The organism is Burkholderia sp. 4NA327C6 (genome assembly GCF_005502655.1).
Lineage (GTDB): Bacteria > Pseudomonadota > Gammaproteobacteria > Burkholderiales > Burkholderiaceae > Burkholderia > Burkholderia contaminans.
Genome location: NZ_SCNZ01000008.1, coordinates 1 through 56130, shown reverse-complemented (window position 1 = coordinate 56130; position 56130 = coordinate 1). Strand labels below are relative to the sequence as shown.

The following is a 56130-nucleotide window of genomic DNA, read 5'->3' as shown; positions in this document are numbered from 1 at the left end:
GACCATCGGCAGGTGCGCCGCCAGCGCGGCGCCCGTGCGCGACGTCAGCAGCGTGAGCCGGCGACCCTCGCCGCTTTCGTTCAGCGCGCGCAACGCGGGCGTCGTCATCAGCACGTCGCCCACACTGTCGAGCCGCACGCAGAGGATGCGCCGCGCGCGACGCCACGCGGCGTTCATCGCCTCACCCACGTGCCGTGCCGCCGCACGGCTTCGCGCACGACGATGTCGGCTGCGAGGTCGACGCGATCGACGACATGGTGCGGCGTACGCGCGGCGTCGGTGCGCCATTCGGTCTCATGCCCGCAGTCGACGAGGATCGTGCGGCAATGCGCGGCGCGCCCGGCCGCGACGTCGTCGAGGATGTCGCCGATCATCCAGCTCCATTCGGGCACGGCGCCCAGCATGGCCAGCGCACGATGCAACATGCCGGGGCGCGGCTTGCGGCAGACGCAGTCGACCGTATAAGCCGGCACGCTGCCGCGCGGATGATGCGGGCAGTAAAAAAAATCCGCCAGCGTCGCGCCGTTCGCATCGAACAGTTCGGCGAGACGCCGGCGGACCGCGCCAAGCTCGTTTTCGGTAAAGCGGCCGAGCGCGACGCCCGGCTGGTTCGAGACGACCACGATCGGCATGCCGGTCGCACCGAGCGTACGCAGTGCGCGCGCCGCGCCCGGCGCAAGCCGCATCCGCGCCGGATCGACGTTGTAGGGCACGTCGTCGAGCAACGTGCCGTCCTTGTCGATCAGCACGGCGCCCGGCAGCCGCCGTTCGCGCTTCACGGCCATGACGTCTCCTTCATCGGCAGCACCATCACTTCCGGCACCACGGTGCCGGGGGGCTGCGTCAGCACGAAGCGCACGGCGGCCGCGACGTTCTCGGCCGGCTGCAGCGTGTCCGCGTCGATGTCCGGGAAGCGGTCGAGCAGGAACGGCGTGCGCATCCCGCCCGCGACGATCGCCGACACGCTCACGCCGGCCGGCCGCAGTTCGGCATGCAGCGCATGCGACAGGCCGAGCAGCCCCCACTTCGTCGCGTGATAGGCGGACGCATTCGGCCATGCGCGCTTCGACGCGGTCGACGCGATGTTGACGATATGCCCGGTGCCGCGCGCCTTCATCATCGGCACGGCGGCGTGGCACATCAGGTAGGGGCCGAGCAGGTTCGTCATCAGCACCTGCCGCCACGCGTCGACGCTCACGTCGTCGATCGGCGCGGTCACGTCGATCGCCGCGTTGTTGACGATCACGTCGAGATCGCCGAGCGCTTCCCGCGCGTCGTGCACGACCTGCAGCACGGACGCCTCGTCGCGCACGTCGAGCGGCCGGCCGACCGCCTGCCCGCCGTGCCGTTCGAGCCGCTGCGCGACGGCGGCCGCGCGGTCGCCGTCGAGATCGGCGACGATCACGTGCGCACCGTGCCGCGCCAGGTCTTCGCAAATGGCCTCGCCGAGCCCACGGCCGCCGCCGGTCACCAGCGCGACGCGGCCGGCGAGCGGCGCTCCGGCGGATTCGTGTTTGACGTCGTTCACCTGCACCTCCTTGCGATCGTCCGGACGCATCCGGACTGGCTGTGACGCTTGTCGCGACAAGCGTCGATGCAGGAGATACAGCGAGAACCGTGCCGGCTTGCCTGTGTCCGTGCCGCCTCGCGCGCCGGCACGCGCGCGCCGGCTTTTTTATAAGCTGCTGTAAAAACCGCCCAGGCCGGCCGCGCTCAGATCGCCAGCGCGTCCGGCGTCGCCTGCGCGCGGCGCTTCGCGAGCGCACGCAGGCAATGCGCGATGCAGCCCGCGAATGCCTCGTCGAACCATGGTTGCGCGCCCGACACGCCGACCACGATCCCGCCGAGCGCGACGCCGCCCCACAGGTTCGTGTCGCCCGCGCGCAGCCGGTACGGCTCCAGCGCCTGCACGACGTGGCCATCGCGGCCCGTTTCCCACGACAGCCGCGCCTTCGCGCGCGCATACGCCCGGTAGTCGGCGTCCCAGTCCTTCGGATCGGGCAACGAGAACTCGTACAGGATCGCGTCGTCGAACGCCACGTCGTGAGGCCCGAGCGCGGGATCCATGATCACGATGTGCAGGCAGCCGCTGTCGCCGACGAAGTCGCTCTGCAGCGCGGCCGACAGGCTCGGCAGGAGCAGTTCGACCGCGGCGACGGCGACGGCGCGGTCCACAAACGCGCTACCGCCGCGGCGACCGGTCAGCGCTTCGGGTGTCGGGTTCGGCATGGGATTCTCCAGAGGAAAGCGCGCGTGCGCGCAACGCCTCGATCAGGTCGGCCATTGCGGCGGGCTGGGTCAGGTCAGCAGGGAAACCGGCCGCGACGGCGCGCGCGGTCGACACGGCCTCCCGTGTAGCGCCCGTGTCGTCACGCGCCGCCGGCCGCGCATCCGCCGGCGCGTGAACACGGGGCCGTGCATCCCGCGTCGACAGCGAACGTGACGAAGCCGCCGCCGCACTGGCCGACGACGATGACGAGCACCGCCCGGGCGGCGTCTCGTCGGTCCCCATCGTCATGCGCGCGGGAGGCGATTCAGCGCGCACCGTTTCGTGCACGAGCGCTCAGTGGTGCGGCTTGCGCTCGCGGTCTTGGCCGACGGTGCCCGGCTCGGGATCGAGCACGGCCGGCTGCGTCGGCGTCACGGTCCGCTGGTTGGGATGCAGCACCATGCCCGAATCGTGCTCGCCCTCACGACGAACCCGCACGCGGTTCTCGACGTCGCGCACGCACATGCAGCCGTCGGCCAGATCCTCGATGCCATGCTTCATCCATCGCGCCGGCACCGTGCCGTCCAGTTCGACGCGGCCGTCCTGCACCTGCACCGTGACGTCGCTCACGTCGATGTCGACGGCATGCGCGAGCCGCTCGCAAACATCTTCGCGGATCCGCTCGTCCGACCGCGTATAGCCTTTCGGCCCGCGACGATTGCGCAGCGCGTCGCGTTCGGCTTCGCTGCCGAACCGCGACCGGTCACGGGCTTCGCCGCCGTAGCGCGGATAGTCGCGCGGATCACCCTGGGCGCGTTCGCTGTCGTACCCGCCCATCCGGTGCTGCCCGCGAAATTCCGGCGGAACGCCGCGGTACTGGCTTTCCCTGTACGGGCTCTCCCGCCAGTCGCGGCCCTGCGCGCGACGGTCGCGCTCGCCGTAGCCGGGTTCGGGCTCGCGCGCCGGCTCGCGCTGGAAGTCGCCCTGCCAGCCCGCATCGGCCCCGCCGTGCCGCTGGCCGACCGGCCGCGCCGAGCGTTCGGTCCATTCGCTGCCCCAGTCTTCCGGACCGACGTCCTCGCTGGCGAAGCGGCCGTACGCCGACTCGTCGCCCGCTTCGGGCCATCGCGCGGGATCGCCCGGGATTCCGCGCTCGCCGGCGCCTCGGTACGCGCGTTCGTTGCGCTCCTGCCAGTCGGGCGGGCCACCGCGTTCGCCGTGCCGTCCGGGATATCGTCGTTGCATCGTGTCCCTCCTTGATCGCGCCTGCGCCGCGCCCGGCCCCATGCCGCGTCACGGCGCACGTCGGTCAGGTCGAATGCAAGTCGCGTGCCGATGTCGTGGCCGACGGAAGACGGACGCGCATCGCGACGCCGCGCTGCTGCCGGACGCGCGAATCTGCAATGCGATTGCAGTTTTTGCGTGCCGGGCGTCACGGCGTGCCGTCATCGCCCGCTTCGTCCCCGTCATCCGGTTCCGTCGTGCGACCGGGCTCGCTCAGCCGCTCGGTGCGGTCCGGCTTGATGTCCATCCCTTCGTCGAGCGTCGAATCGCCGTCCGCCGACGCGCGCTCGCCAGTGCCCGCACGGTCCGTATCGCTGTCGAGCGATGCATCGCCGCGTTCGAGCGCGTGATCGTCGAGCGGCGAATCGACGTCGAACGGATGACGCCGCGCGCCCGCCGTGTCGCTGCCGCTGTCGGACGAGTCGCTCGGCCCCAGTGCGCGGCCGTCGCGGCCGCGGCTGGCATTGTCGCCGTCCGGGCCGGACGGTTCGTTGTCGGGGTTCAGCGTGCTGTTCATGTCGTTCTCCTTGCGAGGCTCGCGGCCGCGGCGCGGCTTGCGGAACGGATGCGCGTGCAATCGGCATGCCGCACCGCGCAACGGCACCGCCGGAACCGATTGCGCGCGGCGCGCACGACGATCGGCACGACCGATGCGCACCCATTGATCAGCCGAATTGAGTTCCCTTATGCTTTCGGGGTGCCAATCCGATTCGTACTGCCGCCGCCGGCCCGCCCGACGGCGGCCGGTCGGCGCTTGCCCACCCATCTTCGCCAAGCTGCTCCGATGATGAAAGACGACATCGATCCTCTCTCGCCTCCCCCGCCGCTCGGGCAATCCGACGCGCGCGACCTGTTGCACCGCTTCGCCGAGTTCCGGTTCCAGACGGTGGTCGAGTCGATCACCGACTACGCGGTGTTCATGCTCGATCCGCACGGCAACGTCGCGACCTGGAACGCGGGGGCCGCGCGCATCAAGGGCTATCGCGCCGCCGAGATCGTGGGCCACCACTTCTCGCGCTTCTATCCGCCCGACGCGATCGCGGCCGGCCGGCCGTCGCTCGGGCTCGCCGAAGCGGCCGCCAACGGCCACTTCGCGGATGAAGGGTGGCGCGTGCGCAAGGACGGCTCGCAATTCTGGGCGAGCGTGACGATCACGCCCGTGCACGATCACTCGAGCCAGCTTTGCGGCTTCATCAAGATCACGCGCGACATGACCGAGCGCAAGCGGCTCGAGGAGCTCGAAGCGTCGACGCACCGGCTCAGCGTGTTCATCGCGATGCTCGCGCACGAGCTGCGCAACCATCTCTCGCCCTTGCGCCATTCGGTCGGCGTACTGCAGAGCCTGGCCAACCCGGCACCCGCGCTCGCGCAGTGCCGCGATGCCGTGCATCGTCAGGTCACGCAACTGACGCGGCTCGTCGACGATCTGCTCGACGTCGGGCGTATCACCGCCGGCAAGCTCGAGCTGGACGACCGCCCCATTAACGTGCGCGACATCGTGTGCCGCGGCGTCGAAAGCATCCAGCCGAAGCTGGCCGCGCGCGGGCAGCAGATCCACGTCGATCTGCCGTCCGATGCCGTGCCGCTGCACGGCGACGATGCGCGGCTCGTCCAGGTGCTGCACAACCTGCTCGACAATGCGTCGAAGTTCTCGCCGCTCGGCGGACGCATCGACGTCGGCGCCCGGATCGAGGGGCCGGTCGTCGCGATCCGCGTGACCGATCGGGGCGTCGGCATCGCGCGCGACGCGCTCGAAACCATCTTCGACCTGTTCGAGCAGGAAAGCGGAGCGGGCCGGCGGCCGACCGACGGCTTCGGGCTGGGTCTCGCGATCTGCCGGACGTTCGTCGAACTGCACGGCGGGCGCATCTCGGCCGAAAGCGACGGCCCCGGCCACGGTGCGACGTTTACGGTGCGGTTGCCGATCGACCGCGTGGCGCGCGCGACACGCGGCGAAGTGCCCGGGTCGGTCAAGCCCGAGCGGACGGGCACGACGCCGCTCCGTATCCTCATCGTCGACGACAATCGCGATTCGGCCGACACGCTCGCCGTGCTGCTGCAGGTGAAAGGACACGCGCCGCGCGTCGCCTACAACGCGCACGACGCTCTGGCGCTCGCCCGCGACTACGCGCCGCAGCTGATGATCCTCGACCTCACGATGCCCGACGTCGACGGCTTCACGCTGCTGCACGAACTGCGCGCGATCGACGCGCTGCGCGACGCGACCTGCGTTGCGCTGTCGGGACATGCCAGCGCGGCGGACCTCGAGCGCACCGAACGCGCCGGCTTCGACGAGCACCTCGTGAAGCCCGTCGAAATAACCGTGCTCGACGCGCTGCTGCAGCGCGTCGCGCGCGGCGTTCGCGACAACCCGTGACCGCCGTGCTCAAGCCACCACGCGACACATCGCCGCGCATGCTTCACACGCGAGCGCGCAGCGGCGGCAATGATCGTGCGCATGCCGCAGGCATTCGGCCGCACACAAGTCGCATGCTCGAGCGCACAGCGCGCAGACGCCGGGCGTGAGCACGCTGCGGCGCGCCATCGCACCCGACGCGAAGCGGCACAGCTGCGCGCATTCGATGTCGAGCGCGATGCAGGCGGCCAGCGCATGCGCATCGCGTTCGGCGAGGCACGCGGCCGCACACGTATCGCATGCGTGTGCGCACGCGTCGCAAGCGGCCATGCAATTGTCGTACTGATCGTTCATCGCAGTCCTCACGGTTTCGGTCGGCATCGTCATGGCGTCAGCTTCACCTTCATCCAGCCCGGCTCGCGCGTGTCGAACGCGCGATACGCATCGATCGCATTCGTCAGCGGCTCGCAACGCGTGAGCACCGACAGCGGGTCGAATGCGCCGCTGCGCACGAGTTCGACGAGCGGCGGCGTCACAGTGCGGTGATTGCAGTTGCCCATCTTGATCGTCAGGTTGCGGTTCATCGCATCGCCGATCGGAAACACGCGCGACGCCGGCGGATACACGCCGATCACCGCGACCGTGCCGGCTTTCGCGACCGCGCGCACCGACCATTGCAGCACCTGCGACGGTCCGTCCCCCGGCACCCAGTTGCGGCCGTCCGGCTTGCGGTGCGGCGCGATCGCATCGACTTCCGCATCGAATGCCTGCGCCGCGTCGCGATCGGCCGCGGCCGGCCCGTGCGTCGCGCGCATCGCGTCGACGCCCACCGCGTCGATCACGCGATCGACGCCGATTCCGCCCGTCAGCCGCAGCACCGTTTCGACCGGATCGTCCTCCGCGAAATCGACGATTTCCGCGCCTTGCGCGCACGCCATCTCGAGACGCGACGCAACGCGGTCGACCGCGATCACGCGCCCGGCACCCATCAGCTTCGCGCTCGCGATCGCGAATTGGCCGACCGGCCCCGCGCCGAACACGGCGACCGTATCGCCCGGGCGCACTTCCGCGAGCTGCGCGCCGAAATAGCCGGTCGGAAAAATGTCCGACATCAGGATCGCGCGATCGTCGTCGATCGCATCCGGCAGCCGGATCAGGCTCGCGTGCGCAAGCGGCGTGCGCGCGTATTCGGCCTGCAACCCGTTGAACGCGCCGCTGTCGGCCGGGCCGCCGAAGAATGCGGTACCCGCACGCGGGCCGCCCGGGTTCGCGACATCGCATTGCGCGGTGTAGCCCGCGCGGCAGTACGCGCAACTGCCGCATGCGATCGTCGATGGGATCAGCACACGGTCGCCGCGCCGCAGGTTGCGCACGTCGCGCCCGACCGTCTCGACGATGCCGACACCCTCGTGGCCGAGGATCGTGCCGGGCTTCATCCCGCCGAGGGTGCCGCGCACCATGTGCAGGTCGGTGCCGCAGATCGCGCTGGCCGTCAGGCGCACGATCGCGTCGGTCGCCTCGGTGATTTCGGGATCGGGCACCGTGTCGATGCGAATGTCGCCGATACCGTGAAATACGACTGCTTTCATGTCAGGCTCTCCTTGTTCGAACGTTCTCGGAACTACCGAGAACGCAATCGAGCAAGGAACGAGCCCTGATGCGCATCATCTGAATGCGCTCCGCGGTGCGGCCGCGCCGGACCACCCGGACGAACTCGTCCGGCACCGCTGTATCGGCTCGCGCCTGTCGCCGGAGCTGGCGCCCTACCGCTGGGAATTCGCGGAAAACGGCCGCCCTTCAGCTGTTGGCAGACGCTCCCGTCGCAGCGGCATCTCGCTTTACTGCCACGCACTTGATCTCGACCAGCAAGCCGGGATGCGCGAGTTCGGTCACGCCTATCGACGTCCACGCGCATGTGCCGCGTGGAAAGACCCGATTCTTCACCTCGCGAAATACGGGCATATGCGTGCCCATCTGCACGTGGTACGTCGTCATATCGACAACATCTTCAAAAGTGCACCCAGCCGCTTCCAGAACCACGCGCAAATTTTCCCAGCACGCCAGGAATTGCGCTTCGGGATCGGCGATGACTTCGAGGTCAACCGTCCGCCCGACCTGTCCGGCGCAAAAAACAATGGACCCCACCTTCACGGCCGGTACGTAACCGGCGCGCTCCACGATACGTTGCATCGTCGGCGGGATGATCAATTCACGGACGGTCATGTGTGTTACCCCTTAAGGATTGAAGCGGTCACTCACCGCGGCCCGGATGATGACCGTATCTGGCCGGGAGCACCCACGAAATTCAACTCAGCGAGCGGCAATCGGTGATTCGGTCAGCATCGTATCGGCGATATCGAGCATCGCGCGCAAGCGATCCATATGCCGAAGGTCATGGTGGTAACCCACCCAGATGTCTCTGGATGGAGGCGGCTCCGGCGTTTCGATGCGCTGCACTGCCGGTATCGCGTCGCCCAGCGGTCGCGGCAGCACCGCCACGCCCATGCCTGCCGCGCACATCCGGCCCTGAACGGCTCGGCTCGTGCTGGTGAACACGCGCCGCGACCGCGGGAACCTGTCGAGCAGCCAGGCGACGTCGGGGAAATGAGACTGCGCCGTATTCATCACGATCAATCCCACCGAAGCAGGATCGCGCCGCAACGCACGTGCGGTTTCCGCCGTGCCGTAAAGACCGTACGGAACGCTCATCATGCGGCGCTGGACAATGTCCGGTTCGGTGAAAGGAACGATCCGGAAGGCCAGGTCGGCCTCGCGACGCGACAGGCTCAGCAATCGGTAGCTCGCGATCACTTCCGGCACCACGGCCGGATGACGGCGCACCAGTTCCGCCAGAACGGGCGCGAGAACGTAGCCGGCGAACCACTCTGCGCACGATATCCGCAAGATGCCTTCGAGGCGATCGTGATTACCGGCCAGACGCCGCTCCATGGCCAGCGCGGCGTTTTCCATCGCTTCGGCGAGGCTCAGCACGGTATCGCCTGCGTCGGTGAGCACCAGCCCATCCGCGGTCCTGCGGAACAGCGCCTGCCCGGATTCATCCTCCAGCGCCTTGATCCGGCGGCCGATCGTCGGATGGCTCACGCCCAGGCTTCGGGCTGCCGCACCGAAAGATCCGCCCCGCTTGACCGCCAGAAAGACCCGGACATCACTCCATTCCATGCGACGAAGCCTCGTTCAAAAATGTACATTCAATATACAAGAACGACCATTCACAAACAATTGTGTGGGCCTCACGATGGTGACCTTCATCTACCGAACCGCCCCGCTCGGGGCCAACTCTACGGAGTGTGAAGACATGGGCAAGTTGAAGGGCAAGGTCGCGATCGTGACGGGGGCATCGAAAGGCATCGGCGCAGGCATCGCGCGCCAGCTTGCGGCCGACGGCGCACAGGTCGTCGTCAACTACGCATCCAGCGCGACCGGTGCCGAAAAGGTCGTCGGGGACATTCAGGCCGCCGGCGGGAAGGCATTGGCGGTGCGCGCCGACGTGACGAACAAGGCGGAGGTCGAGGCACTCGTCAACGCGGCCATCGACCATTTCGGGCGGTTGGACATCGTGGTGAACAACTCCGGCGTCTACCAGTTCGCCAGGATCGAGGAGACCACCGAGGCGCGCTACCGCGAGCAATTCGACGTCAACGTGCTCGGCCGGCTGCTGGTCGCCGGCGCCGCTGCGCCGCACCTGGGCAACGGCAGCAGCATCGTCAACATCGGTTCCAACGTCACGCGCGTCCTTCCGGCCGAGAGTGCCATCTATAGCGGCACGAAAGGCGCAATCGACGCCATCACCGGCGTGCTCGCGCGGGAACTCGGCCCGCGCGGCATCCGGGTCAATGCAGTGAACCCCGGCTTGGTGGAAACCGAAGGCACCCATGCCGCCGGAGTCATCGGCTCGGACTTCGAGACGTGGAACGCGGACCAGACACCGCTCGGCCGCATCGGCCAGGTGCGGGACATCGCGCCGATCGTTTCGTTTCTCGCGTCGGACGACTCGGGATGGATGACGGGCGAAATCATTCTCGCGTCGGGCGGCATGCGCTGACGCGCCATGCTCGCGGGAACGCGCGCCGATCCCGCACCGGCGCGCATATTGACCTGCCCCGTCGAGCGTATCGAAACGCGGAATCGAGCGAAAGGAGAAATGCATGAACAAGACCTGGTTGATCACCGGCTGCTCCGGCGGCTTCGGCCTGCATCTCGCACGCGCGGCGGCCGCGCGCGGCGACCACGTGGTGGCAACGGCGCGTGCGCCGGAAACGCTGCGCGATCTGGCACGGCGTTATCCGGACACGCTGCGTGTTGCAGCGCTGGACGTGACGAAGCCGGAGACGATACACGCGGCCATTGCGTTGACGACCGAAACGTTCGGCAGGTTGGACGTGCTGGTCAACAACGCCGGGCATGGATTCATGGGCGCAATCGAAGAAGGCACGCCGGACGAATACCGACCGCTATTCGACGTGAACGTCTTCGGGCTCATCGAGACGACGCGTGCGGCGTTGCCGCTGATGCGGCGCACCGGAGGCGGCAGGATCGTGAACCTGTCGTCCGGTGCCGGTATCGCCGGCTCGGGGGGCCGCGGCTATTACAACGCGACGAAGTTTGCCGTTGAAGGCCTGTCGGAGGCCCTCGCGCAGGAAGTCGAACCGATGGGCATTCGCGTGGTCATCGTGGAGCCCGGTCCGTTTCGAACCGAATTCCTGGGGCGCTCGATCGCGGTCGCCAAGCAGCAAATCGGCGACTATTCGGCAACCGCCGGCTCCGCGCGCAACTACCGCGACAGCAATGACGGACATCAGGCAGGCGATCCCGCCAAAGCCGCCGCGGTGATCATCCAGGCGATCGACTCGGACGATCCACCGTTGCACCTGCCGATCGGACCGAGTGCCCATGCCATTGCGGAGCGCAAGCTGAAGGCGTTCCGCCAGGACATCGACGCATGGCGCGCGCGCTCCATCGCGACCGACTTCGATTGACGGTGTCGGGCCGACGCAACGGTCGGCCCGAGCGAAAACGAATCGCGGACACGCCGCCGGTCGTTGAACATCGGCTTGTCGACCGCCGTCCGGTGGCACGCCGGCGAACGATAAGTCGCCCGCCGGCGGCCGGCTTACATCGGAGGCGCTACCCCGTCCTTCTCGACCACGATCTGGCGTCCGTCGTATCCCCCGTTCTTACCCGGCGTAGCCACGACGAAAATCTTCTTGCCCGCCGACAAATCGGCGCGCGTCGCCTGGATGAGCGTCACGACCGGCGCGTCGGGCGGCACGTTGATCGTGTTGCTGCCGCCCTTGTACGAAAGCTTGAGATCGCGCCCGCTCGTGCCTTGAACGACGGTATCCACGTTCGCGTTCGTCATCGAGCTGTTCGCGGCGAGATCCCACGCATAGTGGCCTTCACCCATGCCGCGCGCGGCTTCGGGGAATACGAGCACTTCCTTCGCGATCAACTTGCCGTTCTCGCCCGGCGTGGCCGCTGCGCCGACATAGGAACCCGGTTTGATATCGGAAAGCTGAATCGCTTTCACCGCGTTCACGTTGGTCGACGCCGCGACATTGATGAGCACGGTATCGCCGCTGCGACGATGGACCTTCAGGCTGTCTCCGGAAAACGCGACGATGTCGCCACGAATGCGCTCGGGCTTGCTCGCGGCGGATTGCGCGAACGCGGTGCCGGCCAGCGTAGCCGCGACGGCGGAGGCGGCGAGTTTGAGTCGAATGGACATGAATGCTCCTTTGATGAGGTTGCGATCGAGAACGTGACCGGCGAGGTGTCCAGGGCCAAGGGCTCAGGAGCCGCCAAACCAGTTGTATCCCTGGTTTTCCCAATAACCGCCCGGGAATGCGTTGGTCACCGTGATGGCGACGATGTGTTTGGGATTCTTGTATCCGAGCTTGGTCGGCATGCGCAGCTTCATCGGGAAGCCGTATTTCGCGGGCAAGACGCGGCCGTCATAGGTGAGCGTCAGCAGCGTTTGCGGATGGAGCGCGGTCGGCATGTCGATGCTCGTCCAGTAGTTGTCGGCGCAATGCAGCGCGACGTACTTCGCGGTGGTGTCGGCGCCGGCGCGCAACAGGAAATCGGAAAATCGCACGCCGCCCCACTTCCCGATCGCGCTCCACCCTTCGATGCAGATATGCCGCGTCACCTGGCTTTCCTGCGGCAGCGCATGGAGCTCGTCGAGCGTCCACGTACGCTTGCCCTTGACCAGCCCGCCGAGCTGGAGCCGATATTTCTCCGCATCCACGTCCGGCACCTGGTCGATGTCGTAGTACGCGTTGAATGGAAAGGGCCGCGCGATCATCGACTCCGGATACGTCGGCGCAAGCTTGCGCGGATCGAAGAGCGACGCCTGCACGTCGTCGTTGAACGACGACACGCGGCGCAGCATCGTGTTGACCGATTGGTCGTCGGTCAGGTCGCAGCCGGAAAGCAGCATCAGGCCGCCGAGCGTGAGGATCCGCTTGCCGAACAGGCGGCGTTGCGTCGACTGGAGTGCGTTGCGCGCATCCTTGACGATCGCATGCGAATCGAGCTGCGAGACGCGGTCGGCCCGCGACGAACGTTTGGGTTCATTCATGATCAGCGCCCTCGAATCATCGTGAGCAATGCGCGCGGAACGAGCGCGACCATCACGACGTGAACCGCAAAGAAACCGACGAGCACACTCATCGCGACGAAATGAACGATGCGCGCGTTGTCGAATCCGCCCATCAATGTCCTCAGGACCGCAAACTGCACCGGTTTCCAGATGGCGAGCCCCGACAGGACGAGCAGCACGATATCGGCGAGCGCGCCGAGATACGCGAACTTCTGCACGGCGTTGTACTGCGCGGGATCATCGTGGACCAGCTTGCCGCGCAGCGCGGCGGCGAGATCGGAAAGGAGCGCGCGCATGCCGGGCGGCAACAGCTTCCTGCGCAGCCGCCCTGTTGCAATGCCGAGCACGAGATAGGCGAACAGGTTGCCGACCAGGATCCACATCGCCGCGAAGTGCCAGAGGAGCGCACCGCCCAGCCAGCCTCCGAGCGTGATGGAAGGCGGAAACGTGACCGCCCTGAAAATCGGCGACGCGTTGTAGACCTGCCAGCCGCTCAGGCACAGGGCGATGACTGCGGCGGCATTGATCCAGTGGAGAAGACGGACCCACAGCGGATGAATCGTCGAACGTTTCAAAGCGAACTTCCTCGTAACCTTGCGGATGGTGCACGCGTCATGCCGTGGCGACATGGGCGTGACGAGAAGGATCGCAATTGCCGCGACGCAGCGGTATCGGTCGAACGACCGACCCCGCTCGGACTCCTGTCGAGCCGATGGTCAGGCGGCTCGCCGGAACAATGGCGGTAGTCCGCCACGCGACGCGTCAGCGCGGGCCGCCCAGTCGAAGGTTCGCTTCGACGTCGACCACGTCCCGCCGCTCGCGCGCGTTGAAGGTGGCGGATTCATCCCGCCAAATGCCGTCACTGCGCCGGAAAACTTCCGGCGCCGACGAAGACCATGGCGACCGCTGACGGCATGTGCGTGAGCGGCTGACATCGCGGTGCGTCAAGTCTGCAGAACAGATTCCGCATGTACCGCCATCCCACCCTCGGCTCGGCTCCATTGCACGACCCATTCGGGCAGCTCGGGCGATGGCTGCGTCACGCCGATCCCCGCCAGTAGTTCGTCCGTCGGCACGGTACCTCCGCCGCGCTTCAGGAAGCGGGTTCGCACGACACCGACCGCGACCTGCATCCCGCCACGGCTGAACCCCTGCTCCAGGAACACATGCTTTTCGTCCCAACCGATCACACGCGTCGCGACGTCGTAGCGCTCCCACAGATGCAGCGATCGATGAAATCGTATCGTCTCGAGCGTGACGACGGGATACCACCTTTGCGCGTTGACGCGTTGCCAGACGCGCGAGCGCAGCAGCAGATCGACCCGCCCCAGATCGAGAATGCCAAAGTAGCGGCCATTGGTCATGTGGCGCAGCACATCAAGGTCGTTGGGCCACACGCGGAACGGCGTGACACACGTGTCGAGAATGTGCAGTCGCTGACGACGCAGGCTCAGCAGGAACGTAAGACACAAACGTAGCAGTAGATTCATGAATCGCGAGTTTTGACGGTGCCGTCGCAGAGCGCGCGTCACGGCATCCATACCGGACGGGAGGCAGCCTGCGTTAGCAAACCGAAATTAATCCTTCCATGCGGCCAGAACGCAAGGCGGAAATTCGCACATATGCACGCTGCGGCCGTCTGCGACGTCCGTGTTACCGGGCAACATTTGCCCACTGAACGCCTCCTCGATAGTCGGTGACGACACAAAACGAAACAGATACGCGATTCGTGGTGTGTTTGTTATGGACGTTGCTAATCACGCTCGCAAATCCGAGCAAGCGCGCGATCCATGGCGAGTGCATAGAGCGAATTCAAAGAGTGGGTCGCGATGTACTCGTGAGTTGCACGAGAAATGCGCTCGCTGCAGTCAGTAAGATTCCGAAATTCACCGGATTGTGCGAGTACATGGATGAACCCGCTTTTGAGACGGTCGAGTTCGGGACGTATTTCTTTCTCGAGATCCGCACGCGCATCATCCGGGGCGTGATCAGAACGCCGCCATTCAGCCAGCAGCGCATACTGGACAAGCTTGTTGGCTTCAATTTGATCCGTGAAGAAATGGTCTGCCAACTTGGCCGGTACTCCGTTGGCTCGCGCTTCCTTTACCGCGGCAGCGATCACCTCAGACTCTCTCGAAAGATCCTCCACGGGCTTTCCGGAGTCCCACTTGCTCAGTGTGACCTGCCTCGCAATTCGTAGCCGTGCCGCCGTCAGGTCCAACAATGCGCTTAACGTCGATGCGTTGCCTGAAGGTACCGCTGCCGACGGCGATGTAGATAACATGACAGTGGCGAGCGAACTTATCAAAAGACATGATCTCCAGGATCTGAACTTCATTCTGCGGGCAATTCCATCTGGTGCAGGAGTCGAACGCTCGACCTTCGATTTATACGCCCTCGTTTCGTCAGGTCGCGGCGCCCTCGGCGCCCATTCCTGGGTGGCAGTAGCGGCCACGCCGCTTTTCCCTTCCCGCACGCTACAAGTCATGGTGTCTACGCCATCTTCTCCGTCACTGAAGAATCGCAAAACATTTGACCGGTGCACATCGGTCAAATGACCGATCCAACGTGCAAGGGATTTCCGATTCGTGAGGGCCGCCGTTCGATGCTGTAGGCGTTCACAACTAGCGCTAGCCGTGTTCACGGGCGCGCTAATTTGTTCAGCAACGCCGGTAGCAGCGTCTTTTCTAAAATCGAACGCCTGGATTCAGTTTCCCAACGTTCACGGCGTGCTTGGGCAGCCCGCTGTGCCCCAAGAGACGCGCAATCATGTCGCGTCGTTCGACACACATAACCTCACATGCTCGCGCAAATACACATCGCGCTCTGCCGGCAGGCGGGACTCGGCCCAAACGACGTAGTCGACGGTGCTCGATTGGCAGCGTGCATACAGCAAAGCGAACTGCTGTTGAACCGTTTCTGACGATACCGCGACATCCCGCAGCAAGGTCTCCCGATTGCCTTGAATGTCGCGATACTTGACGCGAAGCAGTTCGACGAAAAGCTCACTCGCACTCCTGAATTTCGAGTAAAACGCGCCGTGCGTGTACCCGGCGTGCGCCACAATGTCCTCGTTGCTCGATGCTGCCAGCCCCTTCTCCGCGATGCCCAGCGCGGCAGCGTCGAGTAGGTCCCGACGGGTGAGTTCGCGGCTTTCCGAACTTCGCACAAAGAACAGGGCGACGACGTCACGCCCCGCCACGGCGTCGCTACGTACGGCCGTTACCGACCGGCAACAGCCTCAGGCGCCGCCCCTTGCCATCCTCCGCCGAGCGCCTTGAACGCAGCCACCGACGCCCGAGCCGCTTCGGTTTTCGCCTGCACGCGCTCATCCGAAGCGCGCAGCAGGCTTTCATCGGCCTGCAACACTTCGATCAGGCTGACGACGCCCTTCTGGTACGCCGCGAACGACGCGGCTCTCGCGCGGCCGAGTGAATCCACGCCGCCGGCGAGAACGGCCGCCTGTTCGTCGCGTTTGACGAGTGCCGAGAACGCGTTCTCGACGTCCTCGGTGGCATGCAGCGCCGCGAGTCGATAGGCGGCCAGCATTTCGGCATCCTTCCCTTTGGCGTCGGCAATCTGCGCATTGATCCGCCCGAAGTCGAACAAACGCCAGCGCAAGCCGAGCACGCCGGCAGCCTGGTTCGCGCCGCCGGCAAACAGGTTGCCCGCGCCCATCGTCGTCGCGCTGCCGATCAACCCGCTCAGCGAGAACTTCGGGTAATACTCGGCAATGGCCACGCCGATGCGCGCGTTCGATGCCGCCAGGCGCCGCTCGGCGACGATCAGGTCGGGCCGCCGCCTGAGGAGTTCGCCCGGCGTGCCCGTCGCGGCGAGCCGCGGTGCAACCGGCACGTCGCCACCGTCGAGCAATTCCGCGCGATACGTACCGGGTTGCGAGCCGAGCATCACGTCGAGCGCATTCATCGCCTCGTCCAGCGCCGCTTCGAGTACCGGCACCGTTGCGCGAACCTGGGCGAGCGCGCCTTCGGCCTGCCGGACCTGAAGCTCCGCCGCGAGCCCCTTTCCATACAGCAGGTTGATGGTCGACAACAGGTCCTGCTCGGTCTGCACCTGATGCCGCGCGACCTCCAGCCGGCCCTGCAGCCCGCGAATCGTGATGTAGATGTCCGCCGTCTGCGCGGCGACGGCCAGGCGCGTGGCGACCGCCGCCGCTTCGGATGCCTGATAGTCGGCGAGCGCGGCTTCCCGCCCGCGGCGCAACCCGCCGAACACATCCACCTCCCAGCTCGCGTTGAAATCGGCCTCGTAGTCGTTGCCGTGACGGTCGAAACCGGGCGTCGAATTCAGCACGCGCCCCAACGGCGTTTCGACCGACTGGTAGACGCGCGCCGCCTGACCCGTCACGTTGCCCGACGGCAGCAGCGCCGCATTCGCCGCACCGAGTGCGGCACGCGCTTGCGTCACGCGTGCCGCGGCCTGCGCGAGATCGAGGTTCTGCGCGAGCGCGAGCGTGATGAACCGAGTCAACTGCGGATCGCCGAAGCCCGTCCACCACGTCGCAAGCTCCGCGTCAGCCGCCGCGTGCCGCTGCTCCACGGCGCGCTGGCCCAGGAAGCGCTGCGGCATCGCGACATCCGGCCGCACGTAGTCGGGACCGACGGCGCATCCCGCCGACAGGAGCGCGGCAAGCACCGCGGCAACGATGGGTTTCGGTAGCATGACGGTTTCAGCAAAGACCAGGTAGTGACTATAATACCAAATAGTCACTCGTTGTCCATCCCTGCCAGCCGCAATCCATGAAAGAAACCTCTGCTTCCCCCGTGCCCGCGCGCGGTCCGGCCGATCATGACGTGCGCGATCAGATCGTGGCCGCCGCCACCGAGCACTTCAGCCGGTATGGCTACGAGAAGACGACCGTGTCCGACCTCGCGAAGTCCATCGGCTTCTCGAAGGCCTATATCTACAAGTTCTTCGAGTCGAAACAGGCGATCGGCGAGATGATCTGCGCGAACTGCCTGCACGAAATCGAAACCGACGTGCGCACTGCCGTCGCCGAAGCGGAACTGCCGACCGAAAAACTGCGGCGCATGTTCAAGGTCTTTACCGAGGCGAGCCTGCGGCTGTTCTTCCGCGATCGCAAGCTGTACGACATCGCCGCGTCGGCCGCCACCGGCAACTGGCAGTCGGTGCAGGCCTACGAGGCGCGCGTGCAGAAGCTGCTGCAGGACGTGCTGCAGGCGGGCCGGCAAAGCGGCGAGTTCGAGCGCAAGACGCCGCTGGACGAAACCGCGTCGGCGATCTACCTCGTGATGCGGCCGTACCTGAATCCGCTGCTGCTGCAGTACAACCTCGACACGACCGACGCCGCGCCCGCGCAGTTGTCCAGCCTGGTGCTCCGCAGCCTCGCCCCATGACCCGACACCATTTGTGACCATTGACTATTTTAGTCACTAGATACAAAATGAAAGCCCCGATCACTTCGTCAGTGGGTCTTTCATGGTCCGGCGTCGCCTCGCTCTCCTCGCAGTCGCTTCCGCACTGCCCTTCGCGCTAGCCGCCTGCAGCGGAAAAGCGCCGTCCGATCCGCGCACGGAGGCACCGCTCGTGCGTACCGCCATCGTCCAGGCAGCCGCGCCCGCGTCCCGTTCGTTTACCGGCACCGTCGCCGCCCGCGTGGAGAGCGACCTCGGCTTCCGCGTGTCCGGCAAGGTGCTGGAGCGGCTCGTCGATACCGGGCAGACTGTCCGGCGCGGCCAGCCGCTGATGCGGATCGATCCCGTTGACCTGAAGCTCGCGGCGCGCGCACGCGACGAAGCCGTGGCCGCGGCACGGGCCCGCGCACTGCAGACCGCCGAGGACGAAGCGCGCTACCGCGATCTGCGCGGCACCGGCGCGATATCGGCATCGGCCTATGACCAGGTCAAGGCAGCGGCCGATGCCGCGAAAGCCCAGTTGAGCGCGGCCGAGGCGGACGCCGGCGTCGCGCGCAATGCGACCGGCTATGCGGAACTCGTCGCGGACGGCGACGGCGTCGTGATGGAAACGCTCGCCGAGCCCGGTCAGGTCGTCAGCGCCGGCCAGCCGGTGGTGCGGCTCGCACACGCCGGCAGCCGGGAAGCCGTGATCCAGTTGCCGGAAACGCTGCGCCCGGCGGTCGGGTCCGTCGCGCAGGCCGAGCTGTTCGGCAAGCCGGGCTCGAATGTCCCCGCCACGCTGCGCCAGCTCTCCGATACCGCCGATGCGCGAACGCGCACGTTCGAAGCGCGCTACGTGCTGCAAGGCACGCTGGCCGCCGCGCCGCTGGGCGCGACCGTCACGATCCGCATACCGGACGACGCACGCGCGGCGCCGCAAGCCGGCCTGCAGGTGCCGATCGGCGCGCTGCTGGACGGGGGCAAAGGGCCCGGCGTATGGGTCGTCGCAGGCGAGCCCGCCAAGGTGGGGTGGCGGGCGGTCACGGTCGAGCATCTGGACGACGACAGTGCACGCGTGTCCGGCGCGCTCAAGCAGGGCGACCGGGTCGTCGCGCTCGGCGCGCAGTTGCTGCATGACGGCGAAGCGGTCCGCGTGTCGGCACCGGCCGCCACGCTCGCGAGCGAAGGAGGTCGGCCGTGAGCGAACGCCGCTTCAACCTGTCGGCGCTCGCGGTGCGCGAGCGTGCAATCACGCTGTTCCTGATCTGCCTGATTTCGCTCGCGGGGCTCGTGTCGTTCTTCAAGCTCGGCCGCGCGGAGGATCCGGCCTTCACCGTCAAGGTGATGACCATCGTCACCGCATGGCCGGGCGCGACCGCGCAGGAAATGCACGATCAGGTTACCGAAAAGATCGAAAAGCGCATGCAGGAGTTGCGCTGGTACGACCGCAGCGAAACCTACACGCGCCCCGGCCTCGCGTTCACGACGCTGACGCTGCTCGACAGCACGCCGCCGTCCGAGGTGCAGGAGCAGTTCTATCAGGCGCGCAAGAAGATCGGCGACGTATCGAGCGATCTGCCGGCCGGCGTGATCGGCCCGCTGGTCAACGACGAATACGCGGACGTCACGTTCGCGCTGTTCGCGCTGAAGGCCAAGGGCGAACCGCAGCGGCTGCTGGTGCGCGATGCGGAGGCACAGCGCCAGCGGCTGCTGCATGTGCCGGGCGTGAAGAAGGTCGACATCATCGGCGAGCAGGCGGAGCGCATCTACGTGCAGCTGTCGCACGACCGGCTCGCGACGCTCGGCGTGAGCCCGCAGGACGTGTTCGCCGCGCTCAACGGCCAGAACCTGCTGACACCGGCCGGCTCCGTCGAGACGCGCGGGCCGGAGATCTTCATTCGCGTGGACGGCGCGTTCGACACGCTGCAGAAGATTCGCGACACGCCGATCGTCTCGCAGGGGCGCACGCTGAAACTGTCCGACATCGCGACCGTCGAGCGCGGCTACGAAGATCCGTCCACCTTCCTGATCCGCAACAACGGCGAACCCGCGCTGCTGCTCGGCGTCGTGATGCGCGACGGCTGGAACGGGCTCGAGCTCGGCCGCGCGCTGGACCGCGAAGTCGGCGCGATCAACGCGGCGCTGCCGCTCGGCATGAGCCTGACCAAGGTCACCGACCAGTCGGTGAACATCAGCTCGGCCGTCGACGAGTTCATGGTGAAGTTCTTCGCCGCACTGCTCGTCGTGATGCTCGTGAGCTTCGTCAGCATGGGGTGGCGCGTGGGGCTCGTCGTCGCCGCGGCCGTGCCGCTGACGCTGGCGATCGTGTTCGTCGTGATGGCCGCGACCGGCAAGAACTTCGACCGCATCACGCTCGGCTCGCTGATCCTCGCGCTCGGGCTGCTGGTCGACGACGCGATCATCGCGATCGAGATGATGGTCGTGAAGATGGAGGAAGGCTACGACCGCGTGGCTGCTTCAGCCTACGCGTGGAGCCATACGGCCGCGCCGATGCTGGCCGGCACGCTGGTCACCGCGGTCGGCTTCATGCCGAACGGCTTCGCGCGCTCGACCGCCGGCGAATACACCAGCAACATGTTCTGGATCGTCGGGATCGCGCTGATCGCATCGTGGGTCGTCGCCGTCGCGTTCACACCGTACCTCGGCGTGAAGATGCTGCCGAACCTCAGGAAATTCGAAGGCGGCCACGATGCGATCTACGACACGCCCCGCTACAACCGCTTCCGGCAACTGCTGACGCGCGTGATCGCCCGCAAATGGCTCGTCGCCGGTTCGGTCGTTGCCCTCTTCGTGCTCGCGATTCTCGGCATGGCGATCGTGAAGAAACAGTTTTTCCCGATCTCCGATCGCCCCGAGGTGCTGGTCGAGGTGCAGATGCCGTACGGCACGTCGATTTCGCAAACGAGCGCCGCCACGCAGAAAGTCGAGGCGTGGCTCGCGAAGCAGAAGGAAGCGCGGATCGTCACCGCGTACGTCGGCCAGGGCGCGCCGCGCTTCTATCTCGCGATGGGGCCGGAGCTGCCCGATCCGTCGTTCGCGAAAATCGTGATCCGCACGGATAGCCAGGACGAGCGCGAAGCGCTGAAGGCGCGGCTGCGGCGCGCCATCGCCGACGGCCTCGCGCCCGAAGCGCAAGTGCGCGTGACGCAGCTCGTGTTCGGCCCGTATTCGCCGTTCCCGGTGGCCTACCGGATCACGGGCCCCGATCCGCACAAGCTGCGCGGTATCGCAACCGACGTCGAGCGTGTGATGCACGGCAGCCCGATGATGCGCACGGTCAATGCCGACTGGGGCACGCGCGCGCCGACGCTGCACTTCACGTTGCAGCAGGACCGCCTGCAGGCCGTCGGGCTGACGTCCAGCGCGGTCGCGCAGCAGCTGCAGTTCCTGCTGACCGGGGTGCCCGTCACCGCGGTGCGCGAGGATATCCGGACCGTACAGGTCATCGCGCGCTCGGGCGGCGATACGCGGCTCGACCCGGCGCGGCTCGACGATTTCACGCTCGCCGGCGCGAACGGGCAGCGCATCCCGCTGTCGCAGGTCGGCAAGGTCGACGTGCGGATGGAAGAGCCGATCATGCGCTGGCGCGATCGCGTGCCGACGCTCACGGTGCGCGGCGACATCGCCGACGGCCTGCAGCCGCCGGACGTGTCGGCCGCGATCACGAAGCAGCTTCAGCCGATCGTCGCCGCGCTGCCGAGCGGCTATCGAATCGAGGAAGCCGGCTCCATCGAGGAATCCGGCAAGGCCACGAAGGCGATGCTGCCGCTCTTCCCGATCATGCTGGCGGTCACGCTCGTGATCATCATCTTCCAGGTGCGCTCGATCTCCGCGATGGTGATGGTGTTCATGACGAGCCCGCTCGGCTTGATCGGCGTGGTGCCCACGCTGATCCTGTTCGGGCAGCCGTTCGGCATCAATGCGCTGGTCGGCCTCATCGCGCTGTCGGGGATCCTGATGCGCAACACGCTGATCCTGATCGGCCAGATCCACCAGAACGAACACGCGGGGCTCGATCCGTTCCATGCGGTCGTCGAAGCGACCGTGCAGCGGGCGCGCCCGGTGATTCTTACCGCGATGGCGGCCGTGCTCGCGTTCATTCCGCTCACGCATTCGGTGTTCTGGGGCACGCTCGCGTACACGCTGATCGGCGGCACGTTCGCCGGGACGGTCCTCACGCTCGTGTTCCTGCCCGCGATGTATGCGATCTGGTTCAGGATCCGACCCGGCCATTCCACCGCCGCGCGCCACGGCGGCCATGAGCCGGCCTCGCCGGCCGAGCCCGCGCTTCAGCCCGTGCTGGATGCGCGCGATTGATGACGCTATTCACCCTATCGAAGGAAGCAGTCATGTCGCATTCCACCGTTGTCGTCGTCACCGGCGTTTCGTCGGGCATCGGGCGCGTCGCCGCAGAACAATTCGCCAAACGCGGGTGCCGCGTGTTCGGCACCGTGCGCAGCATCGCGCAAACGGCGCCCGTCGCCGGCGTCGAGCTGGTCGAGATGGACGTGCGTGACGACGCATCCGTTCAATCGGGTATTCAAACGATCATCGATCGCGCCGCCCGCATCGACGTACTCGTGAACAATGCGGGCACGAGCCTGATCGGCGCGGTAGAGGAAACCTCCGTGACCGAAGCGACAGCGTTGTTCGACACCAACGTATTCAGCATCATGCGTACGGCCCGCGCCGTGCTTCCGCACATGCGGGCACAGGGGCGCGGACGGATCGTCAATGTCAGCTCGGTGCTCGGCTTCCTGCCGGCGCCGTACATGGGGCTCTATTCGGCGTCCAAACATGCGGTGGAAGGTTTGACCGAATCGCTGGATCACGAACTGCGCCAGTTCGGCATTCGCGCGACGCTGGTCGAGCCGTCGTTTACGCGGACCAACCTGGACGTCAACGCGCCGCAGGCAAGCGCACCGATTGCGGCTTATGACCGCGAGCGCACGCTTGCGTCGCGCGCCGTCGTCCACAGCGTGAAAACCGCGCCGCCCCCCGAGGGCGTGGCCGCCACCGTCGTCGACGCGGCGCTCGGCGCATGGCGGATGCGGCATACACCTAGCGGCGAGGCGTCGCTGCTGCGCAAGTTGCGGCGCTTCATGCCGGCCGGCCCGGTCGATGCGAGCCTGCGGAAGAAATTTCATCTCGCGTGACACGGCGGGCCGACGAAACAGTCTTGAACGAGGTATCCCCCATGGAAATCGGCATCATCGGAACCGGCAATATCGGCGGGACGCTGGCGCGCCGGCTGAAGGCAGCCGGACACAACCTGCGAATCGCGAATTCCAAGGGACCGGAGGACGTGCAGTCCTTCGCGAATGAAATCGGTGCGCTCGCCGTCGACGTGGCGGGCGCTGTTCGCGGCGCCGATGCGATCATTCTCGCGATTCCGCTGCCGGCGATGGCGAAGCTGCCGCCGCATCTGTTCGACGCGGTGCTCGCGAACGTGCCCATCATCGACACCAGCAACTATTACCCCGGCCTGCGCGATCCGCGCATCGCCGACATCGACGGCGGCATGCCCGAAAGCGTGTGGGTCTCGCATCGACTCAGCCGTCGCGTGATCAAGGCGTTCAACAACATCCTCGCTTATTCGCTCGCCGAGCACGCCATGCCGGAAGGCACGCCCGGACGTCTGGCAGTGGCGGTCGCCGGGGACGAAGGCGATGCCAAGCAAGTCGCGATGGCGCTCGTCGATGCGGTCGGCTTCGACCCGGTGGATGCCGGGTCACTGGAGGAATCGTGGCGGCAGCAGCCGTCGACGCCCGCCTATTGTTGCGACTGGGACGCACCGACGACGCGCGCCGCGCTTGCCGCGGCGATACGTGGCGACGCCGCCGCCAAACGCGACCGGATGCCCGAGCAGTTCGCGAAGCTCGGCGCGGATCCGCGCCATGAGGATATCGTCAGGATGAATCGCGGGGCGAATGCGATCGACGGTTTCGATCCTTGCTAAGCCGTACGAGCGGTACGCACGTTTTCCGCCAATCCCTTACATCGCGCGCTTCGCACGTTGTCCGATGCAGGCCTGATCGCCGCCGAATACGGAGCGGTGCACATCCTGGATCTCGCGGGCCTTGGGAAATTCGCGCACTCGGAGGATCGAAGCAAGTGGGCGACGTCGGCGTCAGGTGTACACATCGTCCATCCGGATTGCCGGCTCATCCCGGCAGCAGCATTCCGGCCGCCGCGAGCGCCATGGCGAGCGTCGCGAGCCAACCTCCCCACGCAAGCGGTCCTCTGATTGCGAACTCGCCCATCACGCGCCGGCTCTGCGCCATCAGCATCATCACCACCATGATGGGCACTGCCGTGATCCCATTGATGACGGCGCTCCAGTAGAGCGCGCGAATCGGGTCGAAATGAACGAACGTCATGATCAGTCCAATCGCGACCGCGGCAGCGATGACGGCATAGAACTCTCCCGCGACCGTCGCGCGTAACGCGAGACTGTTTCTCCATTTGAAGGTCCCCGCCATCGCATAGGCGGTCGAGCCGGCCAGCACCGGAAGCGCCAGCAAGCCGGTGCCGATGATGCCGAGCGCGAACAGGACGTAGGCGAAGTGGCCCGCCAACGGTTCGAGTGCACGCGCCGCGTCGGCCGATGTGTTGACGACGATGTGATGCGCATGGAGCGTCGCGGCAGCGGTCAGCACGATGAAAAAGGCGATCACGTTCGACACGCCCATGCCGAACCAGGTATCGAAACTGATCCGGCGCAGTTGAGCCGGCGCCTGAAAGGGGGCGCGGCGCAATGGATGATCACGCGGCGCCGCGTGCAACTCCTCGACTTCCTGGGAGGCCTGCCAGAAAAACAGATACGGGCTGATAGTCGTGCCGAGCACGGCGACCACGGTGGTCAGATAGGTCGGGCTCAACTGGATATGCGGCCAAATCGCCGCGCGAGCAACTTCGGACCAGGGGATAGGGAGAATCAGCGCCACTGCCACATAAGCGAACAGGACCATCGCGGTCCATTTGAGCAGCCGGGCGTATCGCTCGTACGGAACCAGCACCTGAAGCACGACAGAAAAGACACCGAGTGCCACCACATAGAGTTGTTGTGGTCCGGGCAAGAGCAGGTCGACCGCTGCCCCCATCGCTGAAAGGTCCGCCGCGATATTGATCACGTTGGCGATCGCAAGGAGCGCGACGGCGCCATAAAGCAGCCAGATCGGGTAGCAGGCTCGAATGTTCGACGCCAGGCCCTTCCCGGTGACGCGCCCGATACGCGCACTCACCAGCTGGATCGCCGTCATGAGCGGGTAGGTCAGCAGCAGGGTCCAGAGCAGATTGAAGCCGAACTGGGCGCCCGCCTGCGAATACGTTCCGATGCCGGATGGGTCGTCATCAGCCGCCCCGGTCGTCAACCCTGGACCGAGGCGGCGTAGCCAGCTTTTACCCGGCTGCGCATCGTCCGCGTCCTCTTGTTCCAACACCTGTTTCTCGCCCATGGTCATCGGCCTCCCGGGGTGCGCTGTCGCAAGCCGCATTCCCGCTGGAGGTGATGCCGGCGATTGTGTCGCGGCCGGCTGAAACGCTGGAGGCGGCTGGCGCCTCGGGCTGCCCTGTTCGCTCGAAGCAGGCCGGCACGGACGTCGCAAACGATGGAAACACACCCGAAAGTTGTGGCTCGTGGAGGATTTGCGCGGAAGCCGGTGGCTCTCCGAACACCCTTGTCAGATGAGGCGCGGTCGGATTTCAGCAGGCCGTGCCGGATCCCCGGGAAACTTCGCCCGAAGCTCATAATGAGCCTGATTCATAGGGTTTAAGTGGTCGCGTCGTTTTGGTCTCAACGTGACGATCTGGCGCCGACGATCCGCGCCAGCGCTTCTTCCAACAGACCCCTATCGGCCGCTCGTTTGGCGTCGGTGCGCTGGGCCAGGTTGAGGAGTTTGCGTCGCACGGCTGGCAACCCGGCCGCATGCGGAAGTCCGATCAGATCGAAGTCCGGCCGCTCACCTTCCACTGATCGCAGAAATGCGCACGACGGCTCATCCAGCCACCCGGCCACACGCGCCAGCAGGCGCTCATGGATCCCCAACAGGACCTGGGCTTCGACAGGCTCTGCCGTCATCCCCCTGAAGTGCGCTTCAAAGGTCGCGGTGAAATCCGCAGGCACGCGGGGCGCCAGCATTTCCCACGCAGGCTTGGGGCTGCAGGTCAGGTAGACAAGAAAGGTTCGCCAGAGCGCCTGATCCGCGCGCTCGTCTTCCAGCAACAAGCCGACATCGAAAAGATCGCGCGGATGCTGTCTCGACAATGCCGCAGCCAGCTTGCCGGCATAAAGATCGGCGAAGTGCAGCACCTGCACCGAAGCAAAGCCAAATGCCTCCTCGACCCTCGGGCGCACCACCATGTTCCGCGCAGGATGCACCGTGCCGCGCATCACCGGCGTCGTCTCGATCTGCACGCGTGCACGACCGCGACTGGCCACCAGTCGCGTGACGCCTGCGCCCTCGCCTGCCGACAATTGCACCTGCAGTTGCAGAGGCCGGGCGCGCAGCACATCAGCCAGCCGCCCAAGCGCTTCAGCGATGAGCCTTGCGTCCTCGGCATAGTCATGCACCGGCAACCAGGCCAGATCAATGTCCACAGACAACCGGGGCAGGTCGTGCTCGAACAGGTTGATCGCCGTACCGCCTTTGAGCGCGAAGCGCGGCTCTTGCGCCAGCGCCGGCAGAATCTCGACCAGCAGCCGTACGCGGTCGGTATAGCGCCGATCCCAGTGATCAAGCCAGGTGTTCATCGAGGTCTCCCGGCAAGGTGATCTGGTAGACCGGATGCAAGCGGCCGCCAGGCACCAGCGCGCGCTTTCCCCGACCCAGATCGATACCATCCCGCGGCACGTGCGGTAGCCATGCATGCCGATGGCGCTCGGCCAACGCCAGGAACAGCCGCTTGGCTTTGATGCTTCGGCAATGGCGCAGTAATACGCCGACCCGCTGCGGCCGCAGTGTGGTCATAGCCTGCATCAGCGCATCCACCTCGTAGATCAAGGCAGCGTCTGAGGCGTCAGCGCACAGCTCCAGCATGGCCCGCTCCGGCGTGGAACACACCAAGGCATCGGCACCGGGTGCGGCCTGATGCCACGCCAGGCCCTGTTCGGACAGCATCGTCGCGGACGTCTTCGCCTCGAACGGCATGGGTGGCCAATCGAACGGCCCCTTCCCCAGATACTCGAAACACTGCGTCAGAGGCAGTTTGCCAATCCAAGCGGGTGGCCGCTCCGCCCCATACAGGGTGATCGTGCCGGCATCGCCCAGACGTAGATAGTGCTCGTGCCCCTGCAGGCTGAGTGCAAAACGACCTCCGACATGCAGCGGCATGCCCTCCCCAACCTGCAGGCTGCGAACCACGCCCTCCCACTGTAGGCGCCCACTCTTGCGCAGGTAGACGCCGCGCGCCGGCGACACCAGCCAACCGCTGCTCACGTAGCGCGCGACGAGGCTATTGGAGTAACCGTGAACCCGCAGCCAGCGGCTCGACACCAAGCTCGTGTCACCCAGCTCAGCTAGCAGCCGGTTTAATTTTCCTGGATTTTGTTCACTCATGGTGAACAAAGTACACCTTCTGGAAACTTCTGCCAAGGCAGGGCGGTTTGAATTTTGATAAAAAAGATCACTCTTAGCGATCTTTTTATACGACAAGCAAACCAGCCTCGACCGAGGCGCGCCCGGCACAAGGGAATCCGGAAGGCCCCTCTTCTGACCTTTGCAGCGTCGAGAGCGACGACATATCGATATGTGGGTGGCTTACCTGCCACCGACCGCTCAAACCCTTAATTCTCTCCGCACCGCGGAGAGAATTAAACAATCCGTCTGGCAGGGCCCTCGCCTTTCGCCACGCTAAATGTAGGTGCCTGCAATTGAGATTCAGCACCGTTTGAGACAAAGCCGCCTACGGCGGTCCCACCCGGATCGGAAAAACCTCCAAGCCTTCGGCGCCAACGCCGAACATACAGAACCACCCCGAGCGTAGAGCTTTGGCGCGATGTCCCGAAACGAAGGGCAACATAGCCCTTAATATGTTCTCCTTCATTCCGCCGGATCCTGCCTCGACATGGACCGCTTCGGCGGAGCGCATCGTGCCCCTCTTTCACTGGGCAGCCGCGCACGTCCTGACTCGCCCCCTGAAGTTTCTACGTAAAAACTGTCAAACCGTTGCGCCCACACGCACACCACACGTCGGTCGCGCCAGCTTGCAAACTCATCCGTCTATCAATGCGCATCAGACGCTCGGTGTGATTCGCGACCGCAGTCAAACAACGTTCATTCCCCAGTCCGATTTGATCGGCAAGCCAAAGTCCGGATTCACCGCGCAACGCTACGAACACTAAAAAAACACTAAAAATCGCTGCGCGAACCCGTACTCGGTAAACATCGGCGGCTCACCCGCTCAAGGCCCCTTGCCAATGGGATCTTCGACGGATTCCAGCACACCCCCACGAAACACCTGAGACATCACAATTCATTTAACTTTCCGTGAGGACTTCGACACCGGCCGCTGACTACGATGGGCGCATATTTTCAGGACCTGCTGCCAGGAGCCCATCATGCCCACCCGCAGACATCTGCTGTTCGCCGGCGCCACCGGCCTCGCCGTGCTCGCGACCCTGTCGTCCGTCGGCCGCCGCGCGCTGGTCGGCCGTGCGTTCGCCGCATCGCCGGCCACCCCGCAGACGGCCGCCCCGTTTGAAGTCACCCTCAGCGACGCCGAATGGCATCGCCGGCTCACGCCCGCCCAGTACTCGGTCCTGCGCGAAGCCGGCACCGAGCGGCCGTACACCAGCCCGCTGAACGACGAGCACCGGCAAGGCACGTTCGCGTGCGCCGGCTGCAACCTCGCGCTGTTCTCGTCGGCCGCCAAGTTCGACAGCCATACGGGCTGGCCGAGCTTCTGGAAGCCGCTCGACCACGCGGTCGCAACGAACACCGACGCGTCGTTCGGGATGATCCGCACCGAAGTGCACTGCCGCCGCTGCGGCGGCCATCTCGGCCACGTGTTCGACGACGGCCCGCAACCGACCGGCCTGCGCTACTGCATGAACGGCCTCGCGCTCACCTTCCACCCCGCCGCCGCCTGATCCGGCCCCGAACTCCCGACCGACTGGAGAACGCACCATGCTGCTCATCGTCCTTGCCTATCTTGGCGGCGTGCTCACGATCCTGAGCCCGTGCATCCTGCCCGTGCTGCCGTTCGTGTTCGCGCGCGCCGACCAGCCGTTCGTACGCAGCGGCCTGCCGCTGCTCGTCGGCATGGCGCTCACGTTCGCCGTCGTCGCGACACTCGCGGCCGTCGGCGGCGGCTGGGTCGCGCAGGCCAACCAGGCTGGCCGCTGGGTCGCCATCGTGCTGCTCGCGGTATTCGGCCTGACCCTGTTGATGCCGCGCGTCGCGGAACACCTGACGCGCCCGCTCGTCGCCGCCGGCAACCGGCTCACCGGCTTCGCGCAACGCGACGGCCGCCCGGCCGGCCCCGCGTCGTCGCTGCTGCTCGGCGTCGCGACCGGCCTGCTGTGGGCGCCGTGCGCGGGCCCGATCCTCGGGCTCGTGCTGACCGGGGCCGCGCTGCGCGGCGCCAGCGTCGGCACGACGCTGCTGCTGGTCGCGTATGCGGCCGGCGCGGCGACGTCGCTCGGCGTCGCGCTCGTGATCGGCGGGAAGGTGTTCGCCGCGATGAAGCGCTCGCTCGGCGCCGGCGAATGGATCAAGCGCGGGATCGGCGCGGCGCTGCTGGCCGGCGTCGGCGCGATCGCGCTCGGCCTCGATACGGGTGCGCTCGCGCAGCTGTCGACCGTCACGACGGGCGGGCTCGAGACGAAGCTCGTCGACCGGCTCGGCGGGCGTTCGAACGGCGCACCCGGCGCACCGGCGGCGATGGCCGCCACCGCCAACACCGCCGTCGACACGAATGGCGGCGCGATGATGGCCGCGGCTGTCGATAGCGCGCAGGTCAACGGCGGGCCGATCGCTGGCGGCGCAATGATGCGCGCGGTGGATACGACGCATGCGACGGCCGCGCTGCCCGTCGAAGGGACGCTGCCGTCGCTCGACGGCGCGGTGCAGTGGCTGAACTCGCCGCCGCTGACGGCGGCCGGCCTGCGCGGCAAGGTCGTGCTGGTCGATTTCTGGACGTACTCGTGCATCAACTGCCTGCGCACGCTGCCGTACACGACCGCATGGGCACGCAAGTACGCGCCGTACGGGCTCGTCGTGATCGGTGTGCACGCACCCGAGTTCGCGTTCGAGCGCGACATCGGCAACGTGAAGAAGGCCGTGCACGACCTCGGCATCGACTTCCCGGTCGCGATCGACAACCGCTTCACGATCTGGCGCGCGTTCAGCAACGAATACTGGCCCGCACACTACTTCGTCGACGCGCAGGGCCGCGTGCGCCGCCACCACTTCGGCGAAGGCGAATACGCGGAATCGGAGCGCGCGATCCAGTCGCTGCTCGCCGAGGCCGGTCATCCGGAAGCGCTGAACGTGCCGATCGGGCTCGCCGGCGCGCCCGCGAAGGGTGCGCTCGCGGCAGCCGACAATGCGGACGTCCGCTCGCCCGAGACCTACGTCGGCTACGCACGCGCCGAGGACTTCATGTCGCCGGGCGGTGTCGTGCGCGACGCGGCGTACCGCTACGCCGAGCCGGCGCGACCCGATCTCAACGACTGGGGCCTCGCCGGCACGTGGCAGGTCGGTGCCGAACGCGCGACGCTCACGGCGCCGGCCGGCCGCATCGTCTACCGCTTCCATGCACGCGACCTGCACCTGGTGCTCGGCCCCGGCGAGGACGGCAAGCCGGTGCGCTTTCGCGTGACGCTCGACGGCGCGGCGCCCGGTGCCGCGCACGGCAGCGACGTCGATGCACAAGGCTACGGCACCGTGACCGGGCAGCGCCTGTACCAGCTGGTCCGGCAGCCCGGCGCGATCGCAGACCGCACGTTCTCGATCGAGTTTCTCGATCCCGGCGTGAATGCGTATGCGTTCACGTTCGGCTGATCCCGGCAGGACGCGGCGCATGGGCGCCGCATCCGGGCCCCCCGCTTCCCCTACCGCCTTTCGAAGGAGCACACCGTGAACACCCTCTCCCCCCGCGGTCCCGCGCCGCAACGGCGCACGGCGATGCTGCGCCGCATCGGCGCCATCGCCGTCGCGGCCGCCGCCGTGTTCGGCTACCAGCGCATCGTCAAGTCCGCCGAGCCGATGCGCACCGTGCCCGCCCCGACGCTCGACGAAACGCCCGGCGCATCGCACGACGAGACGGCCGTGCTCGCCGGCGGCTGCTTCTGGGGCGTGCAGGGCGTGTTCGAGCACGTGAAGGGCGTGAAGCAGGTCACGGCCGGCTATGCGGGCGGCGCGTCCGAAACCGCGCACTACGCGCTCGTCGGCTCCGGGCTGACCGGGCACGCGGAATCGGTTCGCATCGTCTACGACCCGACGCAGATCACGTACGGCCGGCTGCTGCAGGTGTTCTTCTCGGTCGCGCACGATCCGACCGAGCTCAACCGGCAGGGCCCCGACGAAGGGTCGCAGTACCGGTCGGCGATCTTCCCGACCACCGCGCAGCAACGCGCGGTCGCGACCGCTTACATCGCGCAGCTCGGCACGGCGCACGTGTTTCCGGGGCCCGTCGTCACGCGCGTCGAGGACTACAAGGGGTTCTACCCGGCCGAGGCCTATCACCAGAACTACCTCGAACTGCATCCCGACGCACCGTACATCGCGTACAACGACATGCCGAAGATCACCGGGCTGAAGCAACACTTCCCGGCGCTGTACCGCACCGACGCGGTACTGTGGCGCGATGCGCGTTCGTGACCGGCAAGCGGCCGCGTGACGGGGTGACGCCCGACGCGCGGCCGAGACCCGCGCGACCACGCACGGCGAGCGCGCGCCGCCTTCGACCCGGTTTGCCCTATATCAACGAAACCACGGCCGCCGTGCCGGGGCAAACCCGCATCGCTTCCGCCGCGGCGGGCAACTTCGCGTAGACTTCTCCAGATCCCCGCCGCATCACGCGGCGCCTGGAATCCCAGTTCAGCCCGGAGACGTCACGCATGCGCGCAGTGCCCATTCCTGACAGCGGCACCCTTGGAGAACCCTCTTCCGGCGCGGCCGTGCGCGACCTGCGCCGCGTGCCGATTCATCCCGATCACTGGTACCCGCTCGCGTGGTCGCGCGAGCTGAAACGCGGCAAGACGCTCGGCGTGCGCTTCGCCGGCGATCCAATCGTGCTCGTGCGCACCGAGTCCGGTGCCGTGTATGCGCTCGAAGATCGTTGCGCGCACCGCCAGGTGCCGCTGCACGCGGGCGTCGTGAGCGGCGAGACGCTGCGCTGCTGCTATCACGGCTGGACTTACGCGTGCGACAGCGGCCGCTGCGTCGACGTGCCGTACCTCGGCCGCGAGCGGCTGCCCAACGGCGTGCGCGCGTATCCGTGCCGCGAGGCGCACGGGCTGATCTTCGTGTTCCCGGGCGATGCGACGCTCGCCGATACCCGGCCGTTCCCCGCGCTCGAATCGGCGGACAACCGCGCATACAAGACGCGCCGCTTCGGCCGCGAGGTCAAGTGCCACTACTCGTTCATGCACGAGAACCTGATGGACATGAACCATCAGTTCCTGCACCGCAAGCAGATGGGGCAGATGCGCGCGCGCTCGGTAGGCCGGCGCCGCGGCGACGACTGGGTCGAGGTCGACTACACGTTCGCGCGGATGGAAGGCAAGCAGCCGGTGGGTGAAGCGCTCGTGTTCGGCGCCAGCAAGAAGCCGGCCGACCAGTCCGACAAGAGCGTGATGACGGTGCGCACCGGCTACCCGTACCAGACGCTGCAGATCCGTTCGAGCGAAGGCACGCTCGTGATGGACCTGTGGATCGTCTACGTGCCGCTCGACGCCGAGCAGCGCACCAACCGCACGTTCGGACTGCTGTCGATCCACAAGCCCGGCATCCCGTTCGCGCTCGATCTCGCGTGGCCGCTGCTCGTCTGGTTCACCGAGCGCATCTTCCGCGAGGATCGCTGGATCGTCGAGCGCGAGCAGGAAGCGCACGATGCCCAGGGCGCCGACTGGAACCACGAGGTGTTTCCTGTCATCAACGAGCTGCGCGACCTGCTGCGCCAGTGCGGCGCACGTACGGTGATCCCGATCCGCGACGCGCGCGACGGCGCGTGATGCGTGCGGCGCGTAGCGTGAAAAGCGCGCGCCGTTACAACCGGAACGCGCCCGGCAGCAATGCATGGGCCGTCGTGACCTCGACGGCCCCTTTCAGGTTGGCCAGGATCACTTCGATGTCGGGCGTGCCGATCTCGATCATCACCTGACGGCACGCGCCACACGGCGCGATCGGGCCGTCCGTGTCGCCCACCACCGCGAGCCGCGTGAAATCCCCCGGACGATAGCCGGCGGCGATGGCCGAAAACATCGCCGTGCGCTCCGCACAATTGCAGAGTCCGTAGGACGCGTTCTCGACATTGCAGCCATGAAAAACCGTCCCGTCGCGCGCCTGCAGCGCCGCGCCGACCTTGAAGCGCGAATACGGCGCATACGCGCGTTCGCGCGCCGCCTTCGCCGCTTCGATCAGTTCGTTTCGTTCCATCTCGTCGTGCCTCCGATTGTGTGCCGGGTGTTTCCGCGCGGCCGCATCCCGGCCGTGGCGATATGCCAGTGACGTGAAGCGACCAACGGTGTCGGTACCGGCGATCAGTCAGCCGATCCGCTGATAAAGGGTCGGCGGCGCGGCGCCCGTCTCGCCCAGCACGTAGCTGCGCTGGATCGCGTCCACCGCGTGCGCGGCCGCGGCGGCGTCGCGGGCATGCACGTAACCGAGCGGCTCGTCGGCCTCGACACGCTGCCCGATCTCCGCGAGCGCCGTCAGGCCGACACTGTAGTCGATCGCGTCCGCCGCGCGCGTGCGGCCGCCGCCGAGCGCGACGACCGCGAGCCCGAGCGCGCGGCAATCGACGCGCTGCACCACGCCGCTCGTGCGCGCCGGAACCGGCACGATCACCTCCGCTCGCGCGAGATGACGGGCGGGCGCATCGATCAGATCCGCAGGGCCGCCGAGCGCCGTGACCATCCTCGCGAAGCGTTCCGCTGCCGCACCGGTATCGAGCGCCTGCTGCAACTTCGCGCGCGCCGCTGTGACGTCGCGTGCCAGCCCGCCGGTGACGAGCAACTCTGCGGAAAGCGCCATCGTGACCTCATGCAGGCGCGCCGGCCGCGCGTTGCCCGTCAGGTAGTCGATCGCGCACGCCACTTCGAGCGCATTGCCCGCGCACGGCGCGAGCGACTGGTTCATGTCGGTGAGGATCGCGGTCGTCTTCATCCCGGCGCCGTTGCCGACGTCGACGATGCTGCGGGCCAGTTCCGCCGATTTCTCCGCGGTCGGCATGAATGCGCCGGAGCCGACCTTGACGTCCATCACGAGCCCGTCGAGTCCGGCCGCGAGCTTCTTCGACAGGATCGACGCGGTGATCATCGCGATCGACTCGACGGTCGCCGTCACGTCGCGAATCGCATAGATGCGCATGTCGGCCGGCGCGAGCCGCGCGGTCTGCCCGATGATCGCGACGCCGACGTCGCGCACCGTGCGGCGAAACGCGTCGGTATCGGGCGTGACGTTGTAGCCCGGAATCGCACTCAGCTTGTCGAGCGTGCCGCCGGTATGGCCGAGCCCGCGCCCCGAGATCATCGGCACGTAGCCGCCGCATGCGGCCACCATCGGCCCGAGCATCAGCGATACGACGTCACCGACGCCGCCGGTCGAATGCTTGTCGATCACCGGCCCGTCGAGCGCGAGCGCGCGCCAGTCGAGCACGTCGCCCGAGTCGCGCTGCGCGAGCGTGAGTGCGACGCGCTCGTCGGTGCTCAGGTCGTTGAAATACACCGCCATCGCGAACGCGGCCACCTGGCCCTCGGTCACGCTGCCGTCGGTCACGCCGCGCACGAACGCGGCGATCCCGTCGCGATCGAGCGGCTGCCCGTCGCGCTTTCGGCGAATGAATTCCTGCGGTAAGAACATCGTTGCCTCTCCTCGATCAATCGATGGCCGCTGCGGGCTCAATGCAGGGAAAAGAACAGGCCGGCGATCGCGGCGCTCATCAGGTTCGACAGCGTCGCGGCCGTCAATGCGCGCAGGCCGTGCCGCGCGACTTCGGAGCGGCGCTCGGGCGCGACTGCGCTGAAGCCGCCGGCGAGAATCGCGATCGACGAGAAGTTCGCGAAACCGCACAGCGCGAACGACACGATCGCGAGCGTCTTCGGGTCGAGCACCTGCAGGCCGGCGGCCGCGACGTGTTCGCCGCCCTTCAGGTACGGCGACAGGTCGCCATACGCGACGAACTCGTTGAAGATCAGCTTCTCGCCGATGAAGTTGCCGGCCAGCGCCGCGTCATGCCACGGCACGCCGATGATCCACGCGAGCGGCGCGAACAGGTGGCCGATGATACCCACCAGCGTGATCTGCGGAAAGCCCACGAACGCGGCCACGCCGCCGACGATGAGGTTCATCAGCGCGATGAGCCCCACGAATGCGATCAGCATCGCGCCGACGTTGATCGCGATCCGCAGCCCGACCGACGCGCCGGACGCCGCCGCCTCGATCACGTTGGCGGCCCGCTTGTCGTCGAAGTCGAGCCCGTCGACCACGACGCGGCTCGGCTCGACCGTCGGATACAGCAGCTTGCCGAACAGCAGCCCGCCCGGCACCGCCATGAACGATGCGGCGAGCAGGTATTCCATCCTCACGCCGAGGCCGGCATAACCGACCAGCACCGAGCCCGCGACCGACGCCATGCCGCTCGCCATCACCGTGAAGATTTCGGCGCTCGTCATGTTCCGCACGAACGGCTTCACGAGCGCGGGCATCTCGCTTTGCCCGAGAAAGATCGTCGCGACCGCCGAGCACGCCTCGATGCGGCTCACGCCGAGCACTTTCGCCAGCGCCGCGCCGAGGATCGCGACGATCCACTTCATCACGCCGATGTAGTACAGCACCGCGATCAGCGCGGTCACGAAGATGATCATCGGCAGCACGCGCAGGCCGAACACGAACCCGCCGTCGCCGAACAGCTGGAACATCCGGCTGTCGACGAGGCCGCCGAATACGAACGCGATACCGTGATTGCCCATGTCGAGCACGCGATTCACGCCGTTCGCGGCGCCCGCCAGCGCCGTGCGGCCTGCCGGTACGAACAGCACCAGGGCGCCGATCGCCAGCTGCGTGCACAGCGCGGCGATCATGGTCCGGCCGCTCACTGCGCGCCGGTTGTTCGACAGCAGATAGGCAACCAGCAGCAGGAACAGCATACCCAGGAGACTGCGCAGAATATCCACCTCGTACTCCTTGCTCTCAATGTTGTTGGATTGTTCGGCGGGCGGCCCGGCACGCCTGCGCAACGCCGTCGGTGGATATTACTCGCCGGCATGCACGTCGACAACGCAAACAAAATGGTCGCATTTGCGCGACATCGCGTGTTGCATCGACTTGCTCAGTTGTTCTATGTATCCGGAGATCGGCAAGACGCGATCGCACTCATTTCATCCCAAATATTGAGAGGATGGGCGTGATGCGGAGAGGCGGCACGAGCGGTGCCGGCACGAACGTAAACGCACGCTCAAACATGCGCGGGGCGTGTCGTTCGAACCGACACGCCCCGCGCGATACGCAACGCTCAACCGGCGCGCTCGACCGGATGCGGTTCGCGCAACCGGTTCGCGATCCGCGCGGCCTCGTAGTAGCTGGCTGCCGGCGGGCGCTTCAGATAGCGGCCCGCGCCGCGCACGGCACGCAGATCGCCGTCGGCCCACGCGAGCGCGCCGCGCGTGAGCGTGTGGGTTGCGACGCCTTGTACGGTCATCCCCTCGAACACGTTGAAATCGACCTGCTGGTGATGCGTCTTCACCGAGATCGTCCTGGTCGCGGCCGGGTCCCACACAACGAGATCGGCATCGGCGCCCACCTGCACGGCGCCCTTGCGCGGATACAGGTTGAAGATCTGCGCGGCGTTCGTCGACGTGATCCGCACGAACTCGTTCGGCGTGATGCGGCCATGATTCACGCCGTGATGCCAGAGCACCGACATGCGATCCTCGACACCGCCGCAGCCGTTCGGGATCTTCGTGAAATCCTCGCGGCCCATCGCCTTCTGCGACGCGCAGAACACGCAGTGGTCGGTTGCCGTCGTATGCAGCTGCCCTGCCTGCAGCCCGCGCCACAGCGCCTCGCGGTGCTCGGCCGAGCGGAACGGCGGGCTCATCACGTGCGCGGCCGCACGTGTCCAGTCCGGATCGCGATAGACGGCCTCGTCGATCACCAGATGGCCCGGCAGCACCTCGCCGAACACGCGCAGCCCTTCGCTGCGCGCCTTCGTGATCACATCGACCGCGTCCTTCGCGGACACATGCACGATATACACCGGCACGCCGAGCACCTGCGCAATACGGATCGCACGGTTCGCGGCCTCACCCTCGACCTCCGGCGGCCGCGACAACGGATGCGCCTCCGGCCCCGTCATCCCGCGCGCGAGCAGCGCCTTCTGCAACTGGAACACGAGCTCGCCGTTCTCCGCATGCACGGTCGGCAACGCGCCGAGTTCGAGCGAACGCGAGAAGCTGTTCACGAGCACCTCGTCGTCGGCCATGATCGCGTTCTTGTACGCCATGAAGTGCTTGAAGCTCGACACGCCGTGTTCGCGCACGAGCGTACCCATGTCGCGGTGCACACTCTCGTCCCACCACGTCACGGCCACGTGGAAGCCGTAGTCGGCCGCCGCCTTCTCGGCCCAGCCGCGCCAGGCATGGAACGCGTCCATCAGCGGCTGCTTCGGGCTCGGGATCACGAAGTCGATGATGCTCGTCGTGCCGCCCGCGAGCCCGGCGGCCGTGCCCGAGTAGAAATCGTCGCTCGCGGTCGTGCCCATGAACGGCAGTTCCATGTGCGTATGCGGATCGATGCCGCCCGGCATCACGTACTGGTCGTGCGCATCGACGACGGTCGCGCCGGCCGGCGCATCGATCTGCCCGGCGATCTGCAGGATCGTGCCGCCGTCCTCCGGGGCTGCGCAGAGCACGTCCGCGCGGTAGGAACGGTCCGCATCGACCACGGTGCCGCCACGAATCAGGATTGCCATGGGGTTGCCTCCTCGTTGACTGTCGGGTGCCGAATCAGGCGCTCGCGATCTGCGCGTGCTGTCCGGTGCGCCACTTCATCCAGGTGCCGTACACGCATGACGCCAGCACGAGGCCGACGAACCACGCGTACGTGTAAAGCGTGTTGAAGAACGCCGGCACGTTCGGAAACGACGCCGGAAACGCCGTGTGCAGGAAGCCGGGCAGGTTCGGCAGCACGCCGACCGCGAGCGCGGCCAGCGCGGCCGGGTTCCAGCCGCGCGCGTAGCTGAAGCCGCCGCGCTCGTCGAACAGCGCGCGCGTGTCGAGCCGCGTGCCGCGAATCAGGAAGTAGTCGACCATCAGGATCCCCGCCACGGGCCCGAGCAGCGCCGAGTAGCCGACGAGCCAGGTGAAGATGTAGCCGTCCGTCGTCGCGAGGATCTTCCACGGCATCATCACGATCGCGAGCGTCGCGGTGATCATCCCGCCGGTGCGGTACGAGATCGCCTTCGGCCACAGGCTCGAGAAGTCGTACGCCGGGCCGACGAGATTCGCCGCGAGGTTGCAGCACATCGTGTCGAGCGTGAGGATCACGAGCGCGATGCCCACGCCGATGCCCGTCATCCGGCTCGTCAGGTCGATCGGATCCCAGATCGCGTTGCCGTAGATCACGACGGTCGCCGACGTCACGACGACCGACACCACCGACAGCAGCGCCATCGGCAACGGCAGCCCGATCGACTGGCCGATCACCTGGTCGCGCTGCGAATGCGCGAAGCGCGTGAAGTCGGGGATGTTCAGCGCGAGCGTCGCCCAGAAGCCGACCATCGCGGTCAGCCCCGGCCAGAAGGTCGCCCAGAACAGCCCGGCTTTCTTGCCGCCTGCGGCAAACTGCGACGGCGCCGACAGCATCGTGCCGAAGCCGCCCGCCTTCGACGTTGCCCACCACACCAGCGCCACGCACATCACGACCTTGATCGGCGCCGACCAGCTTTCGAGCCAGCGGATCGAATCGGTGCCGTGCCAGATGAAGTAGAGCTGCAGCGCCCAGAACACGAGGAAGCATGCGAGCTGCCCGAACCCGATGCCGATGACCGGCAGCGCGGCGCCATGCAGCGCGTTGCCGGTCAGGATGTTCAGCAGCGTATAGATCGCGCTGCCGCCGAGCCAGGTCTGGATCCCGTACCAGCCGCACGCGACGATCGCGCGCAGCAACGCCGGCAGCTTCGCCCCCTGCGTGCCGAACGACGCGCGCACGAGCACCGCGTACGGAATCCCGTGCTTCGCGCCCGCGTGGCCGATCAGCAACATCGGCACCAGCACGATCAGGTTGCCGAGCAGCACCGTCGTCACCGCCTGCCACGGCGACATGCCTTCCTGGATCAGCCCGGCCGCGAGCATGTACGACGCGATGTTCATCACCATCCCGACCCACAGCGCCGCGAAGTGATACCACTTCCACGTGCGCTGCGCCGGCGTCGTCGGCGCGAGGTCGTCGTTGTACAGGCTGCCGCCCTGCGCCGCGGCGCGATCGGGATCGGCGGGATTCGCTGCGTGATTCATCTGACTCACTCCACGAAAACGTCAACGCCGGCATCACTCGATGCCGGCCCGGGTGGAACGAAAGGCGGCGATGCAGGATGGCCCGCATCGCCGGACGCCGTCAAGCAGCCTTCTTCGCGTGCTTCTCGGGTGCCGACGCGCCTGCACTCGCCCCCGCGTCCGCGCTCGCCGGATTGTTCGGATGCGTGGTCCAGTTCGCGTAGTCACCCGAATCGACACGCTCCATCGTGATGCATTGCTCGACCGGACACACATGCATGCAAAGATTGCACCCGACGCATTCCGAATCGACCACTTCGAAATGCCGCACGCCGTCCTTCGTAGCGGTGATCGCCTGGTGCGACGTGTCCTCGCACGCGATATGGCACAGCCCGCACTGGATGCAGCGGTCCTGGTCGATGCGCGCCTTGATGTCGTACTTCAGGTTCAGGTATTTCCAGTCGGTCACGTTCGGCACCGCGCGGCCGCGGATGTCGTCGAGCGTCGCGTAGCCCTTCTCGTCCATCCAGTTCGACAATCCGTCGGCCAGGTCCGACACGATCCGGAATCCGTAATGCATCGCGGCGGTGCACACCTGCACGCTGCCGGCGCCGAGCACCATGAACTCCGCCGCGTCGCGCCATGACGAGATGCCGCCGATGCCCGAGATCGGCAGGTTCGGCGTTTCCGGGTCACGTGCGATCTCCGCGACCATGTTCAATGCGATCGGCTTGACCGCCGGGCCGCAATAGCCGCCGTGCGTGCCCTTGCCGTCGACCGTCGGCATCGGCGCCATATGGTCGAGATCGACCGCGACGATCGAGTTGATCGTGTTGATCAGCGACACGCCGTCCGCGCCGCCCTTGTACGCGGCGCGCGACCCCATCCGGATGTCGCTGATGTTCGGCGTGAGCTTCACGAGGCACGGCAGCTTCGTGCCTTCCTTCACCCAGCGCGTGACCATCTCCACATATTCGGGGACCTGTCCGACCGCCGCGCCCATCCCGCGCTCGCTCATCCCGTGCGGACAGCCGAAGTTCAGCTCGACCGCGTCGGCGCCCGTATCCTCGACGAGCGGCAGGATCCATTTCCAGTCGCGCTCGTTGCACGGCACCATCAGCGACACGATCAGCGCGCGGTCCGGCCAGTCGCGCTTCACCTGCGCGATCTCTCTCAGGTTCACGTCGAGCGGACGGTCGGTGATCAGCTCGATGTTGTTCAGCCCCGCGATGCGCTGGCCGTTCCACTGCACCGCGCCATAGCGCGAACTGACGTTGACGACGTGCGGATCGAGCCCGAGCGTCTTCCACACGACGCCGCCCCAGCCGGCCTCGAACGCGCGGTTCACGTTGTAGGCCTTGTCGGTCGGCGGCGCGGACGCCAGCCAGAAGGGATTCGGCGAAGTGATGCCCGCGATGGTGCAGCGAAGGTCGGCCATGGTCGGCTCCGTGAGAGTGGGGTCGTGTTGGTTGTGCTCGTGGTGGGTGACGCGCGTGGTGTGCTCACGCGGCCTTCGCGTCGCGCTGCGCGAGCGTCGCGTCGATCGACGCGGCCGCGCGCTTGCCGTCCTGCACGGCCTGCACCGTGAGGTCGACGCCGCCCGTCGCCGCGCAGTCGCCGCCGGCCCACACGTCGGGCCATGCGGTGCGCCCGTCGGCGTCCACCGCGATGCGCGCGCCGTCCGCCGTCAGCAGCGCGGCGTCGATGGCGTCCGGCACCAGCGTCTGGCCGATCGCCTTCAGCACCATGTCCGCCTCGACGGTGAAGCGCTCGCCCGATGCCGCCTCGAACTCGACACCCGTCACCTGCCCGTTCTCCCCCGCCATGCGCACCGGCTTCGCATGCGTGACGAGCGTGACGCCGCTCTTCTGCGCGAACTCGCGCTCGGCCCACGTCGCGCTCATCGCCTCCACGCCGCGCCGGTACACCATCGTCACGCGCTCGGCGCCGAGCTTGCGGCTCTGCACCGCCGCATCGATGGCCGTATTGCCGCCGCCGATCACGACCACGCGCCGCCCGACCGCCACGTTCTCCAGCGCATCGGCCTGCCGCACCTGCTCGATGAAATCGACCGCGTTCATCACGCCGTTCAGTTGCTCGCCGTCGATCGACAGCGCACGCACGCCGCCGAGCCCCATCGCAAGAAACACCGCGTCGTGCTGCTCGCGCAACGCGTCGAGCGTGATGTCACGGCCCAGCGCAACGCCGGTTTGCAACGTGATGCCGCCCACCGACAGCAGCCACGCGACTTCACGCTGCGCGAAATCGTCGACGGTCTTGTACGCGGCGATCCCGTATTCGTTGAGGCCGCCGGCCTTCGGGCGCGCGTCGAACAGCGTGACGCGATGCCCGGCGAGCGCGAGCCGATGCGCGCATGCGAGCCCGGCCGGCCCCGCGCCGACCACCGCGACATGGCGTCCCGTGTCGGGCGCGCGCGTGAAGCGCACCGCGCCGGTCTCCATCGCCCAGTCGGTTGCATGCCGCTGCAGTGCGCCGATCGCGACGGGCTGCGCATCCTGGTGGTTACGCACGCATGCGCCCTCGCACAGGATCTCGGTCGGACACACGCGGGCACACATCCCGCCGAGCGGATTCGCCGACAGGATGTCGGTCGCGGCGCCCTTCAGGTTGCCGTTGCCGATCTTGCGGATGAAGCTCGGGATGTCGATCTGCGTCGGGCAGGCCTGCACGCACGGCGCGTCGTAGCAGTAGTGGCAGCGGCTGGCGGCGGCCGCCGCGGCAGTCGGATCGAGCAGCGGCGCGATGTCGGCGAATTCGCACGAGAGTTGCGTGGACGACAGGCGTTGCGCGGCGATATCGCCGGTTGGCTTGGTGGTCATACGCGTTCCTTCGACTGGGTGGAGACAAAGCCGTCCCCGCCGGCTGCGAATGCACAGTCGGGGCGGTCGTTGTTAGGAATGCTACGGTCAGGCTGTCACGCGTTGATCAGCCTGCCGGCTGCTACGGCCCTGACGTCATGACGCCGGCTCGCATGCACGCGACAGCATCGCGTGCAGCAGCACGTTCGCGCCGGCCTCGATCCAGGCGGGCGTCGCGTCCTCGATCTCGTTGTGGCTGATGCCGTCGACACACGGCACGAACACCATCGACGTCGGTGCGACCTGTGCGAGGTAGCACGCGTCGTGGCCGGCACCCGACACGATGTCGCGATGCGAGAAGCCGAAGCGGTCGGCCGCACTGCGCACGGCTTCCACGCAGGCAGCATCGAACGCCACCGGCTTGTAATAGAAAATCTGCTCGAGTTCGGTCTCGAGCCCGATGTCGCCCGCGATGCGCGCCACGCCTTCGCGCAATGCAGCATCCATCTTCGCGAGCACCGCGTCGTCCGGATGACGGAAATCGACGGTGAAGAACACGCGGCCCGGAATCACGTTGCGCGAGTTCGGATAGACCTGCATCATGCCGACCGTCGCGCAGCCGAACGGCGCATGATCGAGGCCGATCCGGTTGACGAGATCGACCACGCGCGACGCGCCGAGCAGTGCGTCGCGCCGCCGCGGCATCGGCGTCGGCCCCGCGTGCGCTTCCTGGCCGGTGAACGTGATCTCGTACCAGCGCTGTCCCTGCGCGTCGGTCACGACGCCGATCGTCTTGCACTCCGCCTCGAGAATCGGCCCCTGCTCGATATGCAGTTCGAACGCCGCGTGCAGCTTGCGCCCGCCGCACGGCACGTCGCCCGCATAGCCGATGCGCGCCAGCTCCTCGCCGATCGTCTTGCCGTCCACATCCTTGCGCGACAGCCCGTATTCGAGCGGGAACACGCCCGCGAATACGCCCGACGCAACCATCGCCGGCGCGAAGCGCGAGCCTTCCTCGTTGGTCCAGATCACGACCTCGACCGGATGCTCGGTCTCGATGCCATGATCGTTGAGACTCCGAATCACTTCAAGGCCGCCGAGCACGCCGTAGATGCCGTCGAAGCGGCCGCCCGTCGGCTGCGAATCCGCGTGCGAGCCCGTGACGACCGGCGCCGCATCGGCCACGCGGCCCTCGCGGCGCATGAACACGTTGCCCATCGTATCGACCGTCACCGTGCAGCCGGCGGCCTTCGCCCAGCCGACGATCAGGTCGCGGCCGGCCTTGTCGAGATCGGTCAGCGCGAGGCGACACACGCCGCCCTTCGGCGTCGCGCCGATCTTCGCGACTTCCATCAGGCTGTCCCACAACCGCTTGCCGTCGACCTTGATCGACGTGTCGAAAGCTGCCCGCTTCACTGTTTCCGATACCGCGTTCATTCGTATCGCTCCTGTGGGGTCGGTGATGTCGTCAGCCCGGTCTGTGCCGGTGCGTGTCATGCCTGTTTCGGGGCAACGCCGCCCAAGCGCGGTGCATGCCCCGGTCTTCGCGAAGATCGTCCGACGAATCGGGCCGAAAGGTTTCCGCCGCTCGTCGAATCCTGTCCGATTGGACAGGTTTTAGACGATCAAAATGGCCAAATCAATCTCTTTCTTGCGTGAATGGATAGAGCGAGAAACGTGCCACCGCAACGCAGCATGGCGATGAATGCGTGAGATCGGTACGCGTGCGTTCGATGCGAATCAGCGGCTAGAATGAAGCCCAACGCGGCACGCCCGCCGCGCGAGGGCAACGATGAGACATGACGAGGCGACAACCGAAGCCACCGACAGCGACGAAACGCCGGCGCCATTGCGGCGACGCAAGGCGCACATCCGCGAGTCCAACGAAGCGCATCTGCTCGCCTGTGCGGAAGCCGTGTTCGCGGAGCGCGGGCTCGACGGCGCGAGCACCGCGATGATCGCGGAGCGCGCCGGCTTGCCGAAAGCCAACCTGCATTACTACTTCCCGACGAAGCTTGCGTTGTACCGCCGCGTGCTCGACGACCTGTTCGAGGACTGGCATCGCGCGGCCGGTTCGTTCGAGGCCGACGACGATCCCGTCGAAGCGATCGGTGCGTACGTGCGCGCGAAGATGGCGCTGTCGCGGCGGCGCCCGCTCGGCTCGAAGGTCTGGGCCAACGAGATCATCCACGGTGCGGAGCACATGCAGGACATCCTGTCCGAACGCGTGAAGCCGTGGTTCGATACGCGCGTGAAGGTCATCGACAGCTGGATCGCGCGCGGGCTGCTCGCACCGATCGACGCGCATGCGCTGATGTACCTGATCTGGGCCACCACGCAGCACTACGCGGATTTCGATGCGCAGATCCGCGCGCTGAGCGGCAAGCGCACGTTCACGCAGAAGGCGTTCGACGAGAAGACCGAGCAGGTCGTGCAGCTCGTGATTCGTGCGTGCGGGGCGGTGTCGCCGGAGGCGAAGGCGTAGCGCGACAGCGCGATTCGCCAAAAGAACAACGGGTATCGCACTGGTGATTCCCGTGCGATACCCGTCGTACGCGTCGCCACATATGGGCTACGCGTGATGCGTTACACGACGCGCTCGATCGCGATCGCCGTCGCCTCGCCGCCGCCGATGCACAGCGACGCCACGCCGCGCTTCATCCCGTACGTTTCGAGCGCGGCGAGCAGCGTCACCATCACCCGCGCACCCGATGCACCGATCGGATGCCCGAGCGCGCACGCGCCGCCGTGCACGTTGACCTTCTCGTGCGGCAGGTCGAGATCGCGCATCGCGGCCATCGGCACCACCGCGAATGCTTCGTTGATCTCGAACAGGTCGACGTCGCGCAGGTTCCAGCCGGTCTTCTCCGACAGCTTGCGCAGCGCGCCGATCGGCGCGGTCGCGAACAGGCCCGGCTTGTCCGCGTAGGTCGAATGCCCGACGATCACGGCCTTCGGCGTGAGGCCCAGGCGCTCGGCTTCCGAGCGGCGCATCATCACGAGCGCGGCGGCGCCGTCCGAGATCGACGACGCATTCGCGGCCGTCACCGTGCCGCCGTCACGGAACGCAGGCTTCAGCGTCGGGATCTTGTCGAGCTTTGCCTTGCCCGGCTGCTCGTCGATCGACACGACTGTTTCGGCCTTGCCGGCCTTCACGGTCACCGGCGCGATTTCCGACACGAAATGCCCGTCGGCGATCGCCCGTTGCGCGCGCGTCAGCGATGCGATCGCGAACGCGTCCTGCGCTTCACGCGTGAACTGGTACGCCTGTGCGCAATCCTCGGCGAACGTGCCCATCAGGCGGCCTTTCTCGTACGCGTCCTCGAGCCCGTCGAGGAACATGTGATCGAGCACCTGCCCGTGCCCCATGCGCATCCCGGCGCGCGCCTTCGGCAACAGGTACGGCGCATTCGTCATGCTCTCCATCCCGCCCGCGACGGCCACGCCTGCCGAGCCCGCCAGCAGCAGGTCGTGCGCGAACATCGCGGCCTTCATCCCCGAGCCGCACATCTTGTTGACCGTGGTCGCACCGGCCGCGAGCGGCAGCCCGGCCTTCAGCGCGGCCTGCCGCGCCGGCGCCTGCCCCTGGCCCGCCGGCAGCACGCAGCCGAACACGATTTCATCGATACGCTCGGCCGGCACGTTCGCGCGCTCGAGCGCCGCGCGAATCGCTACCGCACCGAGATCGCTCGCGCTGGCGGCCGCCAGGTCGCCCTGGAAACCACCCATCGGCGTACGCGCCATACCAACGATTACGATCGGATCCTGAGTCGTCATGATTCGTTTCCTCCAGTGTCAGCGCGGTGCCATGCGCAACGCGCCATCGAGACGGATGACTTCGCCGTTCAGCATCGTGTTCTCGGCGATGTGGCGCACCAGCGCCGCAAATTCTTCCGGGCGGCCGAGCCGCGGCGGGAACGGCACGCTCTTGCCGAGCGCGTCCTGCACGTCCTGCGGCATGCCGGCCATCATCGGCGTCGCGAAGATGCCCGGCGCGACCGTCACCACGCGAATGCCGAACCGCGCGAGTTCGCGCGCGATCGGCAGCGTCATGCCGACCACGCCGCTCTTCGACGCCGCATACGCGGCCTGCCCGATCTGCCCGTCGAACGCCGCGACCGACGCGGTGTTGACGATCACGCCGCGCTCGCCTTCCGCATTGGGCTCCTGCTTCGACATCGCTTCGGCGGCCAGCCGGATCATGTTGAACGTGCCGACCAGATTGATCGACACCGCACGCGCGAAGCGGTCGAGCGAATGCGGGCCGTCGCGGCCCACCACCTTCTCGCCCGGCGCGACGCCCGCGCAGTTGACGAGCGCGTCGATGCGGCCGAACGCGTCACGCGCGGCTGCGACGGCCGCCTGGCCGTCGGCTTCGCTCGTCACGTCGGTCTTCACGAAGCGCGCAGCCGTGCCAAGCTCGTGCGCGAGGCCCGCACCGGCCTCTTCGTTGACGTCCAGCAGCACGGCCTTGCCGCCTTCAGCGACCACCATGCGCGCCACCGCGGCGCCGAGGCCGGAACCGGCGCCCGTAATCAGAAAAACGCGATCCTTGATATCCATTCGCAGTCCGTACAGTGTGTATTCAGGATTGAGCGGCTTTCTCGGCTTCCATCTTGCGCAATACGAAGCGCTGGATCTTGCCGCTCGGGGTTTTCGGCAGCGCATCGACGAAATCGATCGCGCGCGGATAGGCGTGAGCGGACAGCCGCCGCTTCACGTGCAGGCTCAGTTCCTCGGCCAGCGCCGGCGTGCCGTCGTAGTTTTTCGACAGCACGACGAACGCCTTGACGATCTCAGTGCGCTCCGCGTCCGGCACGCCGATGACGGCGGCCTCGCTCACGGCCGGATGCTCGATCAGCGCGCTTTCCACGTCGAACGGGCCGATCCGGTAGCCGGACGACGTGATCACGTCGTCCGCGCGGCCGATGAAGCTCACGGTGCCGTCCGGCTCCAGCTCGACGTTGTCGCCGGTCCGGTAATAGCCGCCCGCGATCGCCGGCGTGTCCTGCTGCCAGTAGCCGTGGAACCACAGCAACGGCGAGCGCGCGATGTCGATCGCGAGATTGCCGGGCTCGCCCGGGCCGAGTTCGCGGCTCGCTTCGTCGAGCACCGCGACGCGGTAGCCGGGCATCGCGAGGCCGGCCGAACCGGCGTGGACCACGTGCGCGAGGCCGTGGTGGTTGTTCACGACCATCCCGAGTTCGGTCTGGCCGTAGTGATCGTAGATCGGCGCGCCGAGCGCCGCGTCGAACCAGCGCACGACTTCCGGATTCAGCGGTTCGCCCGCGCTGCTGACCACGCGCAGCTTGCCCTTCAGCCGTGCCGCCGCTTCCGTCCCGGCCGCCATCAGCATCCGGTAGGCCGTCGGCGAGCCGGCGAGGCTCGTGATCCCGAGCCGTTCGATCACGTCATACGTGCTGTCGACCGTGAAACCGCCTTCGTAGAGCGTCGTCGCGTGCCCGAGCAGCAGCGGGCCCGTGATCGCGTAATAGAGGCCGTACGCCCAGCCCGGATCGGCGATGTTCCAGAAGCGGTCGTCGGCACGCAGGTCCACCGCTTCACGCATGTATGCGCCGAACGCGAGCAGCGCGCGCAGCGGCACCGGCACGCCCTTCGGCAAACCTGTCGTGCCCGACGTCGACATCATCATGAACAGGTCTGTGCCCTTGCGCAGCACCGGCTCGAACGAATCGGGCTGCGCGTCGAGCGCCGCACGGAAATCGATGTCGTTTTCCGGCAGCGTCTCGCCCGGCTCGCGCACCGTCGCGACGGGCGGGCAACCGGCGATCTCGTCGAGCTTCGCGCGATTCGCGACGTTGGTCACGACCAGGCGCGCGTCGCTCATGCGCAGCCGGTGCTCGATCGCCTTCGGGCCGAAGGCGGTGAACAGCGGCTGGTAGACGGCGCCCGCGCGCCACGTGCCGAGGATCGTCGCGACGAGTTCGGGCGTGCGCGGCAACAGTCCCGCCACCACGTCGCCCGGCTTCACGCCCTGCGCAACCAGCAGGTTCGCGACGCGCGCCGACAGCGCCTTCATCTGAGCAAACGTGTAGCGGTGGTGCTGGCCGCCGGCGTCGATCCAGTCGAGCGCGACCGCATCCGCCGATGCGTGGCGATCGCAGCATTCCACGCACGCATTCAGGCCGCGCTCCAGGTCGCCGTGCAGTTGCTTCGCGGCGGTCTCGATACTAAACCGGGCCACGGCGTCGGCATAGGCCGGCACCGCGCGGGCGGTAGCTCCATCAGACATGCGTGTCTCCTGTGCGTTATGGCCGCCGGCGAGCCAGGGGCGCGACGGGGGATACATCGATAGTAGACAGCCCGTACATTGCAATCAATGACAAACAGAATCTAGAATCGTGATCGCTTTTGCCATGTCGGGAGGACGCTGGAAAATGGGGCCGCAGATGATTTCGTCGGATTTCGTTCACGATGCGCTGGCGTGCCTGCGCCGGCAAGGCCTTCCGACGGAGCCCGTGCTGCGTGCCGCCGGCCTGCCGGCCACCGTGCGCGAGCCCGTCACGCCGCAGCAGTACGGCCGGCTGTGGCTCGCGATCGCCGGCGCGCTCGACGACGAGTTCTTCGGCCTCGCCGCACGCCCGATGCGGCGCGGCAGCTTCACGCTGCTGTGCCATGCGGTGCTGCACGCCGGCACGCTCGACAAGGCGCTGCGGCGCGCGCTGCAGTTCCTGCGGGTGGTGCTCGACGAGCCGCGTGGCGAGCTCATCGTGGCCGACGGGCAGGCGCAGATCGTGCTGACGCAGACGGGCGCGCCCTACCCGGCGTTCGCGTACCGGACATTCTGGCTGATCCTGCTTGGCGTCGCGTGCTGGCTGATCGGCCGGCGCATTCCGCTGCAGCGGATCGACTTCGCATGCCCGAGCCCCGACCAGCGCAGTGACTATCACCAGTTCTTCGGCGTGCCCGTGCATTTCGACCGGCCCGACAGCCGGCTCGCATTCAATGCCGCATACCTCGCGCTGCCGACGATCCGCTCCGAGCAGGCGCTGAAGACTTTCCTGCGTGGCGCGCCCGGCAACCTGCTCGTCCGCTACCGGCACGACACGGGCTGGGTCGCGAGGACACGCGCGCAGCTGAAAACGCAACCGGCCGCGGAGTGGCCCGACTTCGACACGCTGGCCGTACGCCTCGACACGACGCCCGCGACGCTGCGGCGGCGGCTGCGTAGCGAAGGGCAAAGCTTCGCGGCAATCAAGGACGAGCTGCGCGGCGCGCTGGCCCAGTCGCTGCTGCGCGGCAATGCGCTCAGCGTCGCGGAGATCGCGGCCGAGCTCGGCTTCACCGAGCCGAGCGCGTTTCATCGCGCGTTCCGGAAATGGACGGGCACGAGCCCGGGTGCGTTCCGGCGGGACGTGCATGCGGCGGAGGGAGAGCCGGGCGTGGCGAGCGGATGAGGCGGCAAGCAGCCGTCGACACCGAACACCCGGCCGACACGGAAACGCTCACGCGACGCGCTGCAGCGGCCGCGAGAACAGCTTGCACCCCCGCGTAGTAGACGAGCGACGTCAGCGACAAACCGACGATCCACGACACGTCCGCGCCGCCGAGCCGGCTCGCCAGTTCTCCTGTATAGAGGTCGGTCCTGCCCCATCGCAATCCCGCTGCCGTTTGTTTGCGTGCGATCGCATCGGCTTTCCAGTGCGATGCGACGTGACACCCGCTGCGACACGTGGCCGGCACGACGTTGCGCACCGGCCCGTCCGGCCACATACTGGTCGGCCTGCGCGAACGAGGGTGCGTCGATGATGAGTGTCGATCAGGGCGCCGCTTCGATCTTTGGCGTGATCGGAACGGCCGTGTCTTTGCTGGCGGCGATTCCGTATGCGCTCGCAATCTACCGGCGCACGGTTCGTCCGCATCTGTTCACATGGCTCGTGTGGTCGGTCGTCACGGCGATCGCGGCTGCCGGCCAGTTCGTCGCGGGTGCCGGGCCATCCGCGTGGTGCACGGCAGCCATTGCCGTTACCTGCTTCCTGACGCTGGTGGCGAGCATCTTTCGGGGCGAACGCGGCTGGACACGCATCGACTGGTTTTTCCTGGTCGCGGCCCTGTCGGCCATTCCGCTGTGGATGCTGACCGACGACCCGACGCTCTCGATCTGCCTGGTCACGCTGATCGAGCTGGCCGGGCTCGGCCCGACCGTCCGCAAGACGCTCCACGATCCGTGGAGCGAGAGCCTCGCGTATTTCGCGCTGTGCGTGCTCAAGTACGCGCTGGCCTTGCTGGCGTTGCGCACATGGAGCCTCGCGGTCGCGTTCTATCCGGCCGTCAACGTCATCGCATCGATCGGTATCTGCGTGGTGATGCTCGTTCGGCGTCAATCGCTGTCGAACGCGCGGTAGACGGTATCCGTCGGTGCGGTATGTTCGTTGCTGCTGTTGCTCGCCGGTATGAGCTGAACCACCAATCTTCAAAGACGATGCGAGGCCCTCAAATGGATGCAATCCGCACAGCGATCGAATCCAGTGAAATCGCGCTTCGCGCCGCGATGCTGGCCAACGATGTCGAAGCGCTCGATGCGTTGCTGGATGACGATCTGGTGTTCACCGTCCCGACCGGCCAGGTCATCTCGAAGGAAGACGACCTGGCCGCGCATCGCGCGAAGCTGCTGCGCCTCGACAGACTCGATGTGCAGGAAACACACGCATACGCGATCGGCGGAATGATCCTGACCACGACGAAGGCGATACTCGCCGGTCATTTCGACGGCACGGCGTTCGAGGGCGCGTTTGCCTATACTCGGCTCTGGCGCCTATCATCCGCCGGCTGGCGCGTCGTCGCCGGCCATGCATCGCAGGTCGCCTAGCCGCGTCGAGCACGACGTTCCCTGGAACCGGCGAGCACGAATCCGGCGTCGAGTCGACGCGGGCCGGGCGATACCCTCGACGAAGCTGTCGGCCATCACAGGAGACGAGATGCACAAGGCATTCACCGTGCGCGCGGCCCGTCCCGCGGACGCGGACGCACTCACGCGACTGGCTCGCATTTCGAAGGCACACTGGGGCTATCCGCAGGACTGGCTCGACTTGTGGCAGAGCGATCTCACGATTGTGCCGGAGACGATCGACGGGTCGATCGGATACGTTGCGGAATCAGGCGCGGCAATCATCGGGTTCTGGGTCAGGGCGTCATCGGAATCGGAGCACCCGACGCCCGGATGGCTGTTCGTCCATCCCGACCACATGGGCCGCGGTGTCGCCCGGGCACTATGGGAAGAGGTCCGCAGGGAAAGCGCCGCGAGAGGGATCAGAAGCTTCGTGATCGAAGCAGACCCCAATGCGGTTCCGTTCTATCTGGCGCTCGGCGCTGAAAAAATCGGCGAAAAGGAATCGGGCGTCGTCCCGGGCAGGTTCTTCCCGATCCTGAGGATCACGATCTGATTGCAACGTCCGTCGGCACCGCCGCCAGACGTACCCGGTATCACCCTTCTCACGCTGGCTGCAACGTCATCGCGCGGCGGTCCTCGAGCTTGAACTCGCCGACCGTCTGCGCGAGCCTGGCGGCCTGCTCGCGCAGCAATGTCGCGGCCGCCGCCGACTGCTCGACGAGCGCCGCGTTCTGCTGCGTCGCATTGTCGAGTTGCGACACCGCCTGATTCACCTGCTCGATCCCCGTGCTCTGCTCCTTGGCGGCGACGGTAATTTCCGCAATCACGCTCGTGATGCCGCGCACGCCCTCGACGATTTCGTTCATCGTCGTACCGGCCGTCTGGACGAGTCCCGAGCCCCCCTCGATCTTCTCGACCGACGAGTGAATCAACTGCTTGATTTCCTTGGCGGCCTGCGCGCTGCGCTGCGCGAGCGCACGCACCTCGCCCGCGACGACCGCAAAGCCCCGGCCGTGCTCGTTCGCACGTGCGGCCTCGACGGCAGCGTTCAACGCGAGAATGTTGGTCTGGAACGCGATGCCGTCGATCACGCCGACGATGTTGGCGATCTCGCTCGATGCCTGCGTGATCTCGTTCATCGTCGCGACGACTTCGCTGACGACCGTGCCGCCGCGCACCGCGACGTCCGACGCCGATTCCGCCAGACGGCTCACCTGGCTCGCGGCATCGGCCGAGTTGCGGGCCGTGCCGGCGATTTCCTCGAGCGCGGCGGCCGTTTCCTGCAAGCTCGATGCGGCATGCTCGGTCCGGCCGGACAGATCCTGGTTGCCCTGCGCGATCTCGGCGCTCGCGAGATTGACGGATTCGCTGAACTCGCGAATCTGCAGCAGGATCGTACTGATCTTTTCGGCGAACAGATTGAACGCATGCGCGATCTGCGCGGCTTCGTCCGCGCCGTCGGCGGGCAAGCGTTTCGTCAGGTCGCCGCTGCCGGTCGACACATCCGTCAGCGCGTCGCGGACCAGCAGGATGCGCTTGAAGGCTGCGTTCGTCATCGCACCGACGAGCGCGGCTGCGATCACGGCCACGATCAGGATCGCCGCCAGCGTCGTCGTCGCGACCGCGCGCATGCCGGCCGTCACGTCCGCCTTGTCGAGCGCGAGCACGAGGGACCAATCGGTACCGGCGATCGGCTGGGCCCGCACCAGCTTGGTGGCGCCGTCGATGTCGACAGCGACGGGCTTGGACGCTGACTGCAGCGCGCCGAGGTGGTCGGCGTCGAGTGCAGGGGAAAGACCGGTCGCCGGCTTCATGATCAGGTCGGTCTTGGCCGACGCAATCACGCGCCCACTCTTGTCCACCAGAAATGCGAAGCTCGCGGGTGTCGGGTGTACCGAGGTCACGATCGAGCTCACGCTCTCCATGAACAGGCTGGCGGCCAGCACGCCCTTCACCGTGCCGTCGCGCACCACCGGCACCGCGAACGCAACAGCCGGCTTGCCGGTCGTTGCATCACGATAGAGTGCCGTCACGACCAGGCTGCCGGCGCTGACGGCCTGCTTGTACCACGGGCGTGCCGTCGGGTCGTAGCCGGGGGCGAGCGGCACGTTCGAGAACGCGGTCTTGTCCGGCAGGCCGAGCGTCAATACTTCGAAACCGCCCGACTTCCCGAGCAGCTTCAGCGCCGGCAGGGGATCCCCTTCGCCGATGGCGATCGTGTCTGCGAGTGCCTGGGTTTCCCGGCCTCTGCTGGCCACCCATTCGTTGATCGCCAGCGCGTGCCCGGCGAGGATCGACTTGTGATTCTGGTCGATTGTCTCGTCGTTGTGTTGCTTGACGACGTAATAGACCAGGCCGCCTGTCACGGCCAGCGCCGTTACCACGATGGCGACGCAGGTCGCGAGTATCCGTGCACGAATCGAGGACAACATGATGACTTCGATCTCCGTTACCGCGTTATAGGAATGGGGTCGCCAAAAACAGGCAACGTCCTGTTTAACGACAGCGGCTGGGGGAACTTAAGGCCTGACTGGCCAGACCAGTGCGGGTAACGGTTCGTCGGAGTCGCCGATTGGGGGACGGACGGGCTGGTCCGACAAGTCGGATACCGTGCGACTGCCCGAGATACGTAGAGGAGGAGGCATTCGGCAGCAGATTTTTTCTCTCGCCACAATATTCGCGCGCCTGAAACGTCTTCAGGCACATGGAATCGCCACCCACTTCGCAAACGATGACGGACCCAGACCGCGACATCACAGCGACAGTGATGCGTGAACGATCGAGGCTAGTGAATTTCATCCGGCGTCGGATTCGCGACCCGGACGACGCCGAGGACATCCTGCAGGACGTGTTTCACGAATTCGTACAGGCGTATCGACTTCCTGCGCCAATCGAGCAGGCGAGCGCGTGGCTTTTCCGTGCCGCACGCAACCGGATCGTTGACCGCTTTCGCAAAAAGAAGGAGCAGCCGCTGACCGATCTGTCCGAGGTCGACGATGACACAAGCGGTGAGTACCGCCTGGACCTCGCGCTACCGGCGCATGATGCCGGCCCCGAAGCGCTCTACGCTCGCACGCTGGTGCTCAAGGCTTTGCAGGATGCGCTCGACGAGTTGCCGACGAATCAGCGTGAGGTATTTATCGCCCACGAGCTGGAGGGCCGGTCCTTCAAGGAAATGGCCGCACAAAGCGGTGTCGCGCTCAATACGCTGCTCGCTCGCAAACGCTATGCGGTCCTGCATTTGCGTGCCCGACTGCAGCCCATTTATGACGAACTGGATAACACCTAGAGGAATCGACAGATGAATTTCCGAATCAGATGTGCAGGCAAGGCGCTTCTCGTGTTGATCGCGTTAGGCGTGCTCGGATGGGTCGTCATGATGTTATGGAACTGGGTGATTCCGGCGCTGTTCGTCGGCGCCCGGACGATCGACTTCGCCCATGCGCTGGGCCTGCTCGTGTTGAGCCGCATCCTGTTCGGCGGATTCCGCGGACATCACGGCTGGCGCGGCCGACGCCACTGGCGCGAGTGGGAATCCATGACACCGGAGGAACGCGAGCACTTCCGGACCGCGTGGCGATCCGGCAGCAACCGGCCCACGGGAGAATGAACATGCCCGACAAGTCAACGGACGACTGCAAACAGCAGCCGGGGGTGATTGCGCCGGTCGTCGATCTGAAGCGCTGCGAAGGCAAAGGGGATTGTGTCGCGGTTTGCCCCGAGAACGTGTTCGAGATCCGGCGCATCGACAAAGTCGATTACCTCGGCCTTGACCTGATGCATCGCCTGAAGCAGCGCGTGCATGGCATGAAGGTCGCCTATACGCCGAATGCAGACGCGTGCCGGTCATGCGGACTGTGTGTGACGGCGTGCCCCGAACGCGCGATCACGCTCGCCCGAACGGCATAGCAACACCATGTATCGCCGATATCGAGCGACAGCGCAGCGACTCTGACGGGGAAGGCTGTCGTTGGAGGCATCGTCGACCGGATCAATCGCGTCAAGGAACGCACATGACTTCACCCACCATCGCCCTTCTGCAGCGGCTCCACGAAGAGAGCCGCACCGAAATCGTCGCCCGCGCCCGCGCGCAATTTCAGGGATCGAACGAGGATTTTCTGTCGTTGGCCGAGGAATACGAAGCGATCGCGCCCCGTCTGCGGGGGCGGTTTCTCGAAACGTTCGGGCTGTCCAGCGACGACTTCGATTCCCCCGAAGGCAGTCCGCTATCGTTGGCCGTGTCGCCGGAAACGGGCGGATTCTTGCGCAACATGGTGCTCTCGCAACGACCGGCCAGAATCCTTGAACTCGGCAGTTCATGCGGCGTATCCACGCTGTATTTCGCCGAGGCGCTGCGCACGTTGGGCCGTGGCGTGGTCGTCGCGACCGAACGCGATGCGCTCAAGATCACGCGCTTGTGCGATCACGTCAGGACGGCGGGCCTGGATGCCTATGTCGACATGCGGGAGGGCGACGTATTCGAGACCGTCGTCGAACTGGACGGTACTTTCGACATGGTGTTCATCGATGTATGGGCCGACGCCTATCTGAAACTGTTCAGGCAGATCGAGCGCCTGCTGCGCCCGGGATCGGTCGTGCTGGCCGACAACATGTACACGGCAGAGGACGCCGTTCGACCGTACAAGCATTACCTGGACAACGACCCGCGGTTTTCGACCACTACCCTGGACTTTGAATCGGGAGTCGAATTTACGGTCGTCGTTTCTTGAGTGGGGAGTCTGTCGAAACGCTTATTCCATGGGATCTCGGGCTAAAGGACAGCGCCGCCCGTCTTGATCCCTTGTGCATTTCCGCCGCACCAATGCAAAAACCCCCGCCTTTCGGGCGGGGGTTTCTGGCTTAGGGAGCCTGACGATTACCTACTTTCACACGGGAATCCGCACTATCATCGGCGTAGAGTCGTTTCACGGT

At 66.6% G+C, this 56130-nt stretch carries 55 protein-coding genes and 1 pseudogene (1 of these 56 only partly in view); 23 read left to right on the top strand and 33 right to left on the bottom strand.

Going from position 1 to position 56130, the window contains the following annotated elements:
• The 7 genes and pseudogenes from FFS49_RS10745 to FFS49_RS10715 form a co-directional block, all read right to left on the bottom strand.
• Positions 1 to 177: the 5' portion of a glycosyltransferase family 9 protein gene (locus FFS49_RS10745; protein WP_105815538.1), read on the bottom strand. The gene continues 1026 nt to the left of window position 1, outside the view; the window shows 177 of its 1203 coding nt (coding positions 1-177); it begins with the start codon at positions 175 to 177; its stop codon lies off the left edge, out of view.
• Positions 174 to 785, bottom strand: a complete 612-nt coding sequence (locus tag FFS49_RS10740; protein WP_105815537.1) for an HAD-IIIA family hydrolase — start codon at positions 783 to 785, stop codon at positions 174 to 176. Before FFS49_RS10740 ends, FFS49_RS10745 begins: the two co-directional genes overlap by 4 nt.
• Positions 776 to 1558, bottom strand: a complete 783-nt coding sequence (locus FFS49_RS10735; RefSeq protein WP_046196858.1) for an SDR family oxidoreductase — start codon at positions 1556 to 1558, stop codon at positions 776 to 778. Before FFS49_RS10735 ends, FFS49_RS10740 begins: the two co-directional genes overlap by 10 nt.
• A 155-nt stretch (positions 1559 to 1713) precedes the next feature.
• Positions 1714 to 2229 carry a hypothetical protein gene (locus tag FFS49_RS10730; protein ID WP_105815536.1) on the bottom strand — a complete coding sequence of 172 codons (516 nt, stop codon included), beginning with the start codon at positions 2227 to 2229 and terminating at the stop codon, positions 1714 to 1716.
• Positions 2183 to 2338, bottom strand: a pseudogene (locus FFS49_RS42565) (response regulator); the annotation flags it as partial. The gene FFS49_RS10730 and the pseudogene FFS49_RS42565, both read right to left, overlap by 47 nt.
• Positions 2339 to 2563: 225 nt before the next feature.
• Positions 2564 to 3454, bottom strand: coding sequence for a BON domain-containing protein (locus tag FFS49_RS10720; protein ID WP_105815535.1), 891 nt, complete (start codon positions 3452 to 3454; stop codon positions 2564 to 2566).
• A gap of 187 nt (positions 3455 to 3641) precedes the next feature.
• A complete protein-coding gene (locus FFS49_RS10715; protein WP_105815670.1) occupies positions 3642 to 4010 on the bottom strand; it encodes a chemotaxis protein in 369 nt (122 codons plus the stop codon).
• 267 nt (positions 4011 to 4277) lie between these two features.
• Here FFS49_RS10715 and FFS49_RS10710 point away from each other — a divergent pair, with 267 nt between their 5' ends.
• On the top strand, positions 4278 to 5870 hold the full coding sequence (locus tag FFS49_RS10710) for an ATP-binding protein (RefSeq protein ID WP_105815534.1): 1593 nt from the start codon (positions 4278 to 4280) through the stop codon (positions 5868 to 5870).
• 9 nt (positions 5871 to 5879) lie between these two features.
• On the opposite strand, the gene FFS49_RS10705 is transcribed toward FFS49_RS10710, so the two are convergent.
• From FFS49_RS10705 to FFS49_RS10685, 4 genes are all read right to left on the bottom strand, one after another.
• Positions 5880 to 6203: a four-helix bundle copper-binding protein gene (locus FFS49_RS10705; RefSeq protein ID WP_105815669.1), complete on the bottom strand. Its 324-nt coding sequence runs from the start codon at positions 6201 to 6203 to the stop codon at positions 5880 to 5882.
• A gap of 29 nt (positions 6204 to 6232) precedes the next feature.
• Positions 6233 to 7438, bottom strand: coding sequence for a zinc-dependent alcohol dehydrogenase (locus tag FFS49_RS10700; RefSeq protein ID WP_105815533.1), 1206 nt, complete (start codon positions 7436 to 7438; stop codon positions 6233 to 6235).
• A gap of 208 nt (positions 7439 to 7646) precedes the next feature.
• Complete coding sequence (locus FFS49_RS10690; protein ID WP_105815532.1) at positions 7647 to 8072, bottom strand: RidA family protein; 426 nt, start codon at positions 8070 to 8072, stop codon at positions 7647 to 7649.
• A gap of 87 nt (positions 8073 to 8159) precedes the next feature.
• Positions 8160 to 9029, bottom strand: a complete 870-nt coding sequence (locus tag FFS49_RS10685; protein WP_105815531.1) for a LysR family transcriptional regulator — start codon at positions 9027 to 9029, stop codon at positions 8160 to 8162.
• 136 nt (positions 9030 to 9165) lie between these two features.
• Here FFS49_RS10685 and FFS49_RS10680 point away from each other — a divergent pair, with 136 nt between their 5' ends.
• Together FFS49_RS10680 and FFS49_RS10675 are read left to right on the top strand one after the other, a co-directional pair.
• Positions 9166 to 9912 carry a glucose 1-dehydrogenase gene (locus tag FFS49_RS10680; protein WP_105815530.1) on the top strand — a complete coding sequence of 249 codons (747 nt, stop codon included), beginning with the start codon at positions 9166 to 9168 and terminating at the stop codon, positions 9910 to 9912.
• 103 nt (positions 9913 to 10015) lie between these two features.
• Positions 10016 to 10846 carry an oxidoreductase gene (locus tag FFS49_RS10675; RefSeq protein ID WP_105815529.1) on the top strand — a complete coding sequence of 277 codons (831 nt, stop codon included), beginning with the start codon at positions 10016 to 10018 and terminating at the stop codon, positions 10844 to 10846.
• Between the two features lie 134 nt (positions 10847 to 10980).
• On the opposite strand, the gene FFS49_RS10670 is transcribed toward FFS49_RS10675, so the two are convergent.
• The 5 genes from FFS49_RS10670 to FFS49_RS10650 all read right to left on the bottom strand — a co-directional run bounded on the left by FFS49_RS10670 (position 10981) and on the right by FFS49_RS10650 (position 14755).
• On the bottom strand, positions 10981 to 11595 hold the full coding sequence (locus FFS49_RS10670; protein WP_105815528.1) for a hypothetical protein: 615 nt from the start codon (positions 11593 to 11595) through the stop codon (positions 10981 to 10983).
• Positions 11596 to 11658: 63 nt separating this feature from the next.
• The gene (locus tag FFS49_RS10665; RefSeq protein ID WP_105815527.1) at positions 11659 to 12450 is read right to left on the bottom strand and encodes a molybdopterin-dependent oxidoreductase; all 792 of its coding nucleotides are present in this window, start codon (positions 12448 to 12450) and stop codon (positions 11659 to 11661) included.
• Positions 12451 to 12452: 2 nt separating this feature from the next.
• Positions 12453 to 13046: a cytochrome b/b6 domain-containing protein gene (locus tag FFS49_RS10660; RefSeq protein ID WP_224755703.1), complete on the bottom strand. Its 594-nt coding sequence runs from the start codon at positions 13044 to 13046 to the stop codon at positions 12453 to 12455.
• Positions 13047 to 13415: 369 nt separating this feature from the next.
• On the bottom strand, positions 13416 to 13961 hold the full coding sequence (locus tag FFS49_RS10655; RefSeq protein WP_105815668.1) for a thioesterase family protein: 546 nt from the start codon (positions 13959 to 13961) through the stop codon (positions 13416 to 13418).
• 263 nt (positions 13962 to 14224) lie between these two features.
• Positions 14225 to 14755, bottom strand: a complete 531-nt coding sequence (locus tag FFS49_RS10650; protein WP_171026752.1) for a chorismate mutase — start codon at positions 14753 to 14755, stop codon at positions 14225 to 14227.
• Here FFS49_RS10650 and FFS49_RS41955 point away from each other — a divergent pair.
• The gene (locus FFS49_RS41955) at positions 14640 to 15029 is read left to right on the top strand and encodes a hypothetical protein (protein ID WP_171026750.1); all 390 of its coding nucleotides are present in this window, start codon (positions 14640 to 14642) and stop codon (positions 15027 to 15029) included. The two genes, FFS49_RS10650 and FFS49_RS41955, sit on opposite strands and share 116 nt — an antisense overlap.
• 209 nt (positions 15030 to 15238) lie before the next feature.
• Here the strand turns inward: FFS49_RS41955 and FFS49_RS10645 are convergent, their stop codons facing one another.
• Together FFS49_RS10645 and FFS49_RS10640 are read right to left on the bottom strand one after the other, a co-directional pair.
• Positions 15239 to 15673, bottom strand: a complete 435-nt coding sequence (locus FFS49_RS10645; RefSeq protein WP_105815524.1) for a TetR/AcrR family transcriptional regulator — start codon at positions 15671 to 15673, stop codon at positions 15239 to 15241.
• A gap of 20 nt (positions 15674 to 15693) precedes the next feature.
• Positions 15694 to 17154, bottom strand: a complete 1461-nt coding sequence (locus tag FFS49_RS10640) for an efflux transporter outer membrane subunit (protein ID WP_105815523.1) — start codon at positions 17152 to 17154, stop codon at positions 15694 to 15696.
• A gap of 77 nt (positions 17155 to 17231) precedes the next feature.
• On the opposite strand from FFS49_RS10640, the gene FFS49_RS10635 reads away from it, so the two are divergent.
• From FFS49_RS10635 to FFS49_RS10615, 5 genes are all read left to right on the top strand, one after another.
• The gene (locus FFS49_RS10635) at positions 17232 to 17849 is read left to right on the top strand and encodes a TetR/AcrR family transcriptional regulator (RefSeq protein WP_039341302.1); all 618 of its coding nucleotides are present in this window, start codon (positions 17232 to 17234) and stop codon (positions 17847 to 17849) included.
• An 82-nt stretch (positions 17850 to 17931) separates the two neighbouring features.
• A complete protein-coding gene (locus FFS49_RS10630; RefSeq protein WP_105815522.1) occupies positions 17932 to 19050 on the top strand; it encodes an efflux RND transporter periplasmic adaptor subunit in 1119 nt (372 codons plus the stop codon).
• Positions 19047 to 22187 (top strand): efflux RND transporter permease subunit, encoded by a 3141-nt coding sequence (locus tag FFS49_RS10625; protein ID WP_105815521.1) that lies wholly within the window; start codon positions 19047 to 19049, stop codon positions 22185 to 22187. Before FFS49_RS10630 ends, FFS49_RS10625 begins: the two co-directional genes overlap by 4 nt.
• 32 nt (positions 22188 to 22219) lie before the next feature.
• Positions 22220 to 23026, top strand: a complete 807-nt coding sequence (locus FFS49_RS10620; RefSeq protein ID WP_105815520.1) for an oxidoreductase — start codon at positions 22220 to 22222, stop codon at positions 23024 to 23026.
• Positions 23023 to 23829, top strand: coding sequence for an NAD(P)-binding domain-containing protein (locus tag FFS49_RS10615; protein WP_226285463.1), 807 nt, complete (start codon positions 23023 to 23025; stop codon positions 23827 to 23829). Before FFS49_RS10620 ends, FFS49_RS10615 begins: the two co-directional genes overlap by 4 nt.
• A 205-nt stretch (positions 23830 to 24034) precedes the next feature.
• Here FFS49_RS10615 and FFS49_RS10610 read toward each other — a convergent pair whose 3' ends face one another.
• The 3 genes from FFS49_RS10610 to FFS49_RS10600 form a co-directional block, all read right to left on the bottom strand.
• Entirely contained in the window at positions 24035 to 25327 is a 1293-nt protein-coding gene (locus tag FFS49_RS10610) for a divalent metal cation transporter (protein ID WP_105815667.1), read from the bottom strand.
• Between the two features lie 338 nt (positions 25328 to 25665).
• The gene (locus tag FFS49_RS10605; protein ID WP_105815518.1) at positions 25666 to 26622 is read right to left on the bottom strand and encodes a nucleotidyl transferase AbiEii/AbiGii toxin family protein; all 957 of its coding nucleotides are present in this window, start codon (positions 26620 to 26622) and stop codon (positions 25666 to 25668) included.
• Entirely contained in the window at positions 26606 to 27427 is an 822-nt protein-coding gene (locus tag FFS49_RS10600) for a type IV toxin-antitoxin system AbiEi family antitoxin domain-containing protein (protein WP_105815517.1), read from the bottom strand. Before FFS49_RS10600 ends, FFS49_RS10605 begins: the two co-directional genes overlap by 17 nt.
• Positions 27428 to 27900: 473 nt before the next feature.
• Here FFS49_RS10600 and FFS49_RS10595 point away from each other — a divergent pair, with 473 nt between their 5' ends.
• The 5 genes from FFS49_RS10595 to FFS49_RS10575 all read left to right on the top strand — a co-directional run bounded on the left by FFS49_RS10595 (position 27901) and on the right by FFS49_RS10575 (position 33048).
• Positions 27901 to 28212: a hypothetical protein gene (locus FFS49_RS10595; protein ID WP_137910400.1), complete on the top strand. Its 312-nt coding sequence runs from the start codon at positions 27901 to 27903 to the stop codon at positions 28210 to 28212.
• Positions 28213 to 28428: 216 nt separating this feature from the next.
• The gene (gene msrB / locus FFS49_RS10590) at positions 28429 to 28959 is read left to right on the top strand and encodes a peptide-methionine (R)-S-oxide reductase MsrB (protein ID WP_039343235.1); all 531 of its coding nucleotides are present in this window, start codon (positions 28429 to 28431) and stop codon (positions 28957 to 28959) included.
• 37 nt (positions 28960 to 28996) lie between these two features.
• A complete protein-coding gene (locus FFS49_RS10585; RefSeq protein WP_105815516.1) occupies positions 28997 to 30874 on the top strand; it encodes a cytochrome c biogenesis protein DipZ in 1878 nt (625 codons plus the stop codon).
• 123 nt (positions 30875 to 30997) lie between these two features.
• A complete protein-coding gene (gene msrA, locus FFS49_RS10580; RefSeq protein WP_105815515.1) occupies positions 30998 to 31693 on the top strand; it encodes a peptide-methionine (S)-S-oxide reductase MsrA in 696 nt (231 codons plus the stop codon).
• Between the two features lie 239 nt (positions 31694 to 31932).
• Complete coding sequence (locus tag FFS49_RS10575) at positions 31933 to 33048, top strand: aromatic ring-hydroxylating dioxygenase subunit alpha (protein WP_039343232.1); 1116 nt, start codon at positions 31933 to 31935, stop codon at positions 33046 to 33048.
• Between the two features lie 34 nt (positions 33049 to 33082).
• Here FFS49_RS10575 and FFS49_RS10570 read toward each other — a convergent pair whose 3' ends face one another.
• The 8 genes from FFS49_RS10570 to FFS49_RS10535 form a co-directional block, all read right to left on the bottom strand.
• Positions 33083 to 33541 carry a cytidine deaminase gene (locus FFS49_RS10570; protein ID WP_224755710.1) on the bottom strand — a complete coding sequence of 153 codons (459 nt, stop codon included), beginning with the start codon at positions 33539 to 33541 and terminating at the stop codon, positions 33083 to 33085.
• Between the two features lie 39 nt (positions 33542 to 33580).
• The gene (gene deoA, locus FFS49_RS10565) at positions 33581 to 34897 is read right to left on the bottom strand and encodes a thymidine phosphorylase (protein WP_105815514.1); all 1317 of its coding nucleotides are present in this window, start codon (positions 34895 to 34897) and stop codon (positions 33581 to 33583) included.
• A gap of 38 nt (positions 34898 to 34935) precedes the next feature.
• Positions 34936 to 36210 (bottom strand): NupC/NupG family nucleoside CNT transporter, encoded by a 1275-nt coding sequence (locus FFS49_RS10560; protein WP_039343227.1) that lies wholly within the window; start codon positions 36208 to 36210, stop codon positions 34936 to 34938.
• 338 nt (positions 36211 to 36548) lie between these two features.
• On the bottom strand, positions 36549 to 38006 hold the full coding sequence (gene hydA, locus FFS49_RS10555; RefSeq protein WP_105815513.1) for a dihydropyrimidinase: 1458 nt from the start codon (positions 38004 to 38006) through the stop codon (positions 36549 to 36551).
• Between the two features lie 34 nt (positions 38007 to 38040).
• Entirely contained in the window at positions 38041 to 39549 is a 1509-nt protein-coding gene (locus FFS49_RS10550; RefSeq protein WP_105815512.1) for an NCS1 family nucleobase:cation symporter-1, read from the bottom strand.
• Positions 39550 to 39649: 100 nt separating this feature from the next.
• Entirely contained in the window at positions 39650 to 40966 is a 1317-nt protein-coding gene (preA, locus tag FFS49_RS10545; RefSeq protein ID WP_089459788.1) for an NAD-dependent dihydropyrimidine dehydrogenase subunit PreA, read from the bottom strand.
• 64 nt (positions 40967 to 41030) lie between these two features.
• Positions 41031 to 42368: an NAD(P)-dependent oxidoreductase gene (locus FFS49_RS10540; RefSeq protein WP_105815511.1), complete on the bottom strand. Its 1338-nt coding sequence runs from the start codon at positions 42366 to 42368 to the stop codon at positions 41031 to 41033.
• Positions 42369 to 42503: 135 nt separating this feature from the next.
• A complete protein-coding gene (locus FFS49_RS10535; protein ID WP_105815510.1) occupies positions 42504 to 43784 on the bottom strand; it encodes a Zn-dependent hydrolase in 1281 nt (426 codons plus the stop codon).
• Positions 43785 to 44139: 355 nt separating this feature from the next.
• On the opposite strand from FFS49_RS10535, the gene FFS49_RS10530 reads away from it, so the two are divergent.
• Complete coding sequence (locus FFS49_RS10530) at positions 44140 to 44832, top strand: TetR/AcrR family transcriptional regulator (RefSeq protein WP_105815509.1); 693 nt, start codon at positions 44140 to 44142, stop codon at positions 44830 to 44832.
• A 101-nt stretch (positions 44833 to 44933) separates the two neighbouring features.
• On the opposite strand, the gene FFS49_RS10525 is transcribed toward FFS49_RS10530, so the two are convergent.
• From FFS49_RS10525 to FFS49_RS10515, 3 genes are read right to left on the bottom strand one after another with little or no spacing between them, the layout of a single operon-like run.
• On the bottom strand, positions 44934 to 46124 hold the full coding sequence (locus FFS49_RS10525) for an acetyl-CoA C-acetyltransferase (protein ID WP_105815508.1): 1191 nt from the start codon (positions 46122 to 46124) through the stop codon (positions 44934 to 44936).
• 18 nt (positions 46125 to 46142) lie between these two features.
• Positions 46143 to 46910, bottom strand: coding sequence for a 3-hydroxyacyl-CoA dehydrogenase (locus FFS49_RS10520; RefSeq protein ID WP_039343179.1), 768 nt, complete (start codon positions 46908 to 46910; stop codon positions 46143 to 46145).
• A 22-nt stretch (positions 46911 to 46932) separates the two neighbouring features.
• The gene (locus tag FFS49_RS10515) at positions 46933 to 48600 is read right to left on the bottom strand and encodes an acyl-CoA synthetase (RefSeq protein WP_105815507.1); all 1668 of its coding nucleotides are present in this window, start codon (positions 48598 to 48600) and stop codon (positions 46933 to 46935) included.
• Between the two features lie 145 nt (positions 48601 to 48745).
• Here FFS49_RS10515 and FFS49_RS10505 point away from each other — a divergent pair, with 145 nt between their 5' ends.
• From FFS49_RS10505 to FFS49_RS10485, 4 genes are all read left to right on the top strand, one after another.
• Positions 48746 to 49765 (top strand): AraC family transcriptional regulator, encoded by a 1020-nt coding sequence (locus tag FFS49_RS10505; protein ID WP_105815506.1) that lies wholly within the window; start codon positions 48746 to 48748, stop codon positions 49763 to 49765.
• Between the two features lie 348 nt (positions 49766 to 50113).
• Positions 50114 to 50713, top strand: coding sequence for a hypothetical protein (locus FFS49_RS10495; RefSeq protein ID WP_105815505.1), 600 nt, complete (start codon positions 50114 to 50116; stop codon positions 50711 to 50713).
• Between the two features lie 92 nt (positions 50714 to 50805).
• The gene (locus tag FFS49_RS10490) at positions 50806 to 51177 is read left to right on the top strand and encodes a nuclear transport factor 2 family protein (RefSeq protein WP_105815504.1); all 372 of its coding nucleotides are present in this window, start codon (positions 50806 to 50808) and stop codon (positions 51175 to 51177) included.
• Positions 51178 to 51286: 109 nt separating this feature from the next.
• Positions 51287 to 51751, top strand: coding sequence for a GNAT family N-acetyltransferase (locus tag FFS49_RS10485; protein ID WP_105815503.1), 465 nt, complete (start codon positions 51287 to 51289; stop codon positions 51749 to 51751).
• 49 nt (positions 51752 to 51800) lie between these two features.
• Here FFS49_RS10485 and FFS49_RS10480 read toward each other — a convergent pair whose 3' ends face one another.
• Entirely contained in the window at positions 51801 to 53630 is a 1830-nt protein-coding gene (locus tag FFS49_RS10480; protein ID WP_039343159.1) for a methyl-accepting chemotaxis protein, read from the bottom strand.
• A 272-nt stretch (positions 53631 to 53902) separates the two neighbouring features.
• Here FFS49_RS10480 and FFS49_RS10475 point away from each other — a divergent pair, with 272 nt between their 5' ends.
• The 4 genes from FFS49_RS10475 (at position 53903) to FFS49_RS10460 (ending at position 55928) form a co-directional block, all read left to right on the top strand.
• Positions 53903 to 54487, top strand: coding sequence for a sigma-70 family RNA polymerase sigma factor (locus FFS49_RS10475; protein ID WP_171026751.1), 585 nt, complete (start codon positions 53903 to 53905; stop codon positions 54485 to 54487).
• A 12-nt stretch (positions 54488 to 54499) separates the two neighbouring features.
• Entirely contained in the window at positions 54500 to 54808 is a 309-nt protein-coding gene (locus FFS49_RS10470; protein WP_105815501.1) for a hypothetical protein, read from the top strand.
• A 2-nt stretch (positions 54809 to 54810) separates the two neighbouring features.
• Positions 54811 to 55107 carry a 4Fe-4S dicluster domain-containing protein gene (locus FFS49_RS10465; protein WP_105815500.1) on the top strand — a complete coding sequence of 99 codons (297 nt, stop codon included), beginning with the start codon at positions 54811 to 54813 and terminating at the stop codon, positions 55105 to 55107.
• A gap of 104 nt (positions 55108 to 55211) precedes the next feature.
• Positions 55212 to 55928, top strand: coding sequence for a class I SAM-dependent methyltransferase (locus FFS49_RS10460; RefSeq protein WP_105815499.1), 717 nt, complete (start codon positions 55212 to 55214; stop codon positions 55926 to 55928).
• Positions 55929 to 56130: the final 202 nt, after the last annotated feature.

Bases quoted from the DNA above. Each gene is read 5' to 3' on its own strand.
- FFS49_RS10710 (WP_105815534.1), top strand. From the start codon at position 4,278: ATGATGAAAGACGACATCGATCCTCTCTCGCCTCCCCCGCCGCTCGGG.
- FFS49_RS10520 (WP_039343179.1), bottom strand. From the start codon at position 46,910: ATGGATATCAAGGATCGCGTTTTTCTGATTACGGGCGCCGGTTCCGGC.
- FFS49_RS10690 (WP_105815532.1), bottom strand. From the start codon at position 8,072: ATGACCGTCCGTGAATTGATCATCCCGCCGACGATGCAACGTATCGTG.
- FFS49_RS10655 (WP_105815668.1), bottom strand. From the start codon at position 13,961: ATGAATCTACTGCTACGTTTGTGTCTTACGTTCCTGCTGAGCCTGCGT.
- msrA (WP_105815515.1), top strand. From the start codon at position 30,998: ATGCTGCGCCGCATCGGCGCCATCGCCGTCGCGGCCGCCGCCGTGTTC.
- FFS49_RS10705 (WP_105815669.1), bottom strand. From the start codon at position 6,203: ATGAACGATCAGTACGACAATTGCATGGCCGCTTGCGACGCGTGCGCA.
- FFS49_RS10715 (WP_105815670.1), bottom strand. From the start codon at position 4,010: ATGAACAGCACGCTGAACCCCGACAACGAACCGTCCGGCCCGGACGGC.
- FFS49_RS10525 (WP_105815508.1), bottom strand. From the start codon at position 46,124: ATGACGACTCAGGATCCGATCGTAATCGTTGGTATGGCGCGTACGCCG.
- FFS49_RS10670 (WP_105815528.1), bottom strand. From the start codon at position 11,595: ATGTCCATTCGACTCAAACTCGCCGCCTCCGCCGTCGCGGCTACGCTG.
- FFS49_RS10460 (WP_105815499.1), top strand. From the start codon at position 55,212: ATGACTTCACCCACCATCGCCCTTCTGCAGCGGCTCCACGAAGAGAGC.
- FFS49_RS10585 (WP_105815516.1), top strand. From the start codon at position 28,997: ATGCTGCTCATCGTCCTTGCCTATCTTGGCGGCGTGCTCACGATCCTG.
- FFS49_RS10485 (WP_105815503.1), top strand. From the start codon at position 51,287: ATGCACAAGGCATTCACCGTGCGCGCGGCCCGTCCCGCGGACGCGGAC.
- FFS49_RS10650 (WP_171026752.1), bottom strand. From the start codon at position 14,755: ATGTTATCTACATCGCCGTCGGCAGCGGTACCTTCAGGCAACGCATCG.
- FFS49_RS10735 (WP_046196858.1), bottom strand. From the start codon at position 1,558: ATGCGTCCGGACGATCGCAAGGAGGTGCAGGTGAACGACGTCAAACAC.
- FFS49_RS10640 (WP_105815523.1), bottom strand. From the start codon at position 17,154: ATGCTACCGAAACCCATCGTTGCCGCGGTGCTTGCCGCGCTCCTGTCG.
- FFS49_RS10595 (WP_137910400.1), top strand. From the start codon at position 27,901: ATGTTCTCCTTCATTCCGCCGGATCCTGCCTCGACATGGACCGCTTCG.
- FFS49_RS10480 (WP_039343159.1), bottom strand. From the start codon at position 53,630: ATGTTGTCCTCGATTCGTGCACGGATACTCGCGACCTGCGTCGCCATC.
- FFS49_RS10720 (WP_105815535.1), bottom strand. From the start codon at position 3,454: ATGCAACGACGATATCCCGGACGGCACGGCGAACGCGGTGGCCCGCCC.
- deoA (WP_105815514.1), bottom strand. From the start codon at position 34,897: ATGTTCTTACCGCAGGAATTCATTCGCCGAAAGCGCGACGGGCAGCCG.
- FFS49_RS10635 (WP_039341302.1), top strand. From the start codon at position 17,232: ATGAAAGAAACCTCTGCTTCCCCCGTGCCCGCGCGCGGTCCGGCCGAT.
- FFS49_RS10730 (WP_105815536.1), bottom strand. From the start codon at position 2,229: ATGCCGAACCCGACACCCGAAGCGCTGACCGGTCGCCGCGGCGGTAGC.
- FFS49_RS10550 (WP_105815512.1), bottom strand. From the start codon at position 39,549: ATGAATCACGCAGCGAATCCCGCCGATCCCGATCGCGCCGCGGCGCAG.
- msrB (WP_039343235.1), top strand. From the start codon at position 28,429: ATGCCCACCCGCAGACATCTGCTGTTCGCCGGCGCCACCGGCCTCGCC.
- FFS49_RS10610 (WP_105815667.1), bottom strand. From the start codon at position 25,327: ATGGGCGAGAAACAGGTGTTGGAACAAGAGGACGCGGACGATGCGCAG.
- FFS49_RS10470 (WP_105815501.1), top strand. From the start codon at position 54,500: ATGAATTTCCGAATCAGATGTGCAGGCAAGGCGCTTCTCGTGTTGATC.
- hydA (WP_105815513.1), bottom strand. From the start codon at position 38,006: ATGGCAATCCTGATTCGTGGCGGCACCGTGGTCGATGCGGACCGTTCC.
- FFS49_RS10505 (WP_105815506.1), top strand. From the start codon at position 48,746: ATGGGGCCGCAGATGATTTCGTCGGATTTCGTTCACGATGCGCTGGCG.
- FFS49_RS10675 (WP_105815529.1), top strand. From the start codon at position 10,016: ATGAACAAGACCTGGTTGATCACCGGCTGCTCCGGCGGCTTCGGCCTG.
- FFS49_RS10605 (WP_105815518.1), bottom strand. From the start codon at position 26,622: ATGAACACCTGGCTTGATCACTGGGATCGGCGCTATACCGACCGCGTA.
- FFS49_RS10685 (WP_105815531.1), bottom strand. From the start codon at position 9,029: ATGGAATGGAGTGATGTCCGGGTCTTTCTGGCGGTCAAGCGGGGCGGA.
- FFS49_RS10530 (WP_105815509.1), top strand. From the start codon at position 44,140: ATGAGACATGACGAGGCGACAACCGAAGCCACCGACAGCGACGAAACG.
- FFS49_RS10535 (WP_105815510.1), bottom strand. From the start codon at position 43,784: ATGAACGCGGTATCGGAAACAGTGAAGCGGGCAGCTTTCGACACGTCG.
- FFS49_RS10515 (WP_105815507.1), bottom strand. From the start codon at position 48,600: ATGTCTGATGGAGCTACCGCCCGCGCGGTGCCGGCCTATGCCGACGCC.
- FFS49_RS10600 (WP_105815517.1), bottom strand. From the start codon at position 27,427: ATGAGTGAACAAAATCCAGGAAAATTAAACCGGCTGCTAGCTGAGCTG.
- FFS49_RS10540 (WP_105815511.1), bottom strand. From the start codon at position 42,368: ATGACCACCAAGCCAACCGGCGATATCGCCGCGCAACGCCTGTCGTCC.
- FFS49_RS10620 (WP_105815520.1), top strand. From the start codon at position 22,220: ATGTCGCATTCCACCGTTGTCGTCGTCACCGGCGTTTCGTCGGGCATC.
- FFS49_RS10475 (WP_171026751.1), top strand. From the start codon at position 53,903: ATGGAATCGCCACCCACTTCGCAAACGATGACGGACCCAGACCGCGAC.
- FFS49_RS10575 (WP_039343232.1), top strand. From the start codon at position 31,933: ATGCGCGCAGTGCCCATTCCTGACAGCGGCACCCTTGGAGAACCCTCT.
- FFS49_RS10495 (WP_105815505.1), top strand. From the start codon at position 50,114: ATGATGAGTGTCGATCAGGGCGCCGCTTCGATCTTTGGCGTGATCGGA.
- FFS49_RS10665 (WP_105815527.1), bottom strand. From the start codon at position 12,450: ATGAATGAACCCAAACGTTCGTCGCGGGCCGACCGCGTCTCGCAGCTC.
- FFS49_RS10465 (WP_105815500.1), top strand. From the start codon at position 54,811: ATGCCCGACAAGTCAACGGACGACTGCAAACAGCAGCCGGGGGTGATT.
- FFS49_RS10740 (WP_105815537.1), bottom strand. From the start codon at position 785: ATGGCCGTGAAGCGCGAACGGCGGCTGCCGGGCGCCGTGCTGATCGAC.
- FFS49_RS10700 (WP_105815533.1), bottom strand. From the start codon at position 7,438: ATGAAAGCAGTCGTATTTCACGGTATCGGCGACATTCGCATCGACACG.
- FFS49_RS10680 (WP_105815530.1), top strand. From the start codon at position 9,166: ATGGGCAAGTTGAAGGGCAAGGTCGCGATCGTGACGGGGGCATCGAAA.
- preA (WP_089459788.1), bottom strand. From the start codon at position 40,966: ATGGCCGACCTTCGCTGCACCATCGCGGGCATCACTTCGCCGAATCCC.
- FFS49_RS10490 (WP_105815504.1), top strand. From the start codon at position 50,806: ATGGATGCAATCCGCACAGCGATCGAATCCAGTGAAATCGCGCTTCGC.
- FFS49_RS10630 (WP_105815522.1), top strand. From the start codon at position 17,932: ATGGTCCGGCGTCGCCTCGCTCTCCTCGCAGTCGCTTCCGCACTGCCC.